General features: G+C 66.2%; 54 protein-coding genes and 1 tRNA gene (2 of these 55 cut by a window edge). 16 read left to right on the top strand and 39 right to left on the bottom strand.

Translation table 11 applies throughout. The features are described 5' to 3' along the window. Both AC5P57_RS04805 and aceE read left to right on the top strand, forming a co-directional pair. Positions 1-211, top strand: partial view of a hypothetical protein gene (locus tag AC5P57_RS04805; protein ID WP_495219493.1) — the 3' portion only. 188 nt of this gene lie to the left of the window's left edge; 211 of the gene's 399 nt are visible here — the last part of the coding sequence; the start codon falls outside the window, past its left edge; its stop codon occupies positions 209-211. Positions 212-456: 245 nt separating this feature from the next. Beyond that, the gene (gene aceE, locus AC5P57_RS04800; protein WP_495219492.1) at positions 457-3,129 is read left to right on the top strand and encodes a pyruvate dehydrogenase (acetyl-transferring), homodimeric type; all 2,673 of its coding nucleotides are present in this window, start codon (positions 457-459) and stop codon (positions 3,127-3,129) included. Between the two features lie 51 nt (positions 3,130-3,180). Here aceE and AC5P57_RS04795 read toward each other — a convergent pair whose 3' ends face one another. Then, a complete protein-coding gene (locus tag AC5P57_RS04795) occupies positions 3,181-3,663 on the bottom strand; it encodes a LuxR family transcriptional regulator (protein WP_099554306.1) in 483 nt (160 codons plus the stop codon). A gap of 191 nt (positions 3,664-3,854) precedes the next feature. Here AC5P57_RS04795 and AC5P57_RS04790 point away from each other — a divergent pair, with 191 nt between their 5' ends. From AC5P57_RS04790 to AC5P57_RS04775, 4 genes are all read left to right on the top strand, one after another. Continuing rightward, the gene (locus AC5P57_RS04790) at positions 3,855-5,084 is read left to right on the top strand and encodes an MFS transporter (RefSeq protein WP_099554308.1); all 1,230 of its coding nucleotides are present in this window, start codon (positions 3,855-3,857) and stop codon (positions 5,082-5,084) included. Next, a complete protein-coding gene (locus AC5P57_RS04785) occupies positions 5,081-6,238 on the top strand; it encodes an ROK family protein (RefSeq protein WP_099554310.1) in 1,158 nt (385 codons plus the stop codon). Before AC5P57_RS04790 ends, AC5P57_RS04785 begins: the two co-directional genes overlap by 4 nt. 86 nt (positions 6,239-6,324) lie before the next feature. Next, positions 6,325-8,820, top strand: a complete 2,496-nt coding sequence (locus tag AC5P57_RS04780; protein WP_099554312.1) for a TonB-dependent receptor — start codon at positions 6,325-6,327, stop codon at positions 8,818-8,820. Further along, the gene (locus AC5P57_RS04775) at positions 8,820-9,926 is read left to right on the top strand and encodes a YdcF family protein (RefSeq protein ID WP_099554314.1); all 1,107 of its coding nucleotides are present in this window, start codon (positions 8,820-8,822) and stop codon (positions 9,924-9,926) included. Before AC5P57_RS04780 ends, AC5P57_RS04775 begins: the two co-directional genes overlap by 1 nt. Before the next feature lie 17 nt (positions 9,927-9,943). Here the strand turns inward: AC5P57_RS04775 and fauA are convergent, their stop codons facing one another. After that, positions 9,944-12,115, bottom strand: coding sequence for a TonB-dependent alcaligin siderophore receptor FauA (gene fauA / locus AC5P57_RS04770; protein ID WP_099554317.1), 2,172 nt, complete (start codon positions 12,113-12,115; stop codon positions 9,944-9,946). Positions 12,116-12,226: 111 nt separating this feature from the next. Further along, entirely contained in the window at positions 12,227-13,162 is a 936-nt protein-coding gene (locus tag AC5P57_RS04765; RefSeq protein WP_099554319.1) for a helix-turn-helix transcriptional regulator, read from the bottom strand. A gap of 139 nt (positions 13,163-13,301) precedes the next feature. Between AC5P57_RS04765 and AC5P57_RS04760 the strand changes: the two genes are divergently transcribed. Beyond that, a complete protein-coding gene (locus AC5P57_RS04760) occupies positions 13,302-15,632 on the top strand; it encodes a TonB-dependent receptor (RefSeq protein WP_262236380.1) in 2,331 nt (776 codons plus the stop codon). Between the two features lie 119 nt (positions 15,633-15,751). On the opposite strand, the gene AC5P57_RS04755 is transcribed toward AC5P57_RS04760, so the two are convergent. The 15 genes from AC5P57_RS04755 to rlmE form a co-directional block, all read right to left on the bottom strand. Then, positions 15,752-15,844: transfer RNA gene (locus tag AC5P57_RS04755), tRNA-Ser, on the bottom strand. Between the two features lie 78 nt (positions 15,845-15,922). Then, the gene (gene csrA, locus AC5P57_RS04750) at positions 15,923-16,126 is read right to left on the bottom strand and encodes a carbon storage regulator CsrA (protein ID WP_004152909.1); all 204 of its coding nucleotides are present in this window, start codon (positions 16,124-16,126) and stop codon (positions 15,923-15,925) included. Between the two features lie 147 nt (positions 16,127-16,273). Then, entirely contained in the window at positions 16,274-18,922 is a 2,649-nt protein-coding gene (gene alaS / locus AC5P57_RS04745; RefSeq protein WP_099551440.1) for an alanine--tRNA ligase, read from the bottom strand. Between the two features lie 109 nt (positions 18,923-19,031). Beyond that, positions 19,032-19,523, bottom strand: coding sequence for a recombination regulator RecX (gene recX / locus AC5P57_RS04740; protein ID WP_005409024.1), 492 nt, complete (start codon positions 19,521-19,523; stop codon positions 19,032-19,034). 110 nt (positions 19,524-19,633) lie between these two features. Beyond that, positions 19,634-20,671: a recombinase RecA gene (gene recA, locus AC5P57_RS04735; RefSeq protein ID WP_049428133.1), complete on the bottom strand. Its 1,038-nt coding sequence runs from the start codon at positions 20,669-20,671 to the stop codon at positions 19,634-19,636. Between the two features lie 204 nt (positions 20,672-20,875). Next, positions 20,876-21,511, bottom strand: a complete 636-nt coding sequence (gene lexA, locus AC5P57_RS04730; protein ID WP_099551441.1) for a transcriptional repressor LexA — start codon at positions 21,509-21,511, stop codon at positions 20,876-20,878. A gap of 193 nt (positions 21,512-21,704) precedes the next feature. After that, positions 21,705-23,387, bottom strand: coding sequence for a 2-polyprenylphenol 6-hydroxylase (ubiB, locus tag AC5P57_RS04725; protein ID WP_262236393.1), 1,683 nt, complete (start codon positions 23,385-23,387; stop codon positions 21,705-21,707). A 34-nt stretch (positions 23,388-23,421) separates the two neighbouring features. Beyond that, the gene (locus AC5P57_RS04720; RefSeq protein WP_262236378.1) at positions 23,422-23,916 is read right to left on the bottom strand and encodes a CinA family protein; all 495 of its coding nucleotides are present in this window, start codon (positions 23,914-23,916) and stop codon (positions 23,422-23,424) included. Positions 23,917-24,038: 122 nt separating this feature from the next. Continuing rightward, positions 24,039-25,349, bottom strand: coding sequence for a ribosome rescue GTPase HflX (hflX, locus tag AC5P57_RS04715; RefSeq protein ID WP_262236377.1), 1,311 nt, complete (start codon positions 25,347-25,349; stop codon positions 24,039-24,041). A 14-nt stretch (positions 25,350-25,363) separates the two neighbouring features. Then, positions 25,364-25,639 carry an RNA chaperone Hfq gene (gene hfq, locus AC5P57_RS04710; RefSeq protein ID WP_004152891.1) on the bottom strand — a complete coding sequence of 92 codons (276 nt, stop codon included), beginning with the start codon at positions 25,637-25,639 and terminating at the stop codon, positions 25,364-25,366. 96 nt (positions 25,640-25,735) lie between these two features. After that, positions 25,736-26,689, bottom strand: a complete 954-nt coding sequence (miaA, locus tag AC5P57_RS04705) for a tRNA (adenosine(37)-N6)-dimethylallyltransferase MiaA (protein ID WP_262236374.1) — start codon at positions 26,687-26,689, stop codon at positions 25,736-25,738. Continuing rightward, positions 26,689-27,585 (bottom strand): dihydropteroate synthase, encoded by an 897-nt coding sequence (folP, locus tag AC5P57_RS04700; RefSeq protein ID WP_262236371.1) that lies wholly within the window; start codon positions 27,583-27,585, stop codon positions 26,689-26,691. The genes miaA and folP overlap by 1 nt, the downstream gene beginning before the upstream one ends. A 463-nt stretch (positions 27,586-28,048) precedes the next feature. Continuing rightward, entirely contained in the window at positions 28,049-28,234 is a 186-nt protein-coding gene (locus AC5P57_RS04695) for a hypothetical protein (RefSeq protein ID WP_043034328.1), read from the bottom strand. Positions 28,235-28,336: 102 nt separating this feature from the next. Next, positions 28,337-30,271 (bottom strand): ATP-dependent zinc metalloprotease FtsH, encoded by a 1,935-nt coding sequence (gene ftsH, locus AC5P57_RS04690; RefSeq protein WP_495219491.1) that lies wholly within the window; start codon positions 30,269-30,271, stop codon positions 28,337-28,339. A gap of 69 nt (positions 30,272-30,340) precedes the next feature. Then, positions 30,341-30,973 carry a 23S rRNA (uridine(2552)-2'-O)-methyltransferase RlmE gene (rlmE, locus tag AC5P57_RS04685; RefSeq protein WP_005409014.1) on the bottom strand — a complete coding sequence of 211 codons (633 nt, stop codon included), beginning with the start codon at positions 30,971-30,973 and terminating at the stop codon, positions 30,341-30,343. A gap of 65 nt (positions 30,974-31,038) precedes the next feature. On the opposite strand from rlmE, the gene yhbY reads away from it, so the two are divergent. After that, complete coding sequence (yhbY, locus tag AC5P57_RS04680; RefSeq protein WP_004152868.1) at positions 31,039-31,344, top strand: ribosome assembly RNA-binding protein YhbY; 306 nt, start codon at positions 31,039-31,041, stop codon at positions 31,342-31,344. A gap of 13 nt (positions 31,345-31,357) precedes the next feature. Continuing rightward, positions 31,358-31,732 (top strand): Mth938-like domain-containing protein, encoded by a 375-nt coding sequence (locus AC5P57_RS04675; RefSeq protein ID WP_099551446.1) that lies wholly within the window; start codon positions 31,358-31,360, stop codon positions 31,730-31,732. A 27-nt stretch (positions 31,733-31,759) separates the two neighbouring features. On the opposite strand, the gene AC5P57_RS04670 is transcribed toward AC5P57_RS04675, so the two are convergent. From AC5P57_RS04670 to surE, 5 genes are all read right to left on the bottom strand, one after another. Beyond that, entirely contained in the window at positions 31,760-32,248 is a 489-nt protein-coding gene (locus AC5P57_RS04670) for a hypothetical protein (protein ID WP_142807693.1), read from the bottom strand. Positions 32,249-32,428: 180 nt separating this feature from the next. After that, on the bottom strand, positions 32,429-33,211 hold the full coding sequence (locus AC5P57_RS04665; RefSeq protein WP_099551448.1) for a peptidoglycan DD-metalloendopeptidase family protein: 783 nt from the start codon (positions 33,209-33,211) through the stop codon (positions 32,429-32,431). Further along, a complete protein-coding gene (locus tag AC5P57_RS04660) occupies positions 33,208-33,822 on the bottom strand; it encodes a YqaA family protein (RefSeq protein WP_495219490.1) in 615 nt (204 codons plus the stop codon). Before AC5P57_RS04660 ends, AC5P57_RS04665 begins: the two co-directional genes overlap by 4 nt. Positions 33,823-33,840: 18 nt before the next feature. After that, on the bottom strand, positions 33,841-34,518 hold the full coding sequence (locus AC5P57_RS04655) for a protein-L-isoaspartate(D-aspartate) O-methyltransferase (protein ID WP_049429575.1): 678 nt from the start codon (positions 34,516-34,518) through the stop codon (positions 33,841-33,843). Beyond that, positions 34,515-35,294 carry a 5'/3'-nucleotidase SurE gene (gene surE / locus AC5P57_RS04650; RefSeq protein WP_010485979.1) on the bottom strand — a complete coding sequence of 260 codons (780 nt, stop codon included), beginning with the start codon at positions 35,292-35,294 and terminating at the stop codon, positions 34,515-34,517. Before surE ends, AC5P57_RS04655 begins: the two co-directional genes overlap by 4 nt. A 208-nt stretch (positions 35,295-35,502) precedes the next feature. On the opposite strand from surE, the gene AC5P57_RS04645 reads away from it, so the two are divergent. Next, positions 35,503-36,042 carry a Smr/MutS family protein gene (locus AC5P57_RS04645; RefSeq protein ID WP_099551449.1) on the top strand — a complete coding sequence of 180 codons (540 nt, stop codon included), beginning with the start codon at positions 35,503-35,505 and terminating at the stop codon, positions 36,040-36,042. A gap of 69 nt (positions 36,043-36,111) precedes the next feature. Here AC5P57_RS04645 and truD read toward each other — a convergent pair whose 3' ends face one another. The 10 genes from truD to AC5P57_RS04595 all read right to left on the bottom strand — a co-directional run bounded on the left by truD (position 36,112) and on the right by AC5P57_RS04595 (position 44,005). Further along, positions 36,112-37,143 (bottom strand): tRNA pseudouridine(13) synthase TruD, encoded by a 1,032-nt coding sequence (gene truD / locus AC5P57_RS04640; protein WP_142807691.1) that lies wholly within the window; start codon positions 37,141-37,143, stop codon positions 36,112-36,114. Next, positions 37,140-37,637 (bottom strand): 2-C-methyl-D-erythritol 2,4-cyclodiphosphate synthase, encoded by a 498-nt coding sequence (gene ispF, locus AC5P57_RS04635; RefSeq protein ID WP_005409005.1) that lies wholly within the window; start codon positions 37,635-37,637, stop codon positions 37,140-37,142. Before ispF ends, truD begins: the two co-directional genes overlap by 4 nt. A 34-nt stretch (positions 37,638-37,671) precedes the next feature. Beyond that, positions 37,672-38,370 carry a 2-C-methyl-D-erythritol 4-phosphate cytidylyltransferase gene (gene ispD / locus AC5P57_RS04630; protein WP_099551451.1) on the bottom strand — a complete coding sequence of 233 codons (699 nt, stop codon included), beginning with the start codon at positions 38,368-38,370 and terminating at the stop codon, positions 37,672-37,674. Further along, the gene (gene ftsB / locus AC5P57_RS04625) at positions 38,367-38,720 is read right to left on the bottom strand and encodes a cell division protein FtsB (protein WP_134528797.1); all 354 of its coding nucleotides are present in this window, start codon (positions 38,718-38,720) and stop codon (positions 38,367-38,369) included. The genes ispD and ftsB overlap by 4 nt, the downstream gene beginning before the upstream one ends. 4 nt (positions 38,721-38,724) lie before the next feature. Then, positions 38,725-40,017, bottom strand: coding sequence for a phosphopyruvate hydratase (gene eno / locus AC5P57_RS04620; RefSeq protein ID WP_099551453.1), 1,293 nt, complete (start codon positions 40,015-40,017; stop codon positions 38,725-38,727). 96 nt (positions 40,018-40,113) lie between these two features. Then, positions 40,114-40,443, bottom strand: a complete 330-nt coding sequence (locus AC5P57_RS04615) for a hypothetical protein (RefSeq protein ID WP_262236367.1) — start codon at positions 40,441-40,443, stop codon at positions 40,114-40,116. Continuing rightward, positions 40,443-40,790, bottom strand: coding sequence for a hypothetical protein (locus AC5P57_RS04610; protein ID WP_262236366.1), 348 nt, complete (start codon positions 40,788-40,790; stop codon positions 40,443-40,445). Before AC5P57_RS04610 ends, AC5P57_RS04615 begins: the two co-directional genes overlap by 1 nt. Beyond that, complete coding sequence (gene kdsA, locus AC5P57_RS04605; protein ID WP_019338187.1) at positions 40,787-41,617, bottom strand: 3-deoxy-8-phosphooctulonate synthase; 831 nt, start codon at positions 41,615-41,617, stop codon at positions 40,787-40,789. The genes AC5P57_RS04610 and kdsA overlap by 4 nt, the downstream gene beginning before the upstream one ends. Before the next feature lie 89 nt (positions 41,618-41,706). Then, the gene (gene pyrG, locus AC5P57_RS04600; RefSeq protein ID WP_099551456.1) at positions 41,707-43,371 is read right to left on the bottom strand and encodes a CTP synthase; all 1,665 of its coding nucleotides are present in this window, start codon (positions 43,369-43,371) and stop codon (positions 41,707-41,709) included. A 400-nt stretch (positions 43,372-43,771) separates the two neighbouring features. Further along, on the bottom strand, positions 43,772-44,005 hold the full coding sequence (locus AC5P57_RS04595; protein WP_049429546.1) for a hypothetical protein: 234 nt from the start codon (positions 44,003-44,005) through the stop codon (positions 43,772-43,774). 172 nt (positions 44,006-44,177) lie between these two features. On the opposite strand from AC5P57_RS04595, the gene parE reads away from it, so the two are divergent. The 3 genes from parE (at position 44,178) to AC5P57_RS04580 (ending at position 48,379) form a co-directional block, all read left to right on the top strand. Continuing rightward, positions 44,178-46,067 carry a DNA topoisomerase IV subunit B gene (parE, locus tag AC5P57_RS04590; protein WP_049429545.1) on the top strand — a complete coding sequence of 630 codons (1,890 nt, stop codon included), beginning with the start codon at positions 44,178-44,180 and terminating at the stop codon, positions 46,065-46,067. Positions 46,068-46,193: 126 nt separating this feature from the next. Then, complete coding sequence (locus AC5P57_RS04585) at positions 46,194-46,772, top strand: GNAT family N-acetyltransferase (protein WP_262236392.1); 579 nt, start codon at positions 46,194-46,196, stop codon at positions 46,770-46,772. A 110-nt stretch (positions 46,773-46,882) separates the two neighbouring features. Further along, positions 46,883-48,379, top strand: a complete 1,497-nt coding sequence (locus AC5P57_RS04580; protein WP_262236364.1) for a S10 family peptidase — start codon at positions 46,883-46,885, stop codon at positions 48,377-48,379. Positions 48,380-48,750: 371 nt separating this feature from the next. On the opposite strand, the gene AC5P57_RS04575 is transcribed toward AC5P57_RS04580, so the two are convergent. Both AC5P57_RS04575 and AC5P57_RS04570 read right to left on the bottom strand, forming a co-directional pair. Then, on the bottom strand, positions 48,751-49,872 hold the full coding sequence (locus AC5P57_RS04575) for an inorganic phosphate transporter (RefSeq protein ID WP_099552636.1): 1,122 nt from the start codon (positions 49,870-49,872) through the stop codon (positions 48,751-48,753). Between the two features lie 13 nt (positions 49,873-49,885). Continuing rightward, positions 49,886-50,512, bottom strand: coding sequence for a DUF47 domain-containing protein (locus tag AC5P57_RS04570; protein ID WP_004152833.1), 627 nt, complete (start codon positions 50,510-50,512; stop codon positions 49,886-49,888). Positions 50,513-50,804: 292 nt separating this feature from the next. On the opposite strand from AC5P57_RS04570, the gene AC5P57_RS04565 reads away from it, so the two are divergent. Together AC5P57_RS04565 and AC5P57_RS04560 are read left to right on the top strand one after the other, a co-directional pair. Continuing rightward, entirely contained in the window at positions 50,805-52,109 is a 1,305-nt protein-coding gene (locus AC5P57_RS04565) for a hemolysin family protein (RefSeq protein WP_099552637.1), read from the top strand. Next, positions 52,093-52,752 (top strand): exopolysaccharide biosynthesis protein, encoded by a 660-nt coding sequence (locus AC5P57_RS04560; protein ID WP_099552638.1) that lies wholly within the window; start codon positions 52,093-52,095, stop codon positions 52,750-52,752. Before AC5P57_RS04565 ends, AC5P57_RS04560 begins: the two co-directional genes overlap by 17 nt. Before the next feature lie 92 nt (positions 52,753-52,844). Here AC5P57_RS04560 and AC5P57_RS04555 read toward each other — a convergent pair whose 3' ends face one another. The 4 genes from AC5P57_RS04555 to AC5P57_RS04540 form a co-directional block, all read right to left on the bottom strand. Further along, positions 52,845-53,342: a pyridoxamine 5'-phosphate oxidase family protein gene (locus tag AC5P57_RS04555; protein ID WP_099552639.1), complete on the bottom strand. Its 498-nt coding sequence runs from the start codon at positions 53,340-53,342 to the stop codon at positions 52,845-52,847. Between the two features lie 68 nt (positions 53,343-53,410). Beyond that, positions 53,411-54,406: an LLM class flavin-dependent oxidoreductase gene (locus AC5P57_RS04550; RefSeq protein ID WP_099552640.1), complete on the bottom strand. Its 996-nt coding sequence runs from the start codon at positions 54,404-54,406 to the stop codon at positions 53,411-53,413. Between the two features lie 191 nt (positions 54,407-54,597). Continuing rightward, on the bottom strand, positions 54,598-55,365 hold the full coding sequence (locus tag AC5P57_RS04545; protein ID WP_099552641.1) for a sulfurtransferase: 768 nt from the start codon (positions 55,363-55,365) through the stop codon (positions 54,598-54,600). A gap of 347 nt (positions 55,366-55,712) precedes the next feature. After that, positions 55,713-56,078 (bottom strand): DUF6164 family protein, encoded by a 366-nt coding sequence (locus AC5P57_RS04540; RefSeq protein ID WP_099552642.1) that lies wholly within the window; start codon positions 56,076-56,078, stop codon positions 55,713-55,715. Between the two features lie 70 nt (positions 56,079-56,148). Between AC5P57_RS04540 and AC5P57_RS04535 the strand changes: the two genes are divergently transcribed. After that, positions 56,149-56,271, top strand: partial view of an FKBP-type peptidyl-prolyl cis-trans isomerase gene (locus AC5P57_RS04535; protein WP_088025589.1) — the start only. It continues 312 nt past the right edge of the window; the window shows 123 of its 435 coding nt (coding positions 1-123); its start codon is at positions 56,149-56,151; its stop codon lies beyond the right edge, outside the window.

Raw genomic sequence — 56,271 nt, 5'->3', positions numbered from 1 at the left:
GCCGCCCAGCCGGGTCATCCATGTGCATCCGGTGATCGTCGTCCTCGCCTATGCGCTAGGTGTGCTCACGCTGCTGCTGTGGATCGGCGGCCGCCGTGCATCGGAACCCGCCCAACGCCTGGCGCGCTGGTTGCCCATCGTCGCCTGGTGCCTGCTGGGCGTCGGCGTGGCGATCATCCCGGTGTTCCTGCCTGGGCTGTCCCCGGCCTGATCGGCGGCCGCGCCCAGCGCATCCGCCCTTGATACGACGCGCGGCACCAACCCTTGCTTGCCAGAGACCCAAGCCCTGCACGCCTACCGAAGCGTGGGGGGCAGGCCTACGCTTGTCTTCTCGGTGGCCGCCACGGTCGCCCTTCGCGTCACGGCCCCCGCCGTTGCGACCCCGCTCCAGTGCTGTGCGCCCTGCCGGTGTTGTCGCCCAGGCAGAAGTCCGACCGGCGCCCTCTGGAGACAGTCATGAACCAAGCCCTCATTCCCTTCGATACCGATCCACTGGAAACCCAGGAATGGCGTGAATCGCTGGAGGCGGTGATGCAGGCCGGCGGCCGGCCGCGCGCGCACTACCTGATCGACCAGCTGAGCGATCTGGACGCGCAGCAGCACGGCGACCTGCATACCCGTGCCTGGACCGCCTACGTCAACACCATCCCGCCCGAGCGCCAGCCGGCCTACCCGGGCGACCTGGCCATCGAGCGCCGCCTGAACGCGATGATCCGCTGGAACGCGATGGTGATGGTGCTGCGTGCCGGCAAGCATTCCAACGTCGGCGGCCACATCGCTACCTACCAGTCGGCAGCGGTGCTGTACGACGTGGGCTTCGATCACTTCTTCCGTGGCCGCACCGACACCTTCGACGGCGACATGATCTACATCCAGGGCCATTCGGCGCCGGGCATCTATGGCCGCGCCTACGTGGAAGGCCGCATCGATCCGGCACGGATGGACAACTTCCGCCGCGAAGCCGGCCGCGAAGGCCTGTCCTCGTATCCGCACCCACGCCTGATGCCGGAGTTCTGGCAGTTCCCCACCGTGTCGATGGGGCTGGGCCCGCTGACCGCCGCCTACCAGGCGCGCTACATGCGTTACCTGGAATACCGCAGCCTGAAAGAGCACCAGGGCCGCAGGGTCTGGGCCTTCCTCGGCGACGGCGAAATGGACCAGCCCGAATCGCTGGCGGCAATTTCCCTGGCCGGCCGCGAGCGGCTGGACAACATCGTGTTCGTGGTCAACTGCAACCTGCAACGCCTGGACGGGCCGGTACGCGGCAACGCCAAGGTCATCCAGGAACTGGAAGGCACCTTCCGCGCGGCCGGCTGGAACGTGATCAAGCTGATCTGGGGCAGCGGCTGGGACGACCTGCTGGCCCGCGACCACAGCGGCCTGCTGCGCCAGCGCATGATGGAGTGCGTGGACGGCGACTACCAGACCTTCAAGTCGCAGAGCGGCGCCTACGTGCGCGAACACTTCTTCGGTCGCTACCCCGAGCTGCTGGAGCTGGTCGCGCACATGAGCGACGACGATATCTGGGCGCTGGCGCGTGGTGGCCATGATCCACAGAAGGTCTTCGCCGCCTACCAGCAGGCAGTGAACACCAGCGGCCGGCCCACCGTGATCCTGGCCAAGACGGTCAAGGGTTTCGGCATGGGCGAAGCCGGCGAAGGCCAGAACATCAACCACCAGCTGAAGAAGATGAGCGCCGACGCGGTGCGTGCCTTCCGTGACCGCTTCAACCTGCCGGTCAGCGACGACCAGCTGGAGGAGATGCCCTACCTGCGCCCGGAACCGGGCAGCGCCGAGGCGGCCTACTTCGCCGAGCGCCGCCGCATCCAGGGTGGGCAGTTGCCAGCGCGCCTGGCCAGGGTCGATCCCCTGCCGCTGCCACCACTGTCGATCTTCAACACCCAGCTGCAGGGCAGTGGTGATCGCGGCCAGTCCACCACCATGGGCTTCGTGCGCATCCTCACCAGCCTGTTGAAGGATCCGGAACTGGGCAAGCTGGTGATTCCGATCGTGCCCGATGAATCGCGCACCTTCGGCATGGAAGGCCTGTTCCGCCAGATCGGCATCCACTCTTACCTGGGCCAGCTGTACACCCCGCAGGACGCCGGCCAGCTGAGCTATTACAAGGAAGCCAAGGACGGCCAGATCCTGCAGGAAGGCATCAATGAATCCGGTGCGATCTGTTCGTGGATCGCCGCCGGCACCGCCTACAGCAACCACGGCCTGGCGACGATTCCGTTCTACATCTTCTATTCGATGTTCGGCCTGCAGCGCGTCGGTGACCTGGCCTGGGCCGCTGCCGATGCGCGTACCCGCGGCTTCCTGCTCGGTGCCACGTCGGGCCGCACCACGCTGATGGGCGAAGGCCTGCAGCACGATGACGGCCACAGCCACGTGCTGTCGTCGGTGATTCCCAGCTGCGTGTCCTACGACCCGACCTACAACTACGAGCTGGCGGTGATCATCCATGACGGCCTGCGCCGCATGTATGTCGACCAGGATGACATCTACTACTACATCACCGTACTCAACGAGAACTACCCGCAGCCGGCACTGCCCGAAGGCGCCGAGACCGGCATCCTGAAGGGCCTCTACCTGCTGCACCCGGCAGCCGCCGATGCCGCCTCGCAGCCACGCGTGCAGCTGATGGGCGCCGGCTCGATCCTGCGCGAAGTGGAAGCCGCGGCAGAACTGCTGCAGCAGGACTTCTGCATCGCCAGCGATGTGTGGAGCGCGACCAGCCTGACTGAACTGCGCCGCGATGGCCTGGCCGCCGAACGCTGGAACCTGCTGCATCCGGCCGAGCAGCCGCGCGTACCCTACGTGCAGCAGTGCCTGCAGGGCCATGAAGGCCCGGTGGTGGTGGCCACCGACTACATGAAGATCGTCGGCGACCAGATCCGCCCCTTCATCAACGACCGCCGCTTCACCGCACTCGGCACCGATGGCTTCGGCCGTTCCGACACGCGTGAATCGCTGCGCACGTTCTTCGAAGTGGACCGTCATTTCATCGTGCTGGCAGCGTTGAAGACGCTGGCCGATGAAGGTCGCGTCGAGCGTTCGCGGATGCAGGAGGCCATCGCCAGGTACGGCATCGACACCGGCAAGCGCGATCCGGCTGCGGTGTAAGGCTGCTGAGTTCACCACGCCCGCTGTGCGGGCGTGGTGCGGACGGAACCGCTAGGGTATCCGCTTGAACAGGTTGGTCTGCAGGATCGGTGTACCGTCATGGCTGTAGAACGCCTTGGTCTCGGTCATCGTCGTGCGGTCGGCCGCTACGGTGTAGATGCGGGTGGACGCTGGCGTGCCATGGTCCACCAACTGCATCACCAGGGTGTTCGGCGCCGGCAGTTTCAGGTTGGCCTTGTCCGCGCCGTAGGTGCCGGACAAGGGCCCCGGCGTGCCGTCCAGCGCCAGCGTGCCGTCGGACTTCATGGTCTTGCCGTCGTGCAGGACGATGTCCACGTGTGAACTCCAACGACCCGCACCGGCGTCCTTGAACTCCAGCACCACGTGCTTTGGGCGCTGCGCTTCGGGTAGCGCAGACGTGGCGATATCCAGCGACCAGCGCCCCAGCAGCGGTGAGGGCGAAGCTTCCACTGCCAGCGCCGGAACGGCGGAGAGCGAAAGCACAGACAACAACACAGCGGACAACAGTTTCATACGTTGCTCCGTTCCAGTGAAGAAAGCGCTGCGTGACGCGTGATGGGGGGCAGCAGGGCGAATGCTGCGCGCCTGCGGCAGGGGGTGCAAGCCACTTGCTGAACGCCCGGCCACGCGCCATGTCAGGGCCATGTCACACAGGGGTAGTAGAACGATCCAGCATCTCCGGCTCTTCCCCCCATTACACGGCGTTGAACACGCAGCCCTCGCCACGGCACCTCTATGCCGCCGGCCACTTTGCCCGCACCCTGGTCTGGTCGTTCGTGGATCTGGTGCTGGGCTACTACCTGCACGCCCGCCTGGGGCTGCCGGCGGCCCACACCGGCCTGCTGCTGGCCATTTCATTGGCCTACAGCAGCCTGCTCGATCTGCTGCTGGCCGCCGTGTTCACCCGCCTGCGCAACCAGCAGCGCCTCGCCCTGCGCCTGCAGCTCATCGGCGGGCTCGGCACGGCCGCCAGCGCCTGCCTGCTATTCAGCCCGCACAGCGCAGCCGGGCCCACCTTCCTGCCATTGCTGGTCGCATCGTTGCTGTTCCGTACCTGCTATGCGGTCTACGACGTGGCGCAGAACGCACTGACTTCGTTGCTGCCCCGTGACGAGGACGAGGCCATGCGCTATGTCTCCACGCGCGCCGTGGTGGTGCCCATTTCCAAGCTGTGCATTGCCGCGGCGTTGTTCAGCGTGGTCGGTCCTCCTGCGTCCCAGGGCAGTGGCAACGCGTTGTTGATCTGCATGATCATCGGCGTGCTGATCGCGGCCGCTGCGCTTCCCCTGGCCTGCGTCGCAACACCGCCACGGCCCTCCGCAACCGGGATGCCCGCTGCTGTTGCCCTGCCCCTGCCGGCACTGCTGCCGGTTCTGCTGGCCGCAGCGGCGGAGACTGCGCTGGTGGGTCTGGCCGGGCGCCTGTTCCCTTTCGCTGAACACGGGGCAGCACTGACCTTCGCGATGGTGGCGGGCATGGTGGTTGCCCCCTGGCTCTGCCTGCGCCTGCGTTCAAGGCTGCACAGCGAGACCGGGATGCTCGCGCTGATGTCGGTGCTTGCCGTCGCCGCCGTTGGCGGGTACCTGGCCATCCCCTCCACGCCTGTCGCGATTGCATGTGCCGCCATCCATGGGACGGCAGTGGCCAGCGTCGGCCTGGTACTGTGGCGACGCACCGCGCTGATCGCCCATCGCCATGCCGCCCATAGCGGACGCGACGATGACCTCAGCTGTTTTGCACTGCTCACCGGAACCATGAAGCTATCCATCGCGGCCTCTTCCTTGCTGCTGGGCGAAGTGCTGCCCGGTATACAGGCGGGCGATCCGGGCACCGCGGCCACCCTGGTCTCGCTGGTCGCCATCGGCAGCCTGCTTTCGCTGGCCGCATTGGCCTGGCCCATCCCGCCAGCACGTACCGAGGGCCTGCGCCCGTGAACCTGGCCCCGACATCGCGGCTGCGCCGCAAGCCGCTGATCGCGCTGGATGCCGACCACAAGCGCATCATCTGGCTGTTGCGCACGATGGGCGCCGTTCCCCGCATCACCATCGCCCACCAGCTGGGCATGCACAACGGCGCGTTGACCCGCCTGGCGCGTGAACTGCTGATGCTGGAAGTGATCGAGGAACAGGGACAACTGTCCGATGGCCAGCGTGGCCGTCCGTCGGTGCCACTGGCGCTGTCCGGTCGGGGCGGCTATGCCGCCGGTGCCACGGTGCATCCCGGTTGGCTGGAGATCGCACTGGTGGACTTCGCCGGCCAGGTCATCGCCCGTGATGCCACCGCGTTCGACAGCGCAGATCCCCACGATTTCGTCTATTGCGTGGACCAGCGCCTGCGCAGCCTCACCAGCAGCACCGGGCTCATGCGCGCCCGTTTCCTCGGCCTCGGCGTGGCGGTCCCCGGGCCCGTGGTCGAAACCGGTCCGGCACGCCGGCACGCGGTGGACTGGCTGCATGGCTGGCGCGATATCGACAACGACCAGTTCTTTGAAGACTACTTTGGCTTTCCGGTCTGGGTGGAGAACGATGCAACCCTGGCGGCGCTGGCGGAGTACTACGACAGCGGGCTGATCCGCGACTGCGCTTCGGCGCTGCTGCTGTATGTCGGCCATGGCGTGGGCGGTGGCGTGATCCATCGGCGTGATGTGATGCGCGGTGAATTCGGCAATGCCGGCGACATCGGCCGCCTGTTCCGCATGGACGCGCCGCGCCCCTCGGGCATCGACCTGCTGGCCACGTTGCGCGAGGCCGGCGCTGGAATTCCATCGCTGTTCGAGCTGGAGGCCTGCCTGGAAAGCCATACCGGCATCATCAGCGCCTGGGCCGAACGCGCGGGCAACCAGCTGGGCGCAGCGGCCAATACCGGCGTCGCCTGGCTCGATCCCGGCGCCGTGATCCTGTCCGGTTCACTGCCCCGCCAGGTACTGGAAGCCCTGGGGCAACACCTGCAGCAGCCAGCACGCTGGAGCAGTGCGCTGGACAGCCTGCGCCTGCCGCAGGTGCATGTGTCCCGGCTGGGAGGATCCGCAGTATCGGTGGGCGCGGCGCTGCTGCCGATCCACCAGCTGGGCGCCGATGCCAGCGTTTAATTGTTTATTTCCGCCGAAGTAAACAATTCCGTCATCGCCCGGACCTACCGTGCAGCGGTCCCCCTTCCCTGCATGGCCGCCCTCCGATGAACATCAGCCCCCTGGTCCTGGGAATCTCCCTGGCCTTGATATCCCTGCACGGCAATGCTTCTGCGCAGGACGCCCCGGTCCAGAACAAGGACAGCGCCGACGCCGCAACGCTGGATGCGGTGGTGGTCACCGGTGCAGCACGCACCCAGCGTCGTTTCGATGCGTCCTTCGCGGTCAATTCACTCAGCCGCGAAGATGTGCAGAAGCTCGCACCGAAAAGCTACGCCGACCTGCTCGGGTCCGTGCCCGGCATCCATGTCGAGGCCACCGGCGGCGAGGTGCAGAACATCACCCGGCTGCGCGGCATTCCCACCGATCGTGGCTTCATCGCCTTCCAGCAGGACGGCCTGCCGCTCTACCAGGAGCTGGATGGCCACTTCTTCAACTCCGGCGACGGCATGAACCGGTTCGACGTGATGAACCAGCGGGTGGAGATCGTACGTGGTGGCCCGGCGCCGATCTATGCAAGCAGTGGCGGCGCCATCGTCAACAACATCCTGGCCGAGGGCTCGGAAGAGACCCACGGCAAGGCCCAGCTGACCGTCGGTGACACCGGGCTGTACCGCGGCGAGATGTACCAGTCCGGCGCCCTCGGCAAGGACACCTTCTATGCAGTCGGTGGATTCCTGCGCCAGCACGATGGCTACCGCGACAATGGCTTCCCGAACGACAAGGGCGGGCAGATCAGGGGCAACATCAAGCACTACTTCGATGACACCAGCTGGTTCAAGGTCAGCGGCACCTTCGTCGATGACCACAATACGTTCTACCTGCCGATCCCGGTCGCCGATCCGCGCAATCCCAGCGTTCCGCTGGACCCGTATATCGACTACTTCGACGGTACGCTGAACTCGCCGTCGCTGCGCAGTGTGAACCTGAAGTACCTCGATGGCGGCGGCGTCCTGCAGGGCATGAACCGCGACCTGGCTGATGGCCGGCACATGCGCTTCGGCAACATCGGCTTCCAGTACGAGAATACCGCCAGCGACTGGACGATCTCGCTGAAAGCCGGCTACACCAAGGGTCGCAACACCTTCGACGCACTGTACTCGACCACCAACCCGGTCGACGCACGCACCTTCGCCAACGGCTATCTGGGCGCGGCCCGTTCCGCCTTCGGTGCCGGCGTCGCGCGGATGGGCTACGCCCTGGCCGGCAGCAACGGAACGAGTGCCTACGATCCCTATGCCGACTCCGGCCTGGTAATCTCGGCCCAGTACCGGGCCGCAGATTCGGACTTCTACTCCGGCCAGGCGGACTTCAGTGCGACGCGGTTGTTTGAAACGGCCTGGGGCAGCCACGATCTGAACATCGGCGCGTACACCGCCTTCTTCGGCACCACGGCCTTCAGCCTGTACCAGGACATGCTGATGGAGATGCGCGGCAAGCCACGCCTGCTGGATCTGGTGGCCTACGGCAACGATGGCACCCCGCTGGGCTATGTGACCGACAAGGGCACGCTGCGTTACACCACCACCCTGAATCGCGGCAAGGTCGATGCCCGCATGTTCGCGGTGTATGCCAATGACACGTGGGCACTGACGGACCGCTTCAAGCTCGACGCTGGTATCCGCCATGAACGCTATCGCTATGAAGGCTACGCAGAGCAGACCGCCCAGGTCGACCTCGGCGACCGCAACACACTGGCCGACAACACCACGCGCCGGTTCACCGGCGTGGTCCAGAACCATCGCCTGGATCCGTCCGCGACCAATTGGACCGTGGGTGCGAACTTCGATTTCACCCCTTCGGTGGGTGCTTACGCCCGCGTCTCGCACATGGAGATCGTTCCCAACTCGTCAGTGGCACGCTCGATCGATCCCACCATCGTGCAGACCCAGCTGGACCAGTACGAGCTGGGCCTGAAGGCCGGATTCGGCCGGTCCTACCTGTACCTGACGGCGTTCTACACGAAGTTCGATCCGCTCAACGCCTCGTTCGTGGCCTTCAACCCGACAACCGGCCGCAATGACCAGTCGGTGCCGTTCATCGGTACCGCCGTCTCCAAGGGCATCGAACTGGATGGGCTGTTCCGGCCGCTGGACTGGTTCAGCATCGCCGGCTCGATCACGGTCAGCGATCCGCAGTACGACAGCCTGCAGAACGATTCCGGCGCCGATCCGGCTGCCGTCAACGGCAAGCAGATCGTTCGCGAGCCCAAGCTCTACGGCAACCTCCGCCCGACCTTCAGTTTCCAGCATGGCCAGGACCAGTTCGAGACCTGGCTGCGTTATGACGTGGTCGGCAAATCCTATGTTGATCTGTTCAACCAGACAGCGCTGCCCGCCTACCAGACCCTCGGCCTGGGCATTTCATGGAAGCGTGGCAACTGGGGCGCACAGCTGGTGGGCGACAACCTCACCAATGAAAAGGGACTCACCGAAGGCAACACCCGCACCGATGCCCTCGCCGGACAGGGTTCGGCCGAGGCCATCTATGGGCGGCCGCTGTTCGGCCGCAACGTCCGCCTGATGGTCAGCAGGAGCTGGTGATGCATCGACGACTTGCCTTGTCCCTTGTCCTGCTCGCCACGGCAGCGCTGCCGCTTGCGGCGGTGGCCGACGACCGCGACAGCGCCGCGCTTGCCGCACGCTTGTTCCCGACCCTCATGCAGTTGAAGCCCGATACGCTGCCCGATGATGCGCGCGCCCTCCTGGCCGAACGTACGCAGCAGCTGGCCCGCTGCCGGACCGCCACCTGCACGCTCGCGTCCGCTCGCTGGACGCCCGCGCAGGCAGGCCTGTTGACCGCCGCGGCTCCCGCGCACGCCGAGGCCATCGAACGGGAACTGGCCGGCCTCAACAATATTCTCTCCGTCTATGGCCAGGGCCAGCCGTCCCGCTACGACGCCATCGACGGCCCGGTCGGCGCGGCAGGCAGCACGCGGCTGGTCGGCGATGTTGCCATTGCCATGCAGATGAGCGAGGTGGACGCCAGCGCGGCCTACACCGCCTTCGATCGCAGCATCGCGGTGGCGGTGGGCCTGCTCGATGCCAATGACCGCCTCGATGCGATCCGCTTCGAGCCCATCAGCGCCGGGACGAACGCCGCGCCGTTTGCGCGTGCGCGGCAGCTCGATTGGAATGCTTATCCGTACAGCGCGATCATCGTTCTTGGCCAGGGACCGGATGAACTGACCACCCCGCTCAGCGCCGGCAGCAAGCTGCGCCTGAAGGCGGCCGCGCAGCGCTACGCGGCAGGTGATGCGCCCTTCCTCATCGTCTCGGGTGGTGCGGTACATCCGCGCGGCACCCGCAGCGTCGAAGCGGTGCAGATGCGCGAGGCGCTGATGGCACGCTTCGGCATTCCCGCAGATGCCATCATCATCGAGCCGTATGCCCGCCACACCACCACCAACCTGCGCAATGCAGCCCGGTTGCTGACGGCCCTGCAGGCACCGCCGCGGCAACCGGCACTGGTGGTCAGCAGTCCATCGCATATCGACTCAGTCGCCAGCAGCGCCTTCAGCGAGCGCAACCGCCATGAACTGGGTTACGTTCCGGGCAAGGTCGGTTCACGCGTTTCGCCCTACGCGATCCCGTTTGTGCCGGCTCCCGAATCGCTGCGCATCGACCCGATGGATCCGCTGGATCCCTGACCCGCGCGACGGCATCCTCAATAGCCAACCTTCACCGTGAACATCACGTTTCGCGGTGCCCCGTACCAGCCCTGGTTGTAGAAGCCGATCTGCGAGTAGTAGTGGCGGTCAAACAGGTTGTTGATGTTGACCGCCGCCGACACATTGGAACTGAACTGGTAGCGCGCCATCAGGTTCACCAGTGCGTAGCTGGGCTGCTGCACCGGCACCCGGCGATTTCCGGGCGCGGTGGCGGTCTGGTACATGCGGTTCTGCCAGTCCACGCCACCGCCGATGGTCAGCCGGTCCCAGGTACCCGGCAGCCGCCAGGTAGTGAACAGCTTGAACAGGCTGCGCGGCTTGGCGGTGTTGATCGCCCTGCCCTGCGCGTCCTGCGCGATGAAGGTGGTGAAGCTGGTGCCAAGGCTCCAACCCGGCAATGGTTCGCCGGCCAGTTCCAGTTCCAGGCCGTCCACGGTTGCGCCCTTCACCGCGCGGTAGGCCGCCTGCGTGCTGCCTTCGACCAGGCCACCGGTGGCCTCGGCGAGGTTGTCCTGCTGGGTGCGGAACAGCGCCGCCGACGCATTCAAGCGCTCCTGCAGCCAGCTGCCCTTGAGGCCCAGCTCATAGCTGCGGCCGCTGACCGGGTCGAGGATCTGCCCGGACTCATTCCGGTTGTTCTGCGGCTTGAAGATACCGGTATAGCTGGCGTAGACGCTGCTGTAGCCGTTGAGGTCCCAGACCACACCGGCATACGGCACGAACTCGTTGCGGTAGCGGTATTTGCGCTTGCTGCCAAAGTAGACCTGGTCGGTCTCCCAGTTGCTCAGGCGGCCACCGACGATCACATGCAGCGGATCGGCCAGCGACAACCGCGCCACCGCATAGGCACCGCTCTGATGATTGTCCAGATCATCGGCCTGGGTCTTGTTGCTGGCCCACACCGGCTCCGGCGTACCGGGTCCGTGCCAGTCCAGGTAGCTGGCCAACGGCGGCAGCGGCGCCAGTGCGCGGTACTGCCCCAGTGCGATCTCGTCGCGTGAACGCGACCAGCCGACGGACGCCGTGTGATGGCGGCCGAACAGCTGGAAGGGACCGGTCAGGCTGACACTGACCGCCTCGCGGCGCACCGGCCCGTCGTAGCGGGTGAAGCTGTTGCCTGCAGGCATGGCGCCGGTAACCGGATCGGGATAGCCGCCCCGGTAGAGATGCTTCATCTCCATGTCGGTATGCGAGCGGCTGTAGGACACGCGCGCCTGCCAGTCGTTGCCGAAGCGATGGTTGAAATCGAAGAAGCCATTGCGGGTGTCGGTGGTCATCCGTGCCCACGGCGCGGTGGCCGATACCGAGCGGTCGAAGCGGGTACGCGTGCCATCGGCGTTGAACAGCGCGAAGCCGCTGCCGAAGCCACGATTGTCGTTGGCCTGGTAAGAGATACCGGCGATCAATCCGGTGTCCTCGCCCAGGTCCACGCTGACCACGCCGTAGAGCGTCTTCGCGGTGCTGTCCAGGCCAGCGGTGTAGCTGTCGCCCTCTGCCTGCGCGGCGACCACACGACCACGCACGCGCCCTTCCCGGCTCAACGGGCTGGACACATCCACCCAGGCGCGGCGCGCGTCCCAGCTGCCGAGGCTGATGCCGCCACTGGCAGCAAAATCACGCAGCGGGCGCTTGCGCACATGGTTCACCGCAGCCGACGGATTACCGGCACCGGTCATCAGGCCATTGGCACCGCGCACGATCTCGATGCGGTCGTACACCACCATGTCCAGATTGTTCTCGCCGAAGTTCCATGGCGACAGCACCGGCATCACCACGCCATCGAACTGGTAGTTGTCGATATCGAAGCCGCGTGCCGAGAATGAGTAACGGTTGGCATCACTGCGCGTGACCGAAATGCCCGGAGCGGTGGCCAGCGCATCGGCGGTGCTGAGCAGGCCACGATCCTCGATCTGCTGACGGGTGATGACGCTGACCGACTGCGGCGTCTGCCGCGAGGTCAGCGACAGCCCCGTCGCCGTGCCCATGGAATCGGTGGTGTAGGAACGCGAGGTTTCGGTGCTGCCATCGAGGTCGGCCGTGACCTGCACGGTGGGCAGCTGCGAGGTCTTCGCAGCAGGGGCGCGCTCGGCGCTGTGGGCAGTATTGAACAGCGCCAGGGTCGTGCCGATGGCGGTTGCCAGGGCGCGCGGGCGGATACAGGCGGGCATGGGAGATCCAGCAGGAGGGAAAGGCTGGATGAGAATTATTGTCATTTGAGCGTGAGCACACGTATGCCCTAACGCAGCAGATGTATGCGCGCTGCCGGCGCTGATCCGGGGTCAGCGCAGCTGGCTGGGCGCGATGCCGTAGCGCGCACGGAATGCGGTCGCGAAATTCGTGGCATGCCGGTAGCCGACCAGATGCGCGGCCTGCTGCACGCTGCAGCCCTGCCGCAGCTGCTCGCAGGCCAGTTGCAGGCGGTGCTCGCGCAGCCAGCCGAACACCGAGCACTGGTACACCTGCTGGAACTTCAGGCGCAGGCTGCTTGGGCTCATGCAGGCCAGGCGCGCCAGATCCTCCAGGCAATGGTCGGCGGCCGGAGCCGCCTCCAGGCAATCCATCACCCGCTGCAGCATGCGGCGATCACGCGCTGAAACACGCAGGTCCGGCGATGCCTCCCGCGCAGGTGCGCCCAGCGCCAGGGCCAGCATCTGCAGGCCGATACTCTCGCACAGCAGTGCATGCATCGCCCCGTGCCAGCTGCCCGACAGCAGCTGGTCGGCGGCGTGCTCGAGGTGCCCCGGGACCTGCCAACCACGCAACCGCGGGTGACCGGTGCGGTGGGCGGTGGACAGCAGCTCGCTGATCATCGGGTCGTCAATCCCGTCGGGCGCGTCCAACGAGACATTCAGGCTGCGCATCCGCTGCCCTGCGGGATGAATCGCGGTCATCGGCGCCGCCTCGGCCAGCACCATCGCGCCTGCACCCGGGCTCATGCCGATCACCGCCTGCCCGGCCAACCGCGCCCCTGCACGTCCCTCCAGCATCACGATCACCGAGAAGGCCGGCGGCGACTCCGCGTTTGCCTCGAACGGCTGATGGGCGATCACGTCCGACAGCGCCAGGGTCATGCCCGGGCGCAGGCGACGCTGCTCCACCCTGCCCTGCACCACGCACTGTTCACCCGGCAGATCGGCGGCCAGCGCAGGCAGGCGATAGCGGAAGCCGCTGCTGCGGCCCAGGCGATCGAGGTCGGCAAGGGTGAGGTTGAGCATGATGGGACCAGGCGGGATCGTCCTGCATTTTCATATGCGAACCATTCTCATATCCAGCCCTTGCCGCAAGGCCCATTCCACCCTTGTCGATACAAATAGTTACGTTATAACATTTCACATCATTTTCACGGATCGTGCCATGCGTCGCCACCTGCTTACTGCTGCCATTCTGTTCGCCGTCCACTCCGCCCAGGCCGCGGACGAACCCACCCTACCCGCCCTCCGGGTCGAGGCCACCCAGCCCTCGCGCATCGACAGCCGGGTCACCGTCGACAACCCGCAGGCGCAGAACCGCACCCTGGGCAACCTGCTCGAACACGTCTCCGGCGTGCAGAGCAGCGCGTTCGGGCCGAATGCCGGCGCGCCGGTCATCCGCAGCCTCAGCGGCAACCGCGTGCAGATCCTGCAGGACGGCCAGTCCATCCTCGGCATGAACGCGATCAGCGGCGACATCAACATCCCGTTCGATCCGCTGTTCGTACGCAGTGTCACCGTCAACAAGTCTTCCGACACCGTGCGCTACGGCGGCAACGCGATCGGCGGCAGCGTGGAGATCGATCCGGGCCTGATCTCGCGCAGCATGGAAGACAAGGACCAGTCGATGGAACTGGTCCTGCGCAAGGGCTTCAATGCCGCCGACGCGCAGGGCTTCCGCATGAACTTCAACAACCAGCGCAACCTCTCGACCAACCTGCTGGTCTCGCGACAGCGCATCTCGCACTACGACATCCCCGGCAACAGCAAGGCCAGTGCCTGCAACACCCGACTGTTCCCGCCTACCGGCGGCGTCAACTCGGCGCTGGCCGACAGCTGCCAGAAGGAAGCGCGCGTGCAGCAGATCTACAACAAGGCCTCGCAGCCCTACATCGACCAGTTCATGACCGAGAATCCGGACTGGGCCGATGGTGATTTCTCGTTCTTCACCAACAACCCGACCTCGGTCTGGCAGCGCCGTACCTATATCAATCCGGTCAATCCTGCCTATGTCGCTGGCACGCCGTCGTACGTGCAGAAGCAGATCAACAACGACGTGACGCCCGATTACCATCACCGGTTGGGCAACAGCTACGCGCGCAATTCGCAGGTGGCGTTCGGGTCGACCCTGTTCTTCGAGCGGGGTTACGTGGGTGTCAGCATCGATGCCAAGGACAGCGAGTACGGCGTGCCGGGGTTCTCGATGCAGAACCTGTCGTTCGGTTCCAACTATGCCAACGGGCTGCCTGTGGGTGTGGTGATCAAGCAGGAACGCTACGCCCTGGAAGCCCTGCTGCGCGATCCGCTGCCGTGGTTCGAGCGCGCCGAACTGCGAGTCTCCAAGCTGGACAACACCTCGGGCGAGCGGCTGGGTGCCACCCGGGCCAACGACTACGATTTCGAGAGCACCCAGGCCGCGCTGCTGCTCAGCCATCAGCGCCTCGGTCCGCTCAGCGGCCTGCTGGGCTTCAGCCATCAGTCGCGTGATGTCACCGGCAGCGGCTCGCTGCGCTACCTGCCTGACGTCGACACCCGCAGCAACGCGGTGTTCCTGAAGGAGACGCTGGACTTCGGCTGGGCCAGTTTCGACGCTGGCGTGCGCCACGAGCGCGTTGACCATGACCTGCAGCCAAGCCGCTTCAAGACCGCACGCAATGCCGCCAACACGAAACTGCAGGACCGCGACTACCGGCTCAACAGCTACAGCCTGGGATCGTATGCCGAGCTCGGTCCGTTGTTCGCCGCAAAGGTGAGCTACTCGTCGTCGCAGCGCGCACCGGAGATCAACGAGTTGTATGCGAGCAATGCTCACTATTCGGTGATGACCCAGGAAGAAGGCAACCAGAACCTCGAGCCGGAACGCGCGAAGAACCTGGAACTGACCGGCCTGTTCCACCTCGGTGGTTTCGAACTGTCGGCCACCGCCTACCGGATGAAGTACGAGAACTATCTATACCTGGGTTACTCGGGAGTGCAGACCGCCAACCGCCTGCCGCTGAAGTACTGGAAACAGACCGACACCACGGTGAAGGGCTTCGAGATCGATGCCTCGCAGGCATTGGACCTGGGCCGCTACGGCACGTTGAACGTGTCCGCCTTCGCCGACCTGGTGAAGAACAAGGCCGATCACCCCGACTCGTTGCGTGCCCACAATGACGGCGAGTACCTGCCGAACATGCCGACCAATCGCTACGGCGCCAACCTGCAGTGGCAACGGGAGGGCTGGAAGGCGCAGCTGTCCAGCACCTACTACGACACGCAGAAGTACCTCGGCCGCAATGTCAGCGAGGAAGTGCCACTGGATGCCTTCAACCTGGTGGACCTGCAGGTCAGTCGTGAGCTGCCGGTACGCAACAGCTACATCGCCGGCATGGAGGTGTTCGTCAACGGCAGCAATCTGCTCAATGAAGAAGCACGCCCGCACAACTCGCCGCTGAAATACATCGCGCCGTTGCCGGGGCGTGGTTTCCAGGTGGGTGTGACGGTAAGGCTCTGAGCCGGGGCATCCGAAGCGCCATCCATTGATCTCTGATCAGTGGATGGCGCACCGGCAATGAGTGTCACCATAAAGAAAAACGCCTGCAGATCGAGGATCTGCAGGCGCTTCTTTGTATCTGGCGGAGTGAGAGGGATTCGAACCCTCGATAGAGCTTTTGACCCTATACTCCCTTAGCAGGGGAGCCCCTTCGGCCACTCGGGCATCACTCCGGGGTTTTCTCCGCGTCTGGTGCGTTGCACCTCAGCGGGGCGTGAATCATAACGTTAATCGAGTGCGAAGGTAAAGCGTTATTCGGCAGAATTTTCGCTACCGGTGCCACCGGCTTCGTCACCGCGCTGGATGCGCTGATAGATCTCTTCGCGATGCACAGCGACGTCCTTCGGCGCGGTGATGCCGATACGCACCTGGTTACCCTTGACGCCAAGCACGGTGACGCTCACCGAGTCACCGATCATCAGGGTTTCGCCGACGCGGCGAGTCAGGATCAACATTTTTGTAAGTCTCCATGGAACCGTGTGGAAGGGTATCCCCCACCGGCTTGACGCTCCGTCAAGAAGCGCTACCACGACAAAGGGAAAAGATTCGCAATGGTACCGTCAGCCGTCCCGCTCCTACAAGGAGGGGGACGGCCAGGTTCATCACAGGCGGGGGCTGACCCATTCGACGACTGCAGCCAGCGCAGTGGCAAGGGCGGGCCCGTCCTCGCCACCACCCTGGGCGAGGTCCGGGCGTCCGCCGCCCTTGCCCCCGATCTGACCGGCGATATGGGACAACAGTTCCCCGGCCTTGACCTTGCCCATTGCACTGCCGTTCACACCCGCGACCAGGGCGGCCTTGCCGTCCTGGGCACCGGCCAGCACGATCACCGCGTCGCCCAGCTGCTGCTTCAGGCGGTCCATGGCGTCACGCAGGGCCTTGGCATCGAAGCCCTCCAGGCGGGCCGCCAGCACCTTCACGCCAGCAACCTCGACGGCCTGGCCGGACAGGTCGGCCGTGGCACCGGCGGCGATCTTGGCCTTCACGGCTTCCAGTTCCCGCTCCAGCTGCTTCTGGCGCTGGCCGAGTGCACGGATCTTCTCGACCACGTCGGCGGCGCTGCCGCCGAGCAGTTCAGCGGCCTCGGCCAGGCGGGCCTCTTCGGCGTCCACGTAGTCCAGGGCGCCCTGGCCGGTGACCGCTTCGATACGGCGCACGCCAGCGGAGACACCGCCCTCGGAGGTGATCTTGAACAGGCCGATGTCGCCGGTACGGTTGACGTGGGTACCACCGCACAGTTCGGTGGAGTAGTCACCCATCTTCAGCACGCGCACGTGCTCGCCGTACTTCTCGCCAAACAGGGCCATCGCGCCGAAGTCCAGCGCTTCCTGCATGCCCATGTTGTGCACTTCGGCGGCGTTGTTGGCGCGCACCTGCTCATTGACCTTGCGCTCGATCACGGCCAGTTCTTCCGCGCTGATCGGCTGGAAGTGCGAGAAGTCGAAACGCAGGCGGTCCGGAGCGACAAGCGAGCCCTTCTGCTGCACGTGGGTGCCCAGCACTTCGCGCAGGGCGGCGTGCAGCAGGTGGGTGGCAGAGTGGTTGAGGATGGTGGCGCCACGGCGCTCGCCATCGACCTGGCCTGACAGCACATCACCGACCTTCAGTCCGCCTTCGGACAAGGTGCCGACGTGGCCATGGAACTGGCCGGCGAACTTCTGGGTGTCGTCCACCACCAGGCGCACGCCGCTGCTGGTGAGCACACCGGTGTCGCCGACCTGGCCGCCGGACTCGGCGTAGAACGGGGTCTGGTTGGTGATGACGATGACTGCGTCACCGGCATCGGCCGATTGCACCGGACGTCCGTCCTTGAGCAGGGCCAGCACGGTCAGGCCGTCGGCCTGCAGGCGGTCGTAGCCAAGGAACCGGGTCGGGCTCAGGGTCGCCACCAGCTCAGCCGGCAGGGTCACGCCACCACCGAACTTGCCCGCCGCACGGGCGGTCTCACGCTGCTGCTCCATCGCGGCATCGAAGCCGGCGATGTCGACCGTCAGATCGCGCTCGCGGGCGATGTCCTGGGTCAGGTCGAGCGGGAAACCATAGGTGTCGTACAGGCGGAAGGCGTCAACACCCGGGATCACGCCGTTGCTGGCCTTGCCGGCCACGTCCTCGAAGATCTTCATGCCGGCATCGAGGGTTTCCGCGAAACGCTCTTCCTCGGCCTGCAGCGCACGGGTGACGGTGTCCACCGCTGCCGGCAGTTCGGGATAGGCCTCGCCCATCTGCTCGACCAGGGTCGGTACCAGCTTGCTGAAGAACGGCTGGCGCACACCCAGCATCCAGCCATGGCGCAGGGCGCGGCGGATGATACGGCGCAGCACGTAGCCACGGCCTTCGTTGGACGGCAGCACGCCATCGACGATCAGGAACGAACAGGCGCGGATGTGATCAGCGATCACGCGCAGCGACTTGTTTTCCAGGTCGGCGGTGCCGGTCAGCTCGGAAGCCTTGCGGATCAGTGCCTGGAACAGGTCGATCTCGTAGTTGGTGTGCACGTGCTGCAGGATCGCCGCCAGGCGCTCCAGGCCCATGCCGGTGTCCACGCACGGCGCCGGCAGCGGCACCAGGGTGCCGTCGGGCTGGCGGTCGAACTGCATGAACACCAGGTTCCAGATTTCGATGAAGCGGTCGCCGTCTTCATCCGGGGAGCCCGGGGGGCCGCCCGCGATATGGTCACCGTGGTCGTAGAAGATTTCCGTGCACGGACCACACGGGCCAGTGTCGGCCATCTGCCAGAAGTTGTCCGAGGCGAACGGTGCGCCCTTGTTGTCGCCGATGCGCACGATGCGCTCTTCCGGGATGCCGACCATGTCCCGCCACAGCGCGTACGCTTCGTCATCGGTCTGATAGACGGTGACCAACAGGCGCTCGGCCGGCAGCTTCCAGACCTGGGTCAGCAGTTCCCAGGCCCAGGCGATCGCGTCCTTCTTGAAGTAGTCGCCGAACGACCAGTTGCCCAGCATTTCGAAGAAGGTGTGGTGACGTGCGGTGTAGCCGACCTGGTCGAGGTCGTTGTGCTTGCCGCCCGCGCGCAGGCAGCGCTGGACGTCGGCCGCGCGCACGTAGCTGCGCTTTTCCGCGCCAAGGAACACGTCCTTGAACTGCACCATGCCGGAGTTGGTGAACAGCAGGGTCGGATCATTGCCCGGCACCAGCGGCGCCGACGGCACGATGGTGTGGCCTTTGCCCTTGAAGAATTCAAGGAAGTCGCTGCGGATCTGGGAAGTCGTGAATTTGGCGGATGCGTTCATTGGGGGCTGGCAGTCTGCGGGCCGGCGGGCCCGGACCACCGGCCGCATTGGCCAGGGTCGCGAGGGACCGCCGAAAACCTAAAGGGTATCAGGCCCGGCGCCGCCAGTCTCAGTCATCCGGGTCGTAGCGGGTCGCACGGCGGATGCTGTCGCCGTCGAAGCCGCGTCGGGCCAGCAGATCGGCGGCCTTGCGCCGCTGGGTCAGGTCCTGCGGGCCGGCCTCGCCAAAGCGCCTGCGGACCAGATCACGGGCGTTTTCCTGCCAGTCGCCTTCGTAGCTGTCCATCGCGGCGGCAATCGCGGCACTGTCCAGGCCGTGGGTCCCCAGCTCGGCGCGGACATGGATCGGCCCATAACCGGTATTGGCGCGCATCCGCACCAGGTTTTCGGCGAATCGGGTGTCGTCCTGCCAACCGGCCTCGGTCAGCTTGGCGACAGCGGCCTGCGCGGCTTCGTCTTCGATGCCACGGGCGGTCAGCTTGCGGGTGAGCTCCTTGCGCGAGTGCTCGCGGCGGACCAGCAGGCCCAGCGCGCGTTGCACGGGGGTCTGCTCACGCGGCCGGCGTTTGCGGCCCGTCGGAATGTCTTCGGCGTCGGACATGGGTACTCCAAGGGTGGCGCCATCCGTGGCGCCCAGCCCATCCCTGGGCGATTCGAACCTGCGGGACAGGGCGACGTCACTGACGGCGCCGCCCTGCCCCACAGCAAGCCTTACTCGTCGTCGCCTTCGTCGTCGCCTTCCTCGCGGGCCGCTTCGGCCGGCTGGAATTTCTCGCGAAGCTCGGCCTCGAGCTTGGCGGCGACGGTCGGGTTGTCGCGCAGGTAGCCGCGGGCGTTGTCCTTGCCCTGGCCAATGCGTTCTTCACCGTAGCTGTACCAGGCGCCAGCCTTCTCGACCAGCTTGGCATCAACACCCATGTCGATCAGTTCGCCTTCGCGGCTGATGCCTTCGCCATACAGGATCTCGGTGATGACCTGCTTGAACGGAGGTGCCAGCTTGTTCTTGACGACCTTGATCTTGGTCTGGTTACCGATGATCTCGTCACCCTTCTTGATCGCGCCGATACGGCGGATGTCCAGGCGGACCGAGGCGTAGAACTTCAGCGCGTTGCCACCGGTGGTGGTTTCCGGGCTCTGGCCCGGCATCATCACGCCGATCTTCATGCGCAGCTGGTTGATGAAGATCACCAGGGTGTTGGAGCGCTTGATGTTGCCGGTCAGCTTGCGCAGCGCCTGGCTCATCAGGCGGGCCTGCAGGCCCGGCAGCTGGTCGCCCATCTCGCCTTCGATTTCGGCCTTCGGGGTCAGCGCGGCGACCGAGTCGATCACCAGGATGTCGACCGAACCCGAACGGACCAGCATGTCGGCGATTTCCAGCGCCTGCTCGCCGGTATCCGGCTGCGACAGCAGCAGGTCGTCCACGTTCACGCCCAACTTGGCGGCGTAGATCGGGTCCAGCGCGTGTTCGGCGTCGATGAAGGCTGCGGTGCCGCCCAGCTTCTGGCATTCGGCGATGGCCTGCAGGGTCAGCGTGGTCTTGCCCGAGGATTCCGGCCCGTAGATTTCAACGACACGGCCCTTCGGCAGACCACCAATGCCCAGCGCGATGTCGAGCATCAGCGAACCGGTCGGGATGGCTTCGACGGGCTCGACCACGCGGTCGCCCATGCGCATCACCGAGCCCTTGCCGAACTGCTTTTCGATCTGGCCCAGAGCTGCAGCGAGGGCGCGCTTCTTGTTCTCGTCCATCGGATTGGTCCTTGCAGAGGTCGTGTCGTTGGAGGTGCTGTCTTTGGGGGTCTTCTTTGCCATGGGTTCACTTTAAGTCGGACGTATCGCACAGGCTGAGATTCTGCCCGGCGCTCTGAAAAGAATTATCGGACATCCGTACCAACCTCAGTGGAACCAGAGAATCGCCACAAAAGACCGCGGGGTAATGCGCTATGGAACGGGTCAACGGTTGGGCCGCAGCAGGCCGCAATAGAGGCCTTCGATCGCGAAGTCCTGGTCCGGCAGCACCTCGATCGGCTTGTAATCGGGATTGCGCGGCAGCAGGCGGATACGATCCTTGGCGATCTTCAGCAGCTTGACGGTGATCTCGTCATCGATGCGGGCCACCACGATCTGCCCGGAATGGGCGTCGCGGGTGCGGTGCACGCCGATCAGGTCACCGTCGAAGATGCCCTCGTCGATCATCGAATCGCCCTGCACCTTCAGCAGGTAGTCCGGCGCCGGCGAGAAGAACACCCGGTCCAGCACCACGAAATCGTCCGAGCCGATGTCGGCGCCGATCGGCAGGCCGGCCGCGACCCGGCCGAGCACCGGCAGGCGCAGCACGCTGTCGGGCAGGCCCGGCTCGGCCAGCGTTTCCACTGGCGGCGCCTGCACCAGGCGGATGCCACGGGCCTGGCCGGGGATGCGACGGATCGCACCGGCCTGCTCCAGGGCTTCCAGGTGGTACTGGGCCGCGCGCACGCCCTTGAAGCCGAACGCACGTGCGATTTCAGTCTGCGACGGCGGTGCGCCTTCGCTCTCGATACGCTCGGCGATCAACTGCAGGATCGCCTGCTGGGTGTCGGTCAGGTCCATGGTTAGTAGTATTACTACTAACATGTGGGACTGCAAGTGCCGGGGCGGGTTCTGTAGTGCCGAGCCCGTGCTCGGCAAGCGTCGCCGGGCTTGGCCCGGCACCAGGAGCAAAAGCAGCCGACCAGCGGTCGGCTCTACAGGAATCGCGGAGCGATTCCGCGCTTCCCGCTGGGAACCGCTGCGGCAAACACACTCACGTGTGTTTACCGCTTCTCCATATCGAGAACAGGATCCACACGCCGCAGAAGCCGGCGCCGATGAAGCCGCACACGCCCAGTGCCAGCAGCCAGCGACTGGAGACGCCGCCGACGCTGTGCATCACGATCGACGAGCCGATGATCAGCGCGGCGGTGACGATGCCCATCACCAGCCGGTTCGCGGCGCGGTTGACCTGCTCGCCGAACCCCTGCAATGCGCTGGTTTCCACCTTCAGCTGCAGGCGCCCACGGCGCGCCGCCTGGACCAGCTTGCGCAGGTCGCGCGGCAACTCGCCAGCGAAGTCAACCAGGCCCAGCAGGCTGCGCCGGCCTCGCTTGAGCAGCGCCCTGGGCGCATAGCGCTGCAGCACCACCCGCTCCAGGAACGGGCGCGCGGCACTGGCCATGTCGAAATCCGGGTCGAGCTGCCGACCCATGCCTTCCAGGGTCAGGAACGCCTTGATCATCAGCGCCAGGTCGGCCGGCAGGGTCAGGCTGTAGCTGCGCAGCAGCTGGGTGATATCGCCCAGCATCAGGCCGATGCGCAGGTCCTTCAGCGGCACGCCACGATACTGATCAACGAACTGGCTGATGTCGTGCTGCAGCCGGTTCTCGTCCACTTCCACGCCACCGGCCCAGTCCAGCAGCACGTCGGCCACGCCCTGCGGGTCCTGCTCGACCAGCCCGTGCAGCAGTTGCGCGACCTGGAAGCGGCGCACTTCCGACAGCGCGCCGACCATGCCGAAATCGATCACGCCGATACGGCCGTCGCGCAGGTAGATGATGTTGCCCGGATGCGGGTCAGCGTGGAAGCTGCCGTCCTCCAGCACCATCTTCAACACGATGTCCGCACCGCGCCGTGCCAGTTCGCGCCGATCCAGTCCTGCCGCATCGACGCCGGCGAGGTCACGGCCGGGAATGCCGTCGACGAAGTCCTGCACGTTCAGGCTCTCGCAGGTCCACTGCCAGTGCACGCTCGGAATCAGGATGTCGTCGCGGCCTTTGAAGTTGCGCGCGATGCGCTCGGCATTGCGGCATTCGGCGGCGAAATCCAGCTCGCGGCGCAGCGATACGGTGAACTGCTGCACAACCTCGGCCGGACGATAGCGACGCAGGTCCAGCAGTCGGGCCTCGACGATCTCGGCCAGGCGGGCCAGCAGCCGCAGGTCGGCCTCGACCACATCGCGGATGCCGGGACGGCGCACCTTCAGCACTACCTCGCGACCATCATGCAGGCGCGCGCGATGGGCCTGCGCCAGCGAGGCGGCGGCCATCGGGGTTTCATCGAGGAACGCGAACACGTCCTGCGGAGACGCACCAAGATCGGCTTCGAGCTGCTCGCGGATATCCGCGTATGGCAGCGCCGGCACCGCGTTCTGCAGCTCAGAGAGCTCGGCGATCCATTCCGGCGGCAGCAGGTCGACGCGCGTCGCCAGCACCTGGCCGAGCTTGACGAAGGTCGGGCCGAGATCCTGCATCGCGCTGCGCACACGCACCGGCGCGGTCATCCGCAGCAGTTCCTGCCGCTCCTCGTTCCAGTGCAGCAGGCGCCCTGCCCGCTCCAATGTGCTGGCCAGGCCGATGCGCCGCACCACGTCGCCGAAGCCATAGCGGATCAGGACGACGGCGATTTCCTGCAGTCGGCCCAGGTCACGGACCGTGCCCAGCGTTTCCCACATCATGCGTGCTCCGGACGATTACCGGAGCAGCATGTCACAGCTGGGCGTCGATACCGCGCAATGCCGCTGCCACGGTTTGCCGGCGGATGGCTTCGCGGTCGCCATCGAACTGGAACAGCTCGGCGCGGGCATAGCCGCCACGGCGCTTCCAGCCGATCCAGACGCTGCCGACCGGCTTGTCCGGACTGCCGCCACCGGGGCCGGCGATCCCAGTCACCGCCACGGCGATGCCGGCGCCGGAATTGACCAGCGCACCGGACACCATTTCCAGCACGGTTTCGCGGCTGACCGCGCCAAACTGCTCCAGCGTCTGCGCACGCACGCCCAGCAGGCGCTGCTTGGCTTCGTAGCTGTAGACCACCATGCCGCAGTCGAAGAACGCCGAGGAACCGGCGATATCGGTCATGCACTTGGCGATCCAGCCACCACTGCAGCTTTCAGCGGTCACCAGCTGCAGCGAGGCCCGCTGCAGGCGCTGCCCGAGCGCGGCGGACTGGGTATTGAGTTCAGCGTCGGTGGGAATGGACATCGGCATGACGGTGGGGTGAAGAACCTGCACGTTGTACCGCAGATGACAGGCGGATGTCGCGGGCCTCCGGCGCGGTTGCGTTGCCGGCCAGCGGCCGGCACTACCAGGCATCGGCCGCTACCTCACCACTCCGGCAGTTTCTCCGGCAGCAGCGCCCGGATCGGCGCGCCGTCAGCACTGGCAGCCAGCTTTTCGGCTTCGGCAATCGGCAGGTCGACCTGCAGCAGCCAGCCGTCTTCGTCGGCCTGCTCGCTGCGGATCACTTCCAGCTGGTGCAGGCGCGCACGCAGGCGGCCGGCATCCGGCGGCAGGCGCAGTTCGCCGGTGACATGCTGCAGGCCCAGGCGCTTGCCCAGCACCGACTGCAGCAGCTCCAGGCCCTGCCCGTCACGCGCGGAAATCCACACCCGCTCGCGACGCGACTCGTCCGGGATACCGTCCTGGCCATCATGGCGGACCTCGGCGCCGTCGATGCGATCGATCTTGTTGAACACCAGCAGCTGCGGCAGGTCACCGGCACCGACCGCGGTCAGTACCTCGTCCACCTGGGCGATGCGCTCCTCGCGGTGCGGGTCAGCGGCGTCGACCACGTGCAGCAGGAAATCAGCCTCGCGCGCCTCGGACAGGGTCGAGCGGAACGCGGCGACCAGATCATGCGGCAGATCACGGACGAAGCCGACGGTATCGGCCAGCACCACGTTGCCACCCGGCACCGCGATGCGGCGCACGGTCGGATCCAGCGTTGCGAACAGCTGGTCGGCGGCATAGGCCTCGGCGCCGGTCATGGCGTTGAACAGGGTCGACTTGCCAGCGTTGGTGTAGCCCACCAGGGCCACGCGCGGCAGCTCGCTGCGCACACGCGCACGGCGCATCTGGGTGCGCTGCACTTCGACCTTTTCCAGGCGCTTCTGCAGCTGCTCCACGCGCTTCTGCAGCAGGCGGCGGTCGGTTTCCAGCTGGGTTTCACCCGGGCCGCGCAGGCCGATCGAACCGCCGCGCTGGCGCTCCAGATGGGTCCAGCCGCGCACCAGCCGCGTGGCCAGATGACGCAGCTGCGCCAGCTCGACCTGCAGCTTGCCTTCGTGGCTGTGCGCACGCTGGGCAAAGATGTCCAGGATCAGGCCGGTGCGGTCGATCACCCGGCGCTCGAGGAAGCGTTCCAGGTTGCGCTCCTGGCCCGGGCTCAACGCATGGTTGACCAGGATCAGGTCGGCACCGCTGGCGTCGGCCGCGGCCTTGATCTCGTCCAGCTTGCCGCTGCCGATCAGGGTCGACGGATTCGGACGGTCCAGGCGCGCGGTGATCGTCGCGGCGATGCTGGCCCCAGCCGAGCGGGCCAGATCGCCGAATTCTTCCAGCACATCGTCTTCCAGCTTGCCGAAATGGGGCTGGATCAACAGGGCGTGTTCGCCCTTTTTCGAGCGGTCAAACATTCACCGCTCCGGTCTTACTCGTCTGCTTCATCACCTGCCTGACCACCTTCACCCGACTGCACGTAACCACCGCCCGGACCGACCTTCACGTTGCGTGCCGGGACGACCGTGGAAATGGCGTGCTTGTAGACCATCTGACTGACCGTGTTGCGCAGCAGGACCACGAACTGGTCGAACGACTCGATCGTGCCCTGCAGCTTGATGCCGTTCACCAGGTACACCGAAACCGGCACGCGTTCGCGCCGCAGTGCGTTCAAGAAAGGATCCTGCAGCGATTGCCCCTTGGACATTGCACACTCCTGATTATTGTTCTTATTGGGTTGCCGACGGTTGCCACGGCCCCCGAGCCGCCCGCCGACCGATGATGTTACACGGCTGGCGGGGGTTCAGCGTGCGACGAAGGTCGACACCGCGCTGGCCAGGCGCTCCCCATCGACATGGGGGTCGAACCAGCGCGCATCAAGCTCGCCGCGCAGCCAGGTCAGCTGGCGCTTGGCAAGCTGGCGGGTGGCGAAGATCGCCTTGTCACGGAAACGGGCGGCATCGCCCGCCCCGTCCAGGTACTCCCAGGCCTGGCGGTAGCCGACCGCGCGCACCGCCGGCAGGTCCAGCGGCGCCGTCACGGCGGCCATTTCCGGCATCGCGCGCAACGCCCGCACCTCGTCGAGAAAGCCCTGCGCCAGCATGGCGTCGAAGCGCGCTTCGATACGCTGGTGCAGCACCGCGCGGTCACGTGGGGCCAGGATCAGCTTCAGGGTGCGCACCGGCAACGGCGCCACACCCGGCCGGCGCTGCCATTCAGAGATGGGGGTGCCGGTGAGGCGATAGACCTCCAGGGCCCGTTGGATGCGCTGCGGGTCGGTGGCATGGATCCGCGCCGCGGCAGCCGGATCGACCTCCGCCAGCTCCGCATGCAGTGCTGCCCAACCGCGTTCGGCGGCTTCGGCGCTGAGCGCTTCGCGCATCACCGGATCGGCCTCCGGCATCGGCGACAGGCCCTGCAGCAGGGCCCGGAAGTACAGCCCTGTGCCACCTGCGAAGATCGGCGTTTTGCCACGCGCCACGATCTCCGCCACGACCCGGCCGGCATCGGCGGCGAACTCAGCCGCCGAGTAGGTCTGCCAGGGATCGCGCAGGTCCAGCAGATGGTGCGGCGCCTGCGCACGCTCGGCCGCATCAGGCTTGGCCGAACCGATATCCAGGTGGCGGTAGACCAGCGCGGAATCGACGCTGACGATTTCGCCATCCAGCTGCTGTGCCAGGGCGATCGCGGTGGCAGTCTTGCCACTGGCGGTCGGCCCCATCACGGCGATCGCCAGTGGCCGCCGGTCGATGCCCATCAGTCTTCGTCCGGCCAGCGGATCGTCGGCGTGGCGTCGGCACGCGGCGTCGGCACGGCTTCCACCGCCTGCCAGATCTTCAGCGCATCGACGGTGGCCGCCACGTCATGCACGCGCACGATGCGCGCACCGCGCTGGACCGCGATCAGGTGTGCGGCCACCGAAGCCGCGACCCGCTCGGACGGCGTGTCGCGGCAGGTCAGTTCGCCCAGGCTGCGCTTGCGCGACAGGCCGGCCAGCACCGGCACGCCCAGTTCCAGGAAGCGCTCGGAGCGCGCCAGCAGGGTCACGTTGTGCGCGGTGGTCTTGCCGAAGCCGAAACCGAGATCGATCAGCAGGTTCTTCTTCGCAATGCCCGCCATCTCGGCGGCGAAAAGGCGCTGCACCAGGAAGCCATGCACCTCGGCAACCACGTCGTCGTAGTGCGGGTCGGCCTGCATATGGCCCGGCTCGCCCTGCATGTGCATCAGCACCACCGGCACGCCGGTTGCAGCGGCGGCGTCCAACGCCCCGTCCTGACGCAGGCCGAAGATGTCGTTGATCATGCCGGCGCCAGCGTCCACCGCCGCGCGCATCACCTCCGGCTTGAAGGTGTCGATGCTGATCGGCACCTGGGTGCGGGCCGCCAGCTGCTCGATCACCGGAATCACCCGGCGCAGCTCATCCTCCACCGATACCGGCGCAGCGCCCGGGCGGGTGGATTCGCCACCGATATCGAGCAGGTCGGCGCCTTCCTCCACCAGCTTCAGGCCGTGAGCGACGGCGGCATCGGTGGTGTCGTGCGCGCCGCCATCGGAGAACGAGTCCGGGGTGACGTTGACGATGCCCATGACCCGGGCACGGTCGAGGCGCAGTATGCGGCCGGCGCAATCGAGCTGGGGCGAGGTATCGAACATGGGCAATCCTGCAGGGACAACGGCGGGTAGTTTAGTTCGGCAGGGCGGCGCCCTGCACCCGCAGAGGCCAGGGCAACAGCAACAGCGGGTTTCCTGTGGGATGGCGGGGTGGGTCCAGTTGCGGGGGACGCCGCAAATACGTCCATGTAGGCTCGGTCGCCGCATCCATGCGGCTCACGCCCCCGCAACCGGACCCACCCCGCCTTCGACAGATCTCCGCGATCTGCAGTAGATCCACGCCATGCGTGGATGAATCTCCATCGGAATCGAATATTTCGAATTGGAATCGAAATGCATCCACGCATGGCGTGGATCCACCGTGTCGACCAAGGTCGACACCTACCAACAGCAGCACGAATCTGTCAGAGGTGGGGCGGTGTCGCTGTTGCTGTTGCTGCTGCTGAGGTTGCCGGCCAGCGGCCGGCACTACCACGGGTGCAGGGGGCAGCCCTCCCGACACCCCTCAACGGCGGCGGCGCTTGCGGTCCACGTACAGGGTCTTGGCGATGCTCAGCACGATGCCGACACCGATACCCACCACGCAGCCCAGCAGCAGGTTGTCGGCTCCCAGGCCTACACCCACGCCGACCACGGTGGCGATGACCATTTCGACGGTGTGGGAAATCGGTTCGGGCTTCGGGGCGGACATGCGGGCTCCAGCGTCAGATCAGTTCTTCGGAATGGGCCAGTGGCCCGGAAACGACGAAGCCGGGTTGCCCCGGCCTCGTCTGGTGTCACGTACAGCGGGCCGTCAGTGCGATTCGGCCGGGCCTGCGATCGGCGGCAGCGGACGGACGTCGCCGCCCTTGTCGTCGCCACCGTCCTTGTTCGACTTGTTCCAACCGGCCGGCGGCGGCGGATCGCGACCTTCCATGATGGCGTCGATCTGCGGCGCGTCGATGGTCTCGTACTGCAGCAGCAGCTGGGACATCGCGTGCAGCTTGTCCAGGTTGGCGGTCATCAGCTCGGTGGTACGCGCATAGGCCTCGTCGAGGATGTTGCGAACTTCCTCGTCAATGCGGCGCGCGGTGTCGTTGGACACGCTCTTGTGCTGCGTGACCGAACGGCCCAGGAACACCTCGTCGTCCTCTTCGCCATAGGCGATCGGGCCGAGCTGGTCGGACAGACCCCACTTGGTGACCATGTTGCGGGCCATCTTGGTAGCGCGTTCGATGTCGTTGGAGGCACCGGTGGTGACCTTGTCGGCACCGAAGATCAGCTCCTCGGCCACACGACCACCGTACAGCGAGCACAGCTGCGACTTGATCGCCACGCGGTTCATCGAGTACTTGTCGCCTTCCGGCAGGTACATGGTCACACCCAGCGCACGGCCGCGCGGGATGATGGTGACCTTGTAGACCGGATCATGCTCGGGCACCAGACGACCAACGATGGCGTGGCCGGCTTCGTGGTAGGCGGTGAGGGTCTTCTCCTCCTCGCTCATGGCCATCGAGCGGCGCTCGGCACCCATCAGGATCTTGTCGCGGGCACGGTCGAAGTGGTCCATGCGGACTTCCTTCTCGTTGCCACGTGCAGCGAACAGGGCGGCCTCGTTGCAGAGGTTGGCCAGGTCGGCACCAGAGAAGCCCGGGGTACCACGCGCGATCACCATCGGCTCGACGTCGTCGGCCAGCGGCAGCTTGCGCATGTGGACCTTCAGGATGTGCTCGCGGCCCTTCACGTCCGGCAGGCCGACCACGACCTGGCGGTCGAAACGGCCCGGACGCAGCAGCGCCGGGTCCAGCACGTCCGGACGGTTGGTCGCGGCGATCACGATCACGCCTTCGCCACCTTCGAAACCGTCCATCTCGACCAGCAGCTGGTTCAGGGTCTGCTCGCGCTCGTCATGACCGCCACCCAGGCCGGCACCACGGTGGCGACCGACAGCATCGATTTCGTCGATGAAGATGATGCACGGGGCATGCTTCTTGGCCTGCTCGAACATGTCGCGCACGCGGCTGGCACCGACGCCGACGAACATTTCCACGAAGTCCGAACCGGAGATCGAGAAGAACGGCACCTTGGCCTCGCCCGCGATGGCCTTGGCCAGCAGCGTCTTGCCGGTACCCGGCGGACCCACCATCAGCACGCCGCGCGGAATCTTGCCGCCCAGCTTGGTGAATTTGGACGGGTCGCGCAGGAAGTCGACCAGCTCGCCTACTTCTTCCTTGGCCTCGTCACAACCGGCGACGTCGGCGAAGGTGACCTTGATCTGGTCCTCGCCCTGCAGCTTGGCGCGCGACTTGCCGAAGGACATCGCGCCCTTGGCACCACCGCCACCGCCCTGCATCTGGCGCATGATGAACAACCAGAAGCCGATGATCAGGATGACCGGCAGGAAATTCATCAGGATCGCGCCGAGGGAAATGCCGCTGGACGGCTCCTCCTGCACGATTTCCACGTTCTTGGTACGCAGCACGTTGATCAGGTCACGATCGAACGGCGCGGTGATGGTGGACGACTGCCCACCGCGGGTGGTGTAGGTCAGCTGGCTGGTGCCGCCGCGCATGTCGCCGCCGAAGGCGACCTTCTGCACGTTGCCGCTGTCCACCTGGTCCAGGAACTGCGAGTACGACGCGCCCTGCGCGCCGGCCCCGGAGGACTTCGGCGAGAAGCTCTGGAAGACCACCATCAGCACGACGGCGACGACCACCCATAGCAGGAGGTTCTTGGTCAAGTCGTTCATCCTCATTGGCTCCGGTGTTCCTCTCAGTGCTGGCGTTGCGTTGGGGTCGAACTTGCGTACGTTGCGAGCTTACTTCATGTGGGCGCGTTTTCCCTGACCCAAGGCATACACCTCGGGAGAGCGCTTGCGCGACGCTTCCGGCTTACGGATGGAGACCTTGTCGTACCGGCGGCGCATGTCGCGCACGTAGTCGTCAAAGCCTTCACCCTGGAACAGCTTGATCAGGAATGCCCCACCGGTCTTCAGGTGGTTGTCGGCAAAATCCAGGGCCAGCTCCGCCAGGTGCATCATCCGCGGCTGGTCGACCGCGCCCACACCACTCTTATTGGGGGCCATGTCCGACAGCACAAGGTCTACCGGCTGATCCCCGAGCATGGCTTCAAACTGAGATAGGACGGCTTCTTCCCTGAAGTCACCATGAAGGAACTCCACGCCGGCCAGCGGCGGCATGTCGAGGATGTCCAGGGCCAGCACGCGACCGGTGTCGCCGATCTGTCTCCGCACCTGCTGAGACCAACCGCCAGGGGCCGCACCGAGGTCGACCACCACCATGTGCGGCTTCAGCAACCGGTCACGTTCAAGCAGCTCTTCGAGCTTGTAGGCGGCGCGCGAGCGCATGCCTTCGGCCTGGGCCTTCTTCACGAAGGGGTCGGAGAAGTGTTCCTTGAGCCAGCGCTGGCTGCTTTTGCTGCGGGTAGCCATTGAAAATAGGGGCTGATGGGGTCCTCATGATACCCTGATCGCCCCATTCAACCGTGTTTTCCTGCATGTCCATCGCCCTGACCGCCTCCCAGACCCGTTTCCTGCGCGGCCAAGCCCACGACCTGAAGGCCCTGCTGCAGACCGGCGGCAAGGGCGTGACCCCGGCCTTCATCGCTGAGCTGAACGAAGTGCTGGAGCGCCACGAGCTGGTCAAGGTGAAGGTCGCTGCCGAAGACCGCGACGCCCGTGACGTGATGATCGGCGAGATCGTCGAAGCCACCGAGAGCGCGCTGGTGCAGCGCATCGGCCACGTCGCCGTGCTGTACCGCCCGAGCAAGGAACAGCGCCAGATCGTGCTGCCGCGCGGCTGATCGCCCCACTGCCATGCAGCTGAACCACGAACCGCCGGATTACGCCTACAGCCTGCGCGCCGCCGATGGCCGCTCGGCCAAGGTGAATGACCAGGTGCTGGGCAGCAGTTTCTTCCTGACCCCGGACCAGCTGGTCACGCACTGGCCGGTGGCGAGTGCCGCCGCGCTGCAGCTGGCGGACCTGGAGCCGATCCTGGCGCTGAACCCGGCGCTGATCGTGCTCGGTACCGGTGATCGCCAGGTGTTCCCGCCAGCGGTGGTGATGGCCGCCTGCCTGTCGCGCGGGATCGGCCTGGAAGTGATGAACAACCCGGCCGCCGCACGCACCTTCAACATCCTGGCCGGCGAAGGCCGCAAGGTCGCGGCTGCTTTCATTCTGGAAGGCTGAGGTCGAGTCGCCGGGTGCCTCCCGGCGCTAGCTGCCCGAAGATGTGCAGCGGAAGGCCGAGAACGCCTTGAGCCGGCCAATCAGGTTGCCGCCCTGCCCCCAGCGGATATCCATGACCTTCCAGTCCCGGTCCTGCCGCTGCAGCAGGACCCGGTCGGTCCAACGATAGTCGCCCACGGCCATGTCGACGCGGATCCAGGTGACGTCACCGCTCGATCCGGGCATTCCTACAGATATCGTTTCCGGTCGATCCGGCGCCAGCAGATACGGACTCTGGTCGAGCATATGCGGCTTCTCGTCGTGCGCGGCCAACGCGGCACAGGTCCGCTCGTAAGCGCGCTGCGCGTCGACGGCTGAGCGCAGGGCATCGCCCAGCAGTGACGGAATGGCCGTTTCGTTCGAAGCCGGCGCCTGGACCGCGTCGTAGAGACGGGTAACCACGTCACGCGGATCGCTGGCTGCTGCGGCCAGCGGCGCGACGGTGAGCAGTGCGAGCGCGGAAGCAAAGCGGAACATGCGGCACCGGAGCGGATGGGATCGCTCAAGAATGCCGGGTATTCCATCCGCCGTGAAGGTGAGCCTGCGACACACAAGATCGCAAGTGACCGAGCCTCTGCGGTACCCGAGCCGAACATGGCTCGACGCTACAGGTCAGGATCGCCGGGCGTGGCCCGGCGCTCCCCGTTCCAACGGCGATCAGCGCGCCGGAAGGTACTGCTGCGGGTCGACCGGCTTGCCGTTGTAGCGAATCTCGAAGTGGACCATGTCGCGGTTCGCACCGGTACGGCCCATCTCGGCGATCTGCTCGCCGGCCTTCACGCTCTGCCCTTCATTCACCAGGCGCTTGCGGTTGTGGCCATAGGCCGACAGCCACTGGTCGCTGTGCTTGATGATGATCAGCTCGCCGTAGCCGACCAGGCCGGCACCGGAGTAGACCACCACGCCATTGGCGGTGGCTTTCACCGCCTGGCCGCTGGTGCCGGCGATATCAACGCCCTGCTTGGTGGCGTCACCGGCCACGTAGCGGCCAACGATCGCGCCATCGGCCGGCCAGCGCCAGGCGATGTTGCTCTTCACCGGACCGACCGGCGCCGGGGCCGGCGCGGTGCTGCCGCCACTGCTGCTACCCGGACGCGGCGGGGTGACCACCGTGGTGGGCGCACGGCCGCCACTGGCTCCGGCCGGATACAGCCGGATCACCTGGCCCGGATGAATGGTCGACGGGTTGTCCAGGCTGTTCCAGGCAATCAGGTCGGCCGGGGTGATGTCGTGGATGCGGGCCAGCGCATAGATGGTATCGCCCTTGCGCACGACCACGGTCTGCCCGGGCTTGGGTACCGAAGTCTTCGGCGTGGTCACGCCACCGGTGCTGCCGCCGCCCGGGCGGACCACGGTTGCGGTGCCGCAGGCGGTCAGGGTGGAAACCAGCAACGCCAGCGCGCCGATGCGCACTCCCTTGCTCAGACGATCAGGACTCATGCGAACTTCGACCTCCATACAAACCAGGCGATCAGCACCACCACCAACGCGGTGGCGATCCAGCCCAGCGGTTCAATCCAGCGACGCAGTGCCGCTTCAGCACGCGCACCACCGATACGGATGACCGCGGCCAGCACGAACACGCGCTTGCCACGACCGATCAGCATGCTCAACAGATACTGCGGCATCGGTACACCGACGATACCTGATGCCCACGTGAAGACCTTCATCGGGATGGGCATGAAGCCGCCCAGCACCAGGAAGGTGAACACCGCCCACGGCGACTCGGCCATCTTCGCCTGCACGGTGGTGATGCCCTGCTCGATCGCCGGCAGCATGCCCAGCGCTTCGAACAGCGGCTTGATCGCCTCGAAGGCGTAATGACCCAGCGCATAGCCGACCAGCGCGCCGACCATCGAGCCGGCCAGGCTGAGGGTGGCGAACCACCAGCCGCGTTTCGGCTGGGCCACGCACATCGGCGCCAGCATCACTTCCGGCATCACCGGGAAGATGATCGCCTCGAAGAAGCTCAGCACCGTCAGGTAGGTCGGCGCGCGTTCGTGCGCCGCCCACTTCATCGCCCGCTCGTACAGCGGCCCGAAAATCTTCATGCAACCCTGCTCCGTGGATTAGTCAAGCATGCCGGACAGCAGCGGCACGAAGGTGACCGGCGCCAGCACGCGTTGTTCGATGCTGCCGTCAGCCTTGCGGTCCAGCTGCACCAGCGACTGCCCGCCCGGCCCGCCGACCGGCGCCACCAGGCGGCCGCCCTCGGCCAGCTGCCCGACCAGTTCATCGACCAGTGCGGGCGCCGCGGCGGTGACCACGATGGCATCGAACGGGCCATGCTCGGCCCAGCCGGCGCGGCCGTCGTCATGCTTGGTACGGATGTTCATGCCCAGCGCGCGGAAGCGCTTGCGCGCCTGTCGCAGCAGGTCGCCGATGCGCTCGACTGTGTAGATTTCCAGGCCCAGCGCGCCGAGCACGGCGGCCTGGTAGCCGGAGCCGGTACCGACTTCCAGCACCTTCTTCGGCGAGACCTGCAGCACGGCCTCGGTCATGCGCGCCACCACCCACGGCTGTGAGATGGTCTGGCCGTGGCCGATCGGCAGGGCGGTGTCTTCGTAGGCACGTGACGCCAGCGCTTCATCGATGAACAGATGACGTGGCACCACCCGGATCGCATTCAAGGTCGACTCGTCGACGATGCCGGCCTCGCGCAGGCGATCGACCAGGCGGTCACGCACGCGCTGCGAGGTCATGCCGATACCAACGGCTTCCGGTTGCAGGCGCAGGCGTGGGCTCATGCCGGCTGGTCCAGCGCGGCGCTGAGGCCGCCGACCCAGCTGGCCACTTTCTCCAGTGCCTGGTAGCGGGTCAGGTCGACCTGGATCGGAGTGATCGAGATGTGGCCAGTGCGTACCGCGTGGAAATCGGTGCCGGGGCCGGAGTCCTGCTCACGACCGGCCGGGCCGATCCAGTAGACCTCGTTGCCGCGTGGGTCCTTCTGCGCGATGCAGCCTTCGGCGCGATGGCGGTTGCCGAGGCGGGTGACCTCGAAGCCCTTGACCTCGCTCCACGGCAGGTCAGGCACGTTGACGTTGAGGATGGTGTCAGCCGGCAGCGGATCGGCCTTGAGCCGGGCGACGATCTCCACCGCAGCGCGCGCGGCGGTCTCGAAGTGTTTCGGATCGTGGTTGCGGGTGACCAGCGAGACCGCCACCGCCGGCAGGCCGAGGAAACGACCTTCCATCGCCGCCGAAACGGTGCCGGAATAGATCACATCATCGCCGAGGTTGGCGGCGTTGTTGATACCGGACACGACAATGTCGGGCTCGAATTCAAGCAGGCCGGTCAGCGCCAGGTGCACGCAGTCGGTGGGCGTACCGGCCACCGAGACAGTGTAATGGTCGATGCGCTTGAGGCGGATCGGCAGGTCCAGGGTCAGCGAGTTGCTGGCGCCGGAGCGATCGCGGTCGGGTGCGACCACCGTGACTTCGTGTCCAGCCTCGCGCAGCACCGAGGCCAGCATCCGGATGCCTGCGGCGTCGACACCGTCGTCGTTACTCACCAGGATTCGCATCTTCGATTTAACCGCTTGATTTTCCAAGAATTCGATTCCGTCACCGTGCAGTGTGGGCGGGACCGTCGTGCTCCCTGCGGAAGCCGTCGACCCTGCAAGGGCATCATCTATTGTGCCGCATGCGAGCCGCCGGTCCTACCCTGCCGGCGGTCACGACCGACATCGAACCGTCATAGGCAGACCTGCGCCGGCGGTTTAACCTGTGCGCATGTCGCACCCTGAAGACGAAGATCCGGCCGCATTGTTCCGTGCGGCCATCGGCGAAGTGACGCCGCTGCGCAAGGATGCCGAGCCGGCACCGGCTGCGCCCCGGCCGAAGCCGCGCGCGCGCATGGCCGAACGTGACGAGGCCGAAGCGGCCGGCGAGTTCGCCCGGCTGCTGCGCGACAGCACGCCGCTGGAAGCCGGCGACGTGGCCAGCTATCGCCGCGACAACCTGCCACCACGCCTGTTCCAGCGCCTGAAGCGTGGCCAGTATTCGGTGCAGGACGAGCTGGACCTGCATGGTGCCACCGCCGCGCAGGCGGAGACGCTGCTGCGCCAGTTCCTGCTGGAAGCGCATGCACACGAATACGGCTGCGTGCGCATCATCCACGGCAAAGGTTTGCAGTCCGACGGCGGCGCGCCGGTACTGAAGAACCTTGTCGATCGCCTGCTGCGGCTGCGCAACGACGTGCTGGCGTTCCATTCGGCGCCGACCGGGCAAGGCGGCACCGGCGCGATGCTGGTGCTGCTGGCACGCAGATGAAAAAGGGGACGGAGGGAATTAAGTCGTTTGTGCCACAAACGACTTAATTCCCTCCGTCCCCTTTTTCTGTCAGGCCTGTGAGGCGTCCTCGACCGGGCCGAGCTCGTGCAGCACGGCCGTGGCGTAGCAGCCCGGCGGAAGTGCGAACGACAGTTCCAGCACGTCATCGGCCAGCCACTGGTGCTGCAGCAGCGCCGGGCGCAGGCGCAGCGCGCGGCGCTCCTGCTTCAGGCGCGCGTCTTCCAGGCCGGCCCGCAGCGCCTTCGACTCGTCGTCGTCCAGCGCGGCCAGCTCCAGCTCGCGTGCCGCATCGCTGCTGCGCAGCTCGCCTTCGCCCCACAGCGGTGCGCTGGGATGGATGTCGAAGCGTGCCAGGCGCTCGGCCAGCACGTCGGTGTACGGCTCGGGTCCGAACACGCTGCGGCTGCCATCGAGCATCCACACTTCACCCTCCAGCGGCTGATCCCAGTTGCCCTGCTCCACACGCGCGGCCAGCACGCGGTTGAACAGCGCCGAACGAGCCGCTGACAGCAGCAGCGAACGCTGATCCTTGCGCATGCGGCGGCCACCGAACATCGCCAGTGCCGCCGGCACATTGCCGCCGTCGCGCCCAAAGCGCTGCTCGCCGAACCAGTTCGGCAGACCACGCCCGGCAATCTGCTGCAGGCGTTCACTGATCGCTGCGGCATCGCCCTGCACTTCACGCAGCACCAGCTTGAAACGGTTGCCGGCCAATGCGCCACGCTGCAGCTTGCGGTTGTGCCAGGTCGCTTCGAGCACTTCGATCTCGTCACTGGCCAGCTCGGCCAGGTCCGGCGCGACGCGCTTGGGCAGGTGCACGCTGAAACGTTGGGTGGTGACCGCATGGCGATCCTTCATCCCGGCGTAGCTCACCGCCATTTCCGGCAGGCCCGCCCACTTGGCCAGCACCTTGGCCACATGCACGGTATTGGCACCGCGCTTGCGGATGTGCAGCAGCAGGTGCTCGCCTTCGCCGGTGGCCTCGAAGGCCGGCAGCTCGTCGACCTGGAAATCGTCCGGCGTGGTACGGATGCGCGCCGTCAACAGCGGCGCGCCAAACGCCAACGGCAGCGGGATCATGCCGCCACCAGCAGCACAACGGCCTGTGCGGCGATGCCTTCACCTCGACCGGTGAACCCCAGCTTCTCCGAGGTGGTCGCCTTGACGCTGACCGCATCCAGCGGCAGCTGCAGCAGGCCACCGATGCGCTCACGCATCGCCAGCGCATGCGGGCCAACCTTCGGCCGCTCGCAGATCACGGTGATGTCAGTGTTGCCGACGCGCCAGCCGCGCTCGCGCAGCAGGCTGTCGCAGTGGCGCACGAAATCGCTGCTGTCGGCGCCCTTCCAGCGGTCGTCACTCGGCGGAAAATGCTGGCCGATGTCGCCCAGCGCCAGCGCGCCGAGCATCGCATCGCACAGGGCGTGCAGGATCACGTCGCCATCGCTGTGCGCGAGCACGCCGCAGCTGTGCGGCACGTTCACGCCGCCGAGCATGATGTGATCGCCTTCACCGAAGGCATGGACGTCGTAACCCTGGCCGATACGGACGGGCGGGAACGGTGCGGTGCTCATGGATGCAACCCTTGCAGCAGGGCCGCGCGGACGGTCAGCCGGCGCGGCGGGAAAGTACGAATTCGAACCGGTCCAGATCGGCCGGGGTGGTGACCTTGAAGTTGTCCTCACTGCCTTCCACCAGCAGCGGGCGCTGCCCCTGGCGCTCCATGGCCATGGCCTCGTCGGTGACTTCGACACCGGCGGCCGCGGCTTCGGACAACGCGCGGCTGAGCTGGTGGCGGCGGAACAGCTGTGGTGTCAGCGCGCGCCACAGGCGCTCACGCGGCTCGGTGCCATCGATGCCACCGTCGTCGCCCGCACGCTTGAGCGTGTCGCGCACCGGGGCAGCCAGGATCGCCCCGACCGGATCGGTACGACCGACTTCAAGCAGGCGGCCAAGATCGGCCGGCGACAGGTTCGGCCGCGCGGCATCGTGGACCAGTACGAACTCATCAGCGCGCACCGTCTCCGGCAGCGCCTGCAGGCCAGCCAGCACCGAAGCGGCACGGGTCGCGCCACCGATGCAGGTCAGCACCGGCTTGCCCGCCCACTCGTTCCAGCCGGGCCAGTCGGCGTCGTCCTGGCCGATCACCACCATCGCCCCGGCCACGGCCGGGTGCGCCAGCAGGGCGTCCAGGGTATGGGCAAGCAGGATCTGCCCACCTGCCTGCAGGTACTGTTTGGGCAACGGCGCGCCGAAGCGGGTGCCACGGCCAGCAGCCGGAACCACGACCCAGATCGCCGCACTCATGGCACGTCCGCCGGGTGGTCGCCGACCTCCGCACTGACACCTGCCGCAGGCTGCGCCAGGTGGACCGGCGCATCCTCGACCACGCGGTAGAACTTTTCGCCAGGCTTGATCATGCCCAGCTCGCTGCGCGCGCGCTCCTCGATGGCGGACTGGCCTTCCTTGAGGTCCTTCACTTCCGCAGCGAGCGCATCATTGCGCTGCTGCAGGCCCTCATTGTCCCGCTCCTGGTTGGCGACCTGGGCTTCGAGCATCATCACTTCACCCGAATTTCCCGGACCGAACCAGAAGCGGTACTGCAGCCAGCCCAGCAGCAGGGCCAGCACCAGCAGCATCCAGCGCCAGTCGCGCATCGGCTCAGCGCTTCAGCGAAACGAACGCGTCACGACCGGCGTAACGCGCGCCGGCACCGAGGGCTTCCTCGATGCGCAGCAGCTGGTTGTACTTGGCCACGCGATCGCTGCGGCACAGCGAGCCGGTCTTGATCTGCGTGGCGGTGGTGGCCACGGCGATGTCGGCGATGGTGGTGTCTTCGGTTTCGCCCGAACGGTGCGAGACCACGGCGGCATAGCCGGCGCGATCGGCCATGGCGATCGCTTCCAGGGTTTCGCTCAGGGTGCCGATCTGGTTGACCTTGATCAGGATCGCATTGGCGGTGCCCGAGTCGATGCCTTCCTGGAAGATCTTCGGGTTGGTCACGAACAGGTCGTCGCCGACCAGCTGCACCTTCTTGCCGATGCGGTCGGTCAGCAGCTTCCAGCCCGCCCAGTCATTCTCGGCCAGGCCATCTTCAATGGTGATGATCGGGTACTGCGCGGCCCAGTCGGCGAGGAAGTCGACGAACTGCTCGGAGGTCAGGCGCTTGTTCTCGCCCACCAGGTTGTACTTGCCGTTCTCGAAGAATTCGCTGGAGGCCACGTCCAGGCCCAGCAGCACGTCTTCACCGGCGGTGTAGCCCGCCTTGCCGATCGCTTCGAGGATGGTGTCGAGCGCTTCGACGTTGCTGCGGAAGTCCGGCGCGAAGCCGCCTTCGTCGCCCACCGCCGTGCTCAGGCCGTGGCCCTTCAGCACCGACTTCAGCGAATGGAAGATCTCGGTACCGGCGCGCAGCGCTTCGGAGAACGAGGTGAAGCCCACCGGCAGCACCATGAATTCCTGGAAGTCGACGTTGTTGTCGGCGTGCGCGCCGCCGTTGATGATGTTCATCATCGGCACCGGCAGCGACGGGGTCACGCCGGTCCTGGCGGCCAGGTACTGCCACAGTGCCTGCTTGCTCGATGCGGCGGCGGCGTGCGCGGCGGCCATCGAAACACCCAGCAGCGCGTTGGCGCCCAGGCGGCCCTTGTTCTCGGTGCCATCGAGGTCGATCAGGCGACGGTCGAGGCCGTCCTGGTCGGTGGCCTCGAAGCCCTTCAGCGCATTGGCAATGGTGGTGTTGACGTTGTCGACGGCCTTGCGCACGCCCTTGCCCAGGTAACGGGTCTTGTCGCCGTCACGCAGCTCGACCGCTTCCTTGGTGCCGGTCGAGGCGCCAGAGGGAACCGCGGCACGACCGAACGAACCGTCCTCCAGGATGACTTCGGCTTCCAGCGTGGGGTTGCCACGGCTGTCGAGGATTTCACGGGCGTGGATGCTGCGGATCGTACTCATGGTCGGGCCGGTTACCTGTATGGAGAGGGGGCGACAAAACGAATGCCGCGTGATTATCCCCGGCTGCCCGCCACTTGCCAAATGGCGCAGGCGGCTTCAGCCCCAGCTGGACCCGATCACGATCAGGACCATCGATACCAGCATCACCAGCAATGCACCGGCAATCGCCGCCAGGATGGGGCCACGCTGCCGGCGCCAGGCCAGCACCATCGCCACCGGGCAGCCCAGGAAGGACAGCACCATCGTGACCAGCGCGCCCAGCATCCACCACTGCGTGGCCTCCACGCCGCTGTTTCCGTCCCCTGGTGGCCGGAAACCGGACGTGAAGGCCAGCACGCCCACCACCAGAGCGATCCAGGTCAACACGGACAGCCCCAGGGCGATCAGGCCCCAGTGCCAGCCACGCACCGATGTGCTCGTATTCATCAAAGCAATCCGTAGAACAGGGCGCCGAACCACAGCGACAGCAGGATGATCGCCAGGCCGGCGGCCACCTTGCCACGGTTCAGGCGCCAGGCCAGTACGGCCGCGGCGACGCAGCCTACGGCCGCTACCAACTCCGCGACCATCAGCGCGATGAAGTACGCCCGCAGATCGAGTGCGCTGCTGCCATCACCGGGTGGCCGCACGGACGCGGCACCGATCAGCACCAGGCCGAACATGCCCACGGTGAACAGCACGGCCAGGCCCAGTGCGATCAGGCCCCACGGCCACTGCTTCCAGTGCCGGCGGTGACGCTGGGTTTCCAGCGCCAGCCATGGGTCACGACTCACGCGAAGCGCGAGAAGCCGTGCTTCTTGGTCACTGCGTCGAGTTCCATCAGGGTCTCGAGCAGGGCTTCCATCTGGTCCAGCGGCCACGCATTGGGGCCGTCGGACAGGGCCTTGGACGGGTCCGGATGGGTCTCGGCGAACAGGCCGGAGATGCCCACCGCCACGGCGGCACGGGCCAGCACCGGCACGTGCTCACGCTGGCCACCGGAACTGGTGCCCTGCCCGCCCGGCAGCTGCACCGAATGGGTGGCGTCGAACACCACCGGGCAACCGGTATCGCGCATCACCGCCAACGAACGCATGTCGCTGACCAGGTTGTTGTAGCCGAAGCTGGCACCACGCTCGCAGACCATGATCTGCTCGTTGCCGGTGGCCTTGGCCTTCTCCACGACCGGCTTCATGTCCCACGGCGCCAGGAACTGGCCCTTCTTGATGTTGACCGGCTTGCCGGCCGAGCACACCTTGCGGATGAAGTCGGTCTGGCGGACCAGGAACGCCGGGGTCTGCAGCACGTCCACCACCGAAGCCACTTCATCCATCGGGGTGTATTCGTGGACGTCGGTCAGCACCGGCACGCCGATCTGCTTCTTGACCTCGGCGAGGACCTTCAGGCCCTCTTCCATGCCCGGGCCGCGGAACGCGGTGCCCGAGGTGCGGTTGGCCTTGTCGAAGCTGGACTTGAAGATGAAGTTGACGCCGAGCTTGTCGGTGATCTCCTTCAGCTTGCCGGCGGTATCGAGCTGCAGCTGCATCGACTCGATCACGCAGGGGCCGGCGATCAGGAACAGGGGCTGGTCCAGCCCGACCTCGAATCCACACAGTTTCATGGCGTTTCCTTGTTGTCCGCATCACCGGCAGGGCCGGTGCGCTGGGGGTTGAAGCATGCAGGATGGGGGCCGAAGCCCCCATTCACAAGTCAGGCGCGCGCTGCGGAAAGCAGCTTGCCACCGGCCTTGCGCTCACGCGCGGCGCGGATGAAACCGATGAACAGCGGGTGGCCATCACGCGGCGTGGACAGGAATTCCGGATGCGCCTGGCAGGCCAGGAACCACGGATGCGCGTCGCGCGGCAGTTCGACCACTTCCACCAGAGTGTCGTCCATCGACTTGCCGGCGATCACCAGGCCAGCATCTTCCAGCTGGGTGCGGTAACGGTTGTTGAACTCGTAACGGTGGCGATGGCGCTCGGCGACGACGTCCTTGCCGTACAGCTCGCGGGCCAGCGTGCCCGGCTTCAGGCGCTGTTCCTGCAGGCCCAGGCGCATGGTACCGCCGAGGTCGCTCTTGTCGTCGCGCTTCTCGACATCACCGGTGGCGGTGCGCCATTCGGTGATCAGGCCGATCACCGGGTTCGGCGACTGGCGATCGTTCTCGGTGCTGTTGGCACCTTCCAGGCCCACCACGTTGCGCGCGTAGTCGACCACGGCCGCCTGCATGCCGTAGCAGATACCGAAGTACGGCACCTGCTGCTCGCGGGCGAACTTCGAGGTCAGCACCTTGCCTTCGAAACCACGGTCACCGAAGCCACCCGGCACCAGGATGCCGTCGACATCGGCCAGTGCAGCCATGTCGGTGCCTTCCAGGTCCTGTGCTTCCAGCCACTTCAGGTTGACCTTGGTGCGCTGGCGCAGGCCGCCGTGCTTGAGGGCTTCGCCGACCGACTTGTAGGCGTCCTGGTGATCGACGTACTTGCCGACCACGGCGATGGTCACTTCGTCCAGCGGATGCAGGGTCGCGTCGACCGCGTCTTCCCACATCGACAGGTCGACCGGACCGACCTTGTCAGCCAGCTTCAGCTGGTTGACCACGATCTCGTCCAGGCCCTGTGCATGCAGGCCCGACGGAATGCGGTACAGCACGTCCACATCCGGCACGCTGATCACGGCGCGCTCGGAGACGTTGGTGAACTGGGCGATCTTGCGGCGCTCAGAATCCGGCACCGCCTGCTCGGAACGGCACAGCAGCACGTCCGGCTGGATGCCGATCGAGCGCAGTTCCTTCACCGAGTGCTGGGTCGGCTTGGTCTTCAGCTCACCGGCGGCACCGATGTACGGCACCAGGGTGAGGTGCATGAACAGCGCCTTCTCCGGGCCACGCTCGGTGCGCACCTGGCGGATCGCTTCCAGGAACGGCAGCGACTCGATGTCGCCGACGGTACCGCCGATCTCGACCAGGGCCACGTCATAGCCTTCGGTGGCTTCGTCAATGCAGCGGCGGATCTCGTCGGTGATGTGCGGAATGACCTGCACGGTTGCGCCCAGGTAGTCGCCGCGGCGCTCCTTGCGGATCACGTTCTCGTAGATGCGGCCGGTAGTGACCGAGTTCTTGCGGCTCAGCCGGGTGCGCACGAAGCGCTCGTAGTGGCCCAGGTCGAGGTCGGTCTCGGCGCCGTCGTCGGTGACGTAGACCTCACCGTGCTGGAACGGGCTCATGGTGCCGGGGTCGACGTTGATGTACGGGTCGAGCTTCATCATCGTGACCTTCAGGCCACGGGCTTCGAGAATGGCGGCCAGCGACGCGGCGGCAATGCCTTTGCCGAGCGAGGACACCACGCCGCCGGTTACGAAAATCAAGGGAGTCATGGCTGCAAGCATCCTGTCTGGAAATGGAAAACGGCAGCACCACGCGCACCCGGAGGGCGGGCATGGAGCTTGAAGGGGGTTTTCCGGTTCGCTGGGGCAGCGAGGGAGGTGCTGGGCCGTGCGGCGGCAGGCGCCGGACGGGGACCACCCTGCGAGGTCGGGGCGGCCGTGCCGGTCATATCGACCGTCACCTGCGACCCGCATTGCTGGCGACCACGCATGGTCGTGCCAGCCCATTCGCAAAGGGTGGACACGCACTTACTCCCGGAAAGCCATAGTTTACAGATTGATGGCCGCCAACCCAAGAGGCAGTTGCGGCCATCACACAAAAGAAACGCCCCGCTGGGCGGGGCGTCGGGGGGCGAATCCCTTGCGGCAAGGGCTTCGGAGGGTGGAAGGATTACTTCTTCTTCCTCGCCTCTTCTTCCTCTTCCTGCTGCGGGGCCGGTTGGCCCTGCGCCTTCATCTCGGCATTGGCCTGGGCGCGGCGCTTGGCCTTGGCATCGGCTTCGGCCTGGGCCTTGTCGGCCTGGTCACCCTGCTGCGGGGCCGGCTGGCCGGCGTTCTGCGCCACCACCAGCGGCACTGCAACGGCGGCAGCGGCCAGGATCGCAATGGTCAGCAACTTCTTCATGAGGTCCTCCTCGCGGTATGGCTTGGATGTTTCGACCCAACGGGGGTCGCCGGCGTTCAGATTCCAGCGGCTGCCATTTTACCCCCTCCCCGTCGCCGAGGCTGAACCGCAGGCGTGCAAATTCGCCGCACAGACCGCACACTTGCGCGTCGCTCCGCGCTTTAGAAGATAGATGAACGCCCGCTATAACGCCGCCGATATTGAAGTCCTGTCCGGCCTTGACCCGGTCAAGCGCCGTCCCGGCATGTATACCGACACCGCGCGCCCGAACCACCTGGCGCAGGAAGTGATCGACAACTCGGTGGACGAGGCCCTCGCCGGCCACGCCCGCTCGATCGAGATCACCCTGTACAAGGACGGCAGCGTGGAGGTCAGCGATGACGGCCGCGGCATGCCGGTGGACATCCATCCGGAAGAAAAGATCCCGGGTGTCGAGCTGATCCTCACCCGCCTGCATGCGGGCGGCAAGTTCAGCAACAACAACTACACCTTCTCCGGCGGCCTGCACGGCGTCGGCGTCAGCGTGGTCAACGCGCTGTCGACCCTGGTGGAAGTACACATCAAGCGGGAAGGAGCCGAGCACCGCATCACCTTCCGCAACGGCGACCGCGCCACCCCGCTGGAAGTGGTCGGTACCGTCGGCAAGAAAAACACCGGTACCCGCGTGCGCTTCTGGCCGGACCCGAAGTACTTCGACACGCCCAAGTTCGCGGTGCGCGCGCTCAAGCACCTGCTGCGCGCCAAGGCCGTGCTGTGCCCTGGCCTGACCGTCAAGCTGACCGACGAGGCCACCGGCGAAGTCGACACCTGGTACTACGAAGACGGCCTGCGCGATTACCTGAAGCTGGAACTGGGCGAGCGCGAATCGCTGCCGGCCGACCTGTTCGTCGGCAACCTCAAGAAGGACACCGAGGTGGTGGACTGGGCCGTGGCCTGGCTGCCGGAAGGCGAGCTGGTACAGGAAAGCTACGTCAACCTGATTCCCACCGCGCAGCACGGCACCCACGTCAACGGCCTGCGTACCGGCCTGACCGAGGCGCTGCGCGAGTTCTGCGACTTCCGTAACCTGCTGCCGCGTGGCGTCAAGCTGGCCCCGGAAGACGTGTGGGACCGCGTGTCGTTCGTGCTGTCGCTGAAGATGACCGACCCGCAGTTCAGCGGCCAGACCAAGGAACGCCTGTCCTCGCGCCAGGCGGCCGGTTTCGTTGAAGGCGCGGCCCACGATGCCTTCAGCCTGCTGTTGAACCAGAACGTGGAGCTGGGCGAGAAGATCGCGCAGATCGCCATCGAGCGCGCCAGCGCGCGCCTGAAGACCGAGAAGCTGGTCGTCCGCAAGAAGGTCACCCAGGGCCCGGCCCTGCCCGGCAAGCTGGCCGACTGCATCAGCCAGGACCTGTCCCGTACCGAGCTGTTCCTTGTGGAAGGTGATTCGGCTGGCGGCAGCGCCAAGCAGGCCCGCGACAAGGACTTCCAGGCCATCATGCCGTTGCGCGGAAAGATCCTGAACACCTGGGAAGTCTCGTCCAACAGCGTGCTGGCCTCGGAAGAAGTGCACAACCTGGCCATCGCCATCGGCTGCGACCCGGGCAAGGACGACATCAGCGGCCTGCGCTACGGCAAGGTCATCATCCTGGCCGACGCGGACTCCGACGGCCTGCACATCGCAACGCTGCTGACCGCGCTGTTCCTGAAGCACTTCCCGGCGCTGGTCGATGCCGGCCACGTGTTCGTGGCGATGCCGCCGCTGTTCCGCATCGACGTGGGCAAGCAGGTGTTCTATGCCCTGGACGAGGAAGAAAAGCGCTCGATGCTGGACAAGATCGAACGCGAGAAGATCAAGGGCGCCATCAACGTGACCCGCTTCAAGGGCCTGGGCGAGATGAACCCGCCGCAGCTGCGTGAATCCACCATCCACCCGGATACGCGCCGCCTGGTGCAGCTGACCGTGGATGATCGCGAACAGACAAGTTCGCTGATGGACATGCTGCTGGCCAAGAAGCGCGCCTCCGACCGCAAGGGCTGGCTGGAGTCGAAGGGCGACCTCGCCTCCCTGGAAGTCTGATCCTGAGCGGGGTCGGATCCCTTTCCTGCGGAAAGGGATCCGACCCCATCCGCTCCGGAGCCATCCCGCCGCCATCGGCAAACCCGGCGGCGCCATAATGCGCGTCCACCCGTGTGGACCATCGTATTGGCCAGCCACTCGTTGCTGTTCCCCGCCCTGCCGCTGCACAGCGCGCGGTTGGTGCTGAGCCCGATCCGCCGTGACGACGCGGCCGCGTTGTTCACGCTGCAATCCAATCCGGACGTGATGCGCTGGTGGAACCACCCGGCCTGGACGCGTCCGGCCGAAGCCCGCGAACAGATCGACGACGATCTTGCTGCGCACGCCATCGGTACCCAGTTGAAGCTGGCCGTGCGCGAATCACCCAACGGCCCACTGCTGGGCATCTGCGTTGCGTTCGCCATTGATCGCGAGGCCATGCGCGCCGAGATCGGCTATCTCTTGGCACCCGACCGCCAGGGCCAGGGATACATGCATGAGGCCCTGCAGCAGATGCTGGGCTATCTGTTCCGGACCCTGCACCTGCATCGCGTGGAAGCCGAGATCGACCCGCGCAACGCTCCGTCCGTGCACGTACTGGAACGCCTGGGCTTCCACCGCGAGGGGGTGCTGCGCCAGCGCTGGCGCATCCAGGGAGAACTGGCCGACTCGGCCGTCTATGGCCTGCTGGCCGACGACGACGCGGCAGCGACCCTGCCCGCTTGACCCAATCTGGCCAGTGGCGGCCTCGACGCGCGGCCATGCCTTTGGACACATACGGCATGGCCCGTCACCAGCCTAGCATCGGAACCCCCTTCCGCTGCCGATCCGGTGCCATGAAGTCCCTGCTGCACACTGCCGCGCTCTGCGTCGGCCTGCTCATCGCCCCAGCCAGCGTGCTGGCCGCGCCTGACGCCGACGCCAAGCCCGATCCGAAAGACGACAGGACCGAAGCCCCTGCACTGCCCGCCGATGCGTCGGCGCGCCAGAGCATGCGCCTGGCCGGCCGCACCCTCGACTACACCGCCACCGTGGGCACCCTGCCGGTGCGCGACGAGAAGGGCAAGGTGATCGCCGATGTGGTGTTCACCGCCTACACGATGCCGGGCAAGGACCGGCCGGTGACCTTCGCCCTCAATGGCGGCCCCGGGGCATCGTCGGTGTACCTCAACATGGGTGCCATCGGGCCCAAGGTGGTGACCTTCGGCTCCGAGGGTGACAGCGCATCGGCGCCGGCCAACCTGCACGACAACCCGGGCACCTGGCTGGACTTCACCGACCTGGTGTTCATCGATCCGGTCGGCACCGGCTTCAGCCGCGCACGCATCGGCGACGACGAAGCCAAGAAGGCGCTGTACAACCCCAGTGCCGACATCGAATACCTGTCACGCTCGATCTACGACTGGCTGCTGCGCAACCAGCGCATGGCGTCGCGCAAATACCTGACCGGCGAGAGCTACGGTGGCTACCGTGGCCCGCGCATCACCCACTTCCTGCAGACCCGGCTGGGCGTGGCGATGAACGGCCTCGTGCTGGTCTCGCCCTACCTGAGCCCGACCCTGGAAGACAACGCCGATGTCTCGCCGATGGCGTGGATGCAGACGCTGCCGTCGATCGCTGCAGCGCACCTGGAGCGCCAGGGCAAGCTGACCGATGCGGCGATGCAGGAGGTGGTCGAGTACACCCGCGGCGACTACGCCACCGCGTTGATGAAGGGCCGCAGCGACCCGCAGGCGACCGAGGCGATGCTGCGCCGGGTAACCGAGCTGACCGGGCTTGACCCGCAGTTCGTGCGCCGTGCCGGTGGCCGCCTGGAAACCCAGGCCTACCTGCGCGAGGTATTCCGCGACAAGGGCACGCTGGGCAGCCGTTACGATTCCAATGTGACTGCGTTCGATCCGTTCCCGAACGATCCGGAGCAGCGCGCCAACGATCCGCTGCTGGACAGCATCATCGCGCCGACCACCACCGCGATGGTCGACTTCGTGACGCGCGTGGTCGGCTGGAAGGTGGATGCGCGCTACCAGGCGCTGAATTACGACGTGAACCGGCTGTGGGACCGCAACGGCGACCTTCGCCAGGGTGCGGTGACCCAGCTGCGCCAGGCGGTGGCGATCGACCCGCACCTGCAGGTGCTGATCGTGCACGGCTGGAATGACCTGTCGTGCCCGTTCATGGGGTCGATCCTGACGGTGGACCAGATGCCGACGATGGGCAGCAACCCGGACCGCGTGCAGGTGAGAAGCTATCCGGGTGGGCACATGTTCTACAGCCGGGCGGACAGCCAGGCGGCGTTCCGCAAGGATGTGCAGGCGTTGTTCCAACGTAATTGAGGGGTTCGGCCGGGCCTGCGGCCCGGCACCCGCTGGATCAACGGCAACTGCAACGGCAACGTCAAAAGCAGGGTTTCCGTGGGCTAGCGAGGTGGGGTGGGGTTGCAGGACACGCCGTAAACCCATCCCTGGGGGCTCGATGGCGCCATCCATGGCGCCAACGGTCCTGCAACCCCACCCCACCCCGCCGCTCACAGGTTCCTGCTGATGTTGGTGGGTGCCGACCGTTGGTCGGCACGGAATCGGATCCCTGTTTCTGCTCTGGTAGGTGTCGACCTTGGTCGACACGAGGTGTGCGGAAGAATTCTCTGCCCATGAAAAAAGCCCGCCGGTATCCGGCGGGCTTTTTCGTGTGCACCCTGGCGTGGCGATCAGGTCCAGCCGAACAGCTCGAACAGCTTCAGGATCAGGTACGCACAGCCGCCGGCTGCCGGGATGGTCAGGATCCAGGCCCAGACGATGCGTTCGATCACGCCGAACTTCAGCGAGCGCGGGTTCTTGGCGAAGCCGACACCCATGATCGCGGTGGAGATGCTGTGCGTGGTCGAGACCGGCATGCCGAAGTGGGCGGCCAGGGTCAGGATGGTGGCCGAGCTGGTCTCCGCGGCGAAGCCGTGGATCGGGTGCAGCTTGACCATCTTGTGGCCCAGGGTCTTGATGATCTTCCAGCCGCCCGAGGCGGTACCGGCAGCCATCACTACCGCACAGGTCAGCACGATCCACATCGCGATGCCGTCACCGGCGTGCGCATCCGGGTGCATGAAGGCCAGCCAGGACGGCAGGTCATCCAGCGCACCGGTGGCTTCGGCTCCGATCAGGGTCATGGCGATGATGCCCATGGTCTTCTGCGCGTCGTTGTGGCCGTGGGCGAAGCCCATGTAGGCCGCCGAGGCGATCTGGGCCTTGCCGAAGAACGCATTGACGATGCGCGGCCGGGCCAGGCGACCGATGGCACCACCGATCTTGGCCAGTCCGGCGATCAGGCCCCACAGCAGCACCATCACCACGATGCCGAGCAGGAAACCGGCAATCGGCGAGGTGATCATCGGCACGAACACCTTCCACAGCAGGCCCTTGTTCTGCGCCCAGCTGCCCAGGCGCTCGGACCAGATCAGCGCGTCCCAGTTGTTGTGGGCCGCGGCCAGGCCGGCGCCGCAGAGACCACCGATCAGGGCGTGCGAGGACGACGACGGCAGCCCCTTCCACCAGGTGATCAGGTTCCAGATGATGCCGCCCAGCAGGGCGCACAGGATCACCTGCGGGGTGACGTCGACCACGTTGGTGTTGAGCAGGCCCGACGCGATGGTCAGCGCCACCGCGGTACCAGTCAGCGCGCCGATGAGGTTCATGAAGGCGGCCAGCATCACCGCCCAGCCGGGCGAGAGCACCTTGGTCGCCACCACGGTGGCAATGGAGTTGGCGGTGTCGTGGAAGCCGTTGATGAACTCGAAGACGAGCGCGGCCAGGATCACCACCAGGACAAGGGTCAACATGCGGCGGCGTCCGTCAGCTGTTCTTCAACACGATCTGGTACGCCACCACGCCGGCCTCGCGGCAGCGGTCGATGGCCTTTTCCAGGATCTCGAAGAATTCCTTCAGCAGGAACATCTGCAGGTTGTCCAGGCGGCCGGAATAGATGTCGCGGTACAGCTCGAGCATCAGGCGGTCGGCCTCGTTCTCAAGCGAGCGCAGCTTCTCGTTCAGCGCGGTCATCCGGTCCAGGTTCATGTGGCGCAGGTCGGCCACCATCTCCACCACCACGCCGGCGGCCTGTTCCAGCATCGCCGCGCGCGGCGCGAAGTCGATGTGTTCCAGATGGGTCGTGGCCAGCGAATAGCGATCGGCGAACTTCTCGATCTGCTTCGGAATCTTGTACAGGGCCGAGCCCAGCGCTTCGATGTCTTCGCGCTCGATCGGGGTCATGAAGCTGTCCACCAGCGCCTGGCTGATCTTGTCCGAGGCCGCGCGTTCGCGCAGGCGAGCCAGCTTGAAGGCGTCCAGCGCGGGCTGGCGGTCGGCCTCGCGCAGCATGGAATGCAGCGCCTTGGCGGCGTCGGAGGCCGCGACGGCAGCCTCATCGAGCAGGGTGTAGAACTGTTTGCCGGAACCGAAAATGGTCTGCAGAGAGAACATTGAGAAACCTGTCAGCCGTCGCGGGAAGGACGGCACCAGACGGAATTATGACGGCTAGATGACCATCTCGGGTATCCCCGCCCCCTTTCCGGGCATCGAGACCCCCAACCTGAACAGGCGGTTGCCACCCTGCCACGCCCCTTTGCTAAGATGCCAGCGCGCCTTCGGGCGCACCCTATGGACGACGACCCTTATCCCCCAGCGCCGCGCCGGACCCCGTTCCTGAGCGCCTGCCGCCATCGCAAGCACCCGCCCTCCCTGCCACCAACCGGGGACGACGCCCGTGTTTGAAATGATCCTGATTGTCTTCGCGCTTGTTCTGTTGAACGGCTTCTTCGCCATGTCCGAGATGTCGGTCATGACTTCGCGCAAGAGCCGCCTGAAGCAGATGGCCGCCACCTCCAAGCGCGCCGCCAAGGCGCTGGAACTGTCGGAGAAGCCGGAGAGCTTCCTGTCCACCGTGCAGATCGGCATCACCGTGATCGGCGTGCTGACCGGCTACCTCGGTGGTGAAGCGCTGGGCGAAGCCTTCGCCGGCTGGATCCAGGGTCTGATGCCGGGCTTCGCTTACGCCGGCAACATCGGCACCGCGCTGGCGGTCAGCCTGATCACCTTCATCACGCTGATCTTCGGCGAACTGGTACCCAAACGCCTGGCACTGACCCGCTCGGAAGCCATCGCTGGCCTGGTGGCGATGCCGATGAGCTGGCTGGCCAAGCTCGCCCTGCCCTTCGTCTGGCTGCTGTCCAAGACCACCCAGCTGGTGCTGCGCCTGTTCGGCCTGGGCAAGGATGAAGTCGCCTCGGTGACTGAAGAAGAGATCCGCATGCTGGTGGCCGAGAGCCACGAGGCCGGCGTGATCGACGCCCACGAGCGCGACATGATGAACCGCGTCATGCGCCTGGGTGACCGCACCGCCGACAGCCTGATGACCCCGCGCAACCGCATCGCCTGGCTGGATACCCAGGGCGGACTGGAGCGCAACCTGGAAATCATGGCCGAGCACGAGTTCTCCCGGTACCCGGTGTACCGCGACAACGACATGGACGTGGTCGGCGTGCTTGAACTGAAATCGCTGGCCACGCGCATGGCGCGCGGTGACAACGCGTTGTTCCAGACCCTGCGCGAGCCGCTGTACGTTTCTGAATCGACCCACGCGATGAAGCTGCTGGAGATCTTCCGCGAGGAACAGCAGTCGATGGCACTGGTGGTGGACGAGTACGGCGAGATCCAGGGCCTGGTGACCATCAGCGACCTGATGGGCGCAGTGGTTGGTCGTCTGCAGGCGGTGGAGAACGCCGACGAGGACGCGCTGGTGGTGACCCGCGAAGACGGCTCGCTGCTGGTGGACGGATCGCTGCCGATCGAAGACGTGCGCGAACTGATCGGCAGCAACGACCTGCCCGACGCCGAGGACGGCGACTACTACACGCTGGCCGGCATGTGCATCCATTACTTCGGCCGCATTCCGCACGCGGGCGAGTACTTCGACTGGGCTGGCTGGCGCTTCGAAGTGGTCGACCTCGACGGTGCGCGCGTGGACAAGCTGCTGCTGCGCACGTTGTCCGACGAGCAGGCCGATGAGCTCACCGCCTGAGGCCGGCCAGGGTCCGGACGCCGAGCGCCCGACCTACCGCAACGAGGGCATCCGCACCCTGCTGGAGATGTTTGCCTCCGGTGATCCGGCCGAGCACATGCCGCTTGGCCGGATCCTGTGCAACCTGCAGCAGAGCGCGTTCGGCGTGTTCCTGTTCGTGGCGATCCTGCCGTCGTTCATTCCGATTCCGGGCATGGGCGGTGCGGTCAGCGGGCCGCTGGTGATCCTGATCGGCCTGCAGATGCTGTGCTGCCTGCGCCGTCCCTGGCTGCCCGGCTTCATTGCCCGGCGCGGGCCGAAGCGCGGCACCATGCACCGCTTCCTCGACCGTATCGATCGTCCGCTGCGGCGCCTGGACAAGATGCTGAAGCCGCGCCTGCCGCGGCTGCTGACACCACTGCCCGCCCACGCCTTCACCGGCCTGCTGCTGGTGCTGCTGGGCGTTCTGCTGTCGCTGCCGATTCCGTTCACCAATTTCCTGTTCGGCTTCCAGTTGCTGCTGTTCGCGCTGGCGCTGCTGGAGCGCGATGGCGCGCTGATGCTGTTCAACTGGATCGCGGCGCTGGCGGCAATCGCCTTCTTCGGTTTCAGTTCGGGGCAGCTGGTGGGCTATACGGTGGAACTGTTCCAGCGCTGGTTCTGAGCCGGAATCCGGTAGAGCCGGCCGCTGGCCGGCTGCCACGTTTCCAGGTTTGCCGGCCAGCGGCCGGCACTACCAATACCGGACATCGGTCATCACCGAAGATCGATGAACCCATTGTCGGCCAACGCCGCCGGTTCGTCCTGCACTGCCGACAGCACGAAACTCAGCGCCGTGCCCAGCAGCGTGCCCGGCCCGTCCCAGTACTCGGCCGAGTCGGCGCGCACATGAATCAAGCGAAGGTTGGGGTCGTCCTTGCCGCCCGGGAAGAACAGCTTCATCGCCGGTGACCACAGCGCCTCGATCTTCGCGCGATCATCGACAACCCGCGCGCGCCCCGCCACAGACACGTAGGTGTTCTTCGATGGCGAGGCATAGGCCACGTTGACGCGCGGATCGAGCGCGATCTCGGCCACCTTCGGGCTGTCGGCAGTGATGACGAACCACAGGTCACCGTCGAAGGTGACCTGCTGGGTGGCCAGCGGCCGGCTGTAGAGCCGTCCGTCGACGCCGGTGGTGGTGAACATCGCCACCTCCACGTCCTTGATCAGTTCTGCCAGCTGGGCGATGTGTTCGGCGCGGGTGTCGGCCATGTGGGGGCTCCTTCTGTTTGAGCCCCCATCAGACGCGGTTCGGCCGCAATGGGCCGTGACGCAATTGTTCAGCCCGCGTGGCGGGCGTGCCAGGCCTGCATGGTCAGTTCGAACGAGCGCAGGCGTGCACGATGGTCATACAGGTTGGCGGTGAGCATCAGCTCGTCCGGCTTGTGCCGTTCAACGAAGGCGGCGATGCCATCCGCCACCTGCTGCGGATCGCCCAGCACGGTGCAGGCCAGTGCCCGCTCCACGCCCAGCTTTTCATGCGGTTCCCAGAACGATTCGATGTCATCGATCGGCGCCGGAATCTTGCCCGGGCGTCCACGACGCAGATTGACGAAACTCTGCTGCTGGCTGGTGAACAGGCGGCGCGACTCGGCTTCGCTGTCGCTGGCGACAACGTTCAAGGCCAGCATCGCGTGCGGCTGTTTCAGCGTGGCCGAGGGGCGGAACTCGCGGCGGTACACCGCCAGCGCTTCGTCCATCACGTCGGGCGCGAAGTGCGAGGCGAACGCATACGGCAGGCCCATCGAGGCGGCCATGCGCGCACCGAACAGGCTGGACCCGAGGATCCAGGTCGGCACTCGCAGGCCACCACCTGGAACTGCCTGCACCGCCTGCCCGGGCTGCACCGGCTCGAAGTAGTGCAGCAGCTCGCGCACGTCCTGCGGGAACTGGTCGGCGCTGTCGAAATAGCGGCGCAATGCACGCGCGGTCGGCTGATCGGTGCCCGGCGCACGGCCCAGGCCGAGGTCGATGCGGTCCGGATACAGCGAGGCCAGCGTGCCGAACTGCTCGGCCACCTGCAGCGGCGCATGGTTGGGCAGCATGATGCCGCCGGCACCGACGCGGATGCGCGTTGTGCCACCGGCGACGTGGCCGATCAGCACGGCGGTGGCCGCGCTGGCGATGCCTGGCATGTTGTGGTGTTCGGCCAGCCAATAGCGGCGGTAGCCCAGCGCATCGGCGTGCTGGGCCAGTTCCAGCATGTTGGCGAAGGCAGCGGTGGTGTCACTGCCCTCGCAGACCGGGGCCAGGTCAAGGATCGACAACGGGATCATCAGGCGTTTTTCCGTCACAGGATCCCCCATGCATGGGGTCGGCCAGGCGCCGCGGCCAGTGACGGTGGCGGGATGCTGATTCCCGTGGGGCGGGTTCAGGGCTGGCTGCGCTTGATCCGGTAGTGCCGGCCGCTGGCCGGCAGGCAACGTGCCCTGGCAGCCGGCCAGCGGCCGGCTCTACCGGGGAAGCATCAGAACGCGCTGGGGCGCGGCTCGGCCAGCGGCTGGTCAACCATCGGCTTCAACTCGGCATCCAGCGCCACGCGCTCGTCGAACACGAAACAACGGCCCTCGTAGCCCTCGCCGCCCACTTCCTCGAAGTAGCCGAGGATGCCGCCCTCGAGCTGCAGCACGTTGTCCATGCCGTCGTTGACCATCCACAGCGCGGCCTTCTCGCAGCGGATGCCGCCGGTGCAGAAACTGACCACGGTGCTGTCCTTCAGCGCTTCGCGGTGCGGCGCCAGCGCCTCGGGCAGGTCGGTGAACTTGTGGATGGGCAACACCAGCGCATCCTTGAAGGTGCCGTACTCCACTTCCTGCAGGTTGCGCGTATCGAGCATCACCACCGGCTTGCCCGCGTCGTCATGCCCCTGCCGCAACCAGCGCTGCACCGTGGCCGGATCGACCGCCGGCGCGCGCGGATAGTCCAGCGGCTGACCGTCGTCACGGCGGAAGCTGATGATCTCGTCCTTCACCTTGGCCTTCAGCCGCGCGAACGGCTGGTGCTCGCTGAGGCTGGTCTTGACCCGCATGTCGAAAAAGCGCGAATCGGCACGCAGCGCCGCATAGAAGCCCTCGACCGCTTCCGGCGCACCCGCCAGGAATAGGTTCAGTCCCTCGCCCGCCACCAGGATCGTGCCCCGCAGCTGCGCCGCCTCGGCGCGCGCCAGCAACTGGTCGCACAGGGCCTGGGGAGCGTCGATGACGGCGAAATGGTAGGCAGCGGTATTGGCGATCATTGCGCCATTTTAGCGCCAGACCGCCCCAGGGTCAGATTTTCACGTTCATCCACCCGTGGCGTGGATCTATCGAAGATCTGCAGATTCAGCGGTCAGAGCCCTCTGCGCATCGGAGGGATCCGCCCCCAGCGCCAGCAGATCGCGTGAAACTGTCGAAGGCGTGGCGGTGTGGATTTGCGGGGTGTGAGCCGCATGGATGCGGCGACCAAGCCCCCAGGGACGGGTTCACGGCGGCCCCGCAAACCCACACCGCCACGCCATCCCACGGAATGCCTGCTGTTGCTGTTGCTGTTGCCGGCCAGAGGCCGGCACTACCGCGGTTGCCGGGTGCAACCCGGCCGAACGCTCTACCCCCGCAACAGCACGAACGGCAGCAGCACCAGCGCCGCCGCACCGGCCATCGCCAGCAGCACCAGAACCACGTACACCGGCCGCCGCCGGAACAGGCTGCCGAAGGTCTCGGCGGTGCCATCACGCAATGCCTGCTCACGCTCAGCGCGGATGCGAGGACCGCGCTCGGCCTGGTACTCGGCCATCAGCGCCTTCGCACGCGAATGATCGCCATCCTCGCGCAGCCACAGGCCGCCATTGGAAATGCCCCACGGGCTGGGTTCGGTGCGGTACCAGGCGATGCCGTGCTGGTCGAGCAGCGTGCAGACATCGGCATATTCGTCGTCGCCGACATTGCGCAGATTGAGCAGGAGTTTTGCCATGCCCCCATGATACCCGGCGCCGATGCGCTACCCTTGCCGCCCTCGCCCTGCGCCCTTCCGGAGACGCCCGATGCGCCGCCTGCTGCTTCCCCTGCTGCTGTCCCTCGCCGCCGTTGGCTGTTCCACCGAGCCCTCGGGCCCACCGCCGGGCGGCACCCTGACCACCTTCGAGCGCATCGATACCGTGCCCGGC

It is taken from the genome of Stenotrophomonas sp. YJH_SMC_79 (genome assembly GCF_059367995.1).
The sequence above is the reverse complement of the archived record's forward strand: the minus strand, read 5'-3'. Positions and strand labels throughout refer to the sequence as shown.

Coding starts and splice junctions, on each gene's coding strand:
- aceE (WP_495219492.1), top strand. CDS start 457: ATGAACCAAGCCCTCATTCCCTTCGATACCGATCCACTGGAAACCCAG.
- AC5P57_RS04795 (WP_099554306.1), bottom strand. CDS start 3,663: ATGAAACTGTTGTCCGCTGTGTTGTTGTCTGTGCTTTCGCTCTCCGCC.
- AC5P57_RS04780 (WP_099554312.1), top strand. CDS start 6,325: ATGAACATCAGCCCCCTGGTCCTGGGAATCTCCCTGGCCTTGATATCC.
- AC5P57_RS04775 (WP_099554314.1), top strand. CDS start 8,820: ATGCATCGACGACTTGCCTTGTCCCTTGTCCTGCTCGCCACGGCAGCG.
- fauA (WP_099554317.1), bottom strand. CDS start 12,115: ATGCCCGCCTGTATCCGCCCGCGCGCCCTGGCAACCGCCATCGGCACG.
- AC5P57_RS04765 (WP_099554319.1), bottom strand. CDS start 13,162: ATGCTCAACCTCACCCTTGCCGACCTCGATCGCCTGGGCCGCAGCAGC.
- AC5P57_RS04760 (WP_262236380.1), top strand. CDS start 13,302: ATGCGTCGCCACCTGCTTACTGCTGCCATTCTGTTCGCCGTCCACTCC.
- csrA (WP_004152909.1), bottom strand. CDS start 16,126: ATGTTGATCCTGACTCGCCGCGTCGGCGAAACCCTGATGATCGGTGAC.
- alaS (WP_099551440.1), bottom strand. CDS start 18,922: ATGAACGCATCCGCCAAATTCACGACTTCCCAGATCCGCAGCGACTTC.
- recX (WP_005409024.1), bottom strand. CDS start 19,523: ATGTCCGACGCCGAAGACATTCCGACGGGCCGCAAACGCCGGCCGCGT.
- recA (WP_049428133.1), bottom strand. CDS start 20,671: ATGGACGAGAACAAGAAGCGCGCCCTCGCTGCAGCTCTGGGCCAGATC.
- lexA (WP_099551441.1), bottom strand. CDS start 21,511: ATGGACCTGACCGACACCCAGCAGGCGATCCTGCAGTTGATCGCCGAG.
- ubiB (WP_262236393.1), bottom strand. CDS start 23,387: ATGTGGGAAACGCTGGGCACGGTCCGTGACCTGGGCCGACTGCAGGAA.
- AC5P57_RS04720 (WP_262236378.1), bottom strand. CDS start 23,916: ATGTCCATTCCCACCGACGCTGAACTCAATACCCAGTCCGCCGCGCTC.
- hflX (WP_262236377.1), bottom strand. CDS start 25,349: ATGTTTGACCGCTCGAAAAAGGGCGAACACGCCCTGTTGATCCAGCCC.
- hfq (WP_004152891.1), bottom strand. CDS start 25,639: ATGTCCAAGGGGCAATCGCTGCAGGATCCTTTCTTGAACGCACTGCGG.
- miaA (WP_262236374.1), bottom strand. CDS start 26,689: ATGGGCATCGACCGGCGGCCACTGGCGATCGCCGTGATGGGGCCGACC.
- folP (WP_262236371.1), bottom strand. CDS start 27,585: ATGTTCGATACCTCGCCCCAGCTCGATTGCGCCGGCCGCATACTGCGC.
- AC5P57_RS04695 (WP_043034328.1), bottom strand. CDS start 28,234: ATGTCCGCCCCGAAGCCCGAACCGATTTCCCACACCGTCGAAATGGTC.
- ftsH (WP_495219491.1), bottom strand. CDS start 30,271: ATGAACGACTTGACCAAGAACCTCCTGCTATGGGTGGTCGTCGCCGTC.
- rlmE (WP_005409014.1), bottom strand. CDS start 30,973: ATGGCTACCCGCAGCAAAAGCAGCCAGCGCTGGCTCAAGGAACACTTC.
- yhbY (WP_004152868.1), top strand. CDS start 31,039: ATGTCCATCGCCCTGACCGCCTCCCAGACCCGTTTCCTGCGCGGCCAA.
- AC5P57_RS04675 (WP_099551446.1), top strand. CDS start 31,358: ATGCAGCTGAACCACGAACCGCCGGATTACGCCTACAGCCTGCGCGCC.
- AC5P57_RS04670 (WP_142807693.1), bottom strand. CDS start 32,248: ATGTTCCGCTTTGCTTCCGCGCTCGCACTGCTCACCGTCGCGCCGCTG.
- AC5P57_RS04665 (WP_099551448.1), bottom strand. CDS start 33,211: ATGAGTCCTGATCGTCTGAGCAAGGGAGTGCGCATCGGCGCGCTGGCG.
- AC5P57_RS04660 (WP_495219490.1), bottom strand. CDS start 33,822: ATGAAGATTTTCGGGCCGCTGTACGAGCGGGCGATGAAGTGGGCGGCG.
- AC5P57_RS04655 (WP_049429575.1), bottom strand. CDS start 34,518: ATGAGCCCACGCCTGCGCCTGCAACCGGAAGCCGTTGGTATCGGCATG.
- surE (WP_010485979.1), bottom strand. CDS start 35,294: ATGCGAATCCTGGTGAGTAACGACGACGGTGTCGACGCCGCAGGCATC.
- AC5P57_RS04645 (WP_099551449.1), top strand. CDS start 35,503: ATGTCGCACCCTGAAGACGAAGATCCGGCCGCATTGTTCCGTGCGGCC.
- truD (WP_142807691.1), bottom strand. CDS start 37,143: ATGATCCCGCTGCCGTTGGCGTTTGGCGCGCCGCTGTTGACGGCGCGC.
- ispF (WP_005409005.1), bottom strand. CDS start 37,637: ATGAGCACCGCACCGTTCCCGCCCGTCCGTATCGGCCAGGGTTACGAC.
- ispD (WP_099551451.1), bottom strand. CDS start 38,370: ATGAGTGCGGCGATCTGGGTCGTGGTTCCGGCTGCTGGCCGTGGCACC.
- ftsB (WP_134528797.1), bottom strand. CDS start 38,720: ATGCGCGACTGGCGCTGGATGCTGCTGGTGCTGGCCCTGCTGCTGGGC.
- eno (WP_099551453.1), bottom strand. CDS start 40,017: ATGAGTACGATCCGCAGCATCCACGCCCGTGAAATCCTCGACAGCCGT.
- AC5P57_RS04615 (WP_262236367.1), bottom strand. CDS start 40,443: ATGAATACGAGCACATCGGTGCGTGGCTGGCACTGGGGCCTGATCGCC.
- kdsA (WP_019338187.1), bottom strand. CDS start 41,617: ATGAAACTGTGTGGATTCGAGGTCGGGCTGGACCAGCCCCTGTTCCTG.
- pyrG (WP_099551456.1), bottom strand. CDS start 43,371: ATGACTCCCTTGATTTTCGTAACCGGCGGCGTGGTGTCCTCGCTCGGC.
- AC5P57_RS04595 (WP_049429546.1), bottom strand. CDS start 44,005: ATGAAGAAGTTGCTGACCATTGCGATCCTGGCCGCTGCCGCCGTTGCA.
- parE (WP_049429545.1), top strand. CDS start 44,178: ATGAACGCCCGCTATAACGCCGCCGATATTGAAGTCCTGTCCGGCCTT.
- AC5P57_RS04580 (WP_262236364.1), top strand. CDS start 46,883: ATGAAGTCCCTGCTGCACACTGCCGCGCTCTGCGTCGGCCTGCTCATC.
- AC5P57_RS04575 (WP_099552636.1), bottom strand. CDS start 49,872: ATGTTGACCCTTGTCCTGGTGGTGATCCTGGCCGCGCTCGTCTTCGAG.
- AC5P57_RS04570 (WP_004152833.1), bottom strand. CDS start 50,512: ATGTTCTCTCTGCAGACCATTTTCGGTTCCGGCAAACAGTTCTACACC.
- AC5P57_RS04565 (WP_099552637.1), top strand. CDS start 50,805: ATGATCCTGATTGTCTTCGCGCTTGTTCTGTTGAACGGCTTCTTCGCC.
- AC5P57_RS04560 (WP_099552638.1), top strand. CDS start 52,093: ATGAGCTCACCGCCTGAGGCCGGCCAGGGTCCGGACGCCGAGCGCCCG.
- AC5P57_RS04555 (WP_099552639.1), bottom strand. CDS start 53,342: ATGGCCGACACCCGCGCCGAACACATCGCCCAGCTGGCAGAACTGATC.
- AC5P57_RS04550 (WP_099552640.1), bottom strand. CDS start 54,406: ATGATCCCGTTGTCGATCCTTGACCTGGCCCCGGTCTGCGAGGGCAGT.
- AC5P57_RS04545 (WP_099552641.1), bottom strand. CDS start 55,365: ATGATCGCCAATACCGCTGCCTACCATTTCGCCGTCATCGACGCTCCC.
- AC5P57_RS04540 (WP_099552642.1), bottom strand. CDS start 56,078: ATGGCAAAACTCCTGCTCAATCTGCGCAATGTCGGCGACGACGAATAT.